This window comes from Shimia sp. R11_0, assembly GCF_017744035.1.
Lineage (GTDB): Bacteria > Pseudomonadota > Alphaproteobacteria > Rhodobacterales > Rhodobacteraceae > Shimia > Shimia marina.
In genome coordinates this window covers 919,374-967,512 of the sequence record NZ_JAGHQY010000001.1, presented here as the reverse complement: position 1 = coordinate 967,512, position 48,139 = coordinate 919,374, and the positions used below count along the sequence as shown (strand labels likewise).

General features: G+C 56.7%; 63 protein-coding genes and 1 tRNA gene (1 of these 64 running past the window's edge). 10 read left to right on the top strand and 54 right to left on the bottom strand.

Annotation, left to right across the window (positions count from 1 at the left end; translation table 11 throughout):
* Window positions 1-868: 868 nt before the first annotated feature.
* The 4 genes from J7382_RS04545 to J7382_RS04530 form a co-directional block, all read right to left on the bottom strand.
* Window positions 869-945 (bottom strand) — tRNA-Arg (locus J7382_RS04545).
* A gap of 62 nt (window positions 946-1,007) precedes the next feature.
* Window positions 1,008-2,396, bottom strand: coding sequence for a HAMP domain-containing sensor histidine kinase (locus J7382_RS04540; RefSeq protein WP_209067508.1), 1,389 nt, complete (start codon window positions 2,394-2,396; stop codon window positions 1,008-1,010).
* A gap of 19 nt (window positions 2,397-2,415) precedes the next feature.
* Complete coding sequence (locus J7382_RS04535; RefSeq protein ID WP_209067507.1) at window positions 2,416-3,834, bottom strand: FAD-dependent oxidoreductase; 1,419 nt, start codon at window positions 3,832-3,834, stop codon at window positions 2,416-2,418.
* A gap of 3 nt (window positions 3,835-3,837) precedes the next feature.
* Complete coding sequence (locus J7382_RS04530; protein ID WP_058238334.1) at window positions 3,838-4,578, bottom strand: TVP38/TMEM64 family protein; 741 nt, start codon at window positions 4,576-4,578, stop codon at window positions 3,838-3,840.
* A gap of 410 nt (window positions 4,579-4,988) precedes the next feature.
* On the opposite strand from J7382_RS04530, the gene rpmH reads away from it, so the two are divergent.
* From rpmH to J7382_RS04505, 5 genes are all read left to right on the top strand, one after another.
* Window positions 4,989-5,123 (top strand): 50S ribosomal protein L34, encoded by a 135-nt coding sequence (gene rpmH, locus J7382_RS04525; protein ID WP_005980833.1) that lies wholly within the window; start codon window positions 4,989-4,991, stop codon window positions 5,121-5,123.
* Between the two features lie 32 nt (window positions 5,124-5,155).
* Window positions 5,156-5,605, top strand: coding sequence for a ribonuclease P protein component (gene rnpA / locus J7382_RS04520; RefSeq protein ID WP_209067506.1), 450 nt, complete (start codon window positions 5,156-5,158; stop codon window positions 5,603-5,605).
* Between the two features lie 257 nt (window positions 5,606-5,862).
* Complete coding sequence (gene argB, locus J7382_RS04515) at window positions 5,863-6,726, top strand: acetylglutamate kinase (RefSeq protein ID WP_209067505.1); 864 nt, start codon at window positions 5,863-5,865, stop codon at window positions 6,724-6,726.
* Window positions 6,727-6,819: 93 nt separating this feature from the next.
* Entirely contained in the window at window positions 6,820-7,446 is a 627-nt protein-coding gene (locus tag J7382_RS04510) for a ferredoxin (protein WP_209067504.1), read from the top strand.
* Window positions 7,443-7,943 (top strand): histidine phosphatase family protein, encoded by a 501-nt coding sequence (locus tag J7382_RS04505; protein WP_209067500.1) that lies wholly within the window; start codon window positions 7,443-7,445, stop codon window positions 7,941-7,943. Before J7382_RS04510 ends, J7382_RS04505 begins: the two co-directional genes overlap by 4 nt.
* Window positions 7,944-8,015: 72 nt before the next feature.
* On the opposite strand, the gene J7382_RS04500 is transcribed toward J7382_RS04505, so the two are convergent.
* The 37 genes from J7382_RS04500 to J7382_RS04315 form a co-directional block, all read right to left on the bottom strand.
* Entirely contained in the window at window positions 8,016-8,807 is a 792-nt protein-coding gene (locus J7382_RS04500) for an amino acid ABC transporter ATP-binding protein (protein ID WP_058238317.1), read from the bottom strand.
* A gap of 14 nt (window positions 8,808-8,821) precedes the next feature.
* Window positions 8,822-10,270 carry an amino acid ABC transporter permease gene (locus J7382_RS19910; RefSeq protein ID WP_247744795.1) on the bottom strand — a complete coding sequence of 483 codons (1,449 nt, stop codon included), beginning with the start codon at window positions 10,268-10,270 and terminating at the stop codon, window positions 8,822-8,824.
* A 3-nt stretch (window positions 10,271-10,273) separates the two neighbouring features.
* Window positions 10,274-11,506: an ABC transporter permease subunit gene (locus J7382_RS04485; protein ID WP_209067496.1), complete on the bottom strand. Its 1,233-nt coding sequence runs from the start codon at window positions 11,504-11,506 to the stop codon at window positions 10,274-10,276.
* Window positions 11,507-11,629: 123 nt separating this feature from the next.
* Entirely contained in the window at window positions 11,630-12,646 is a 1,017-nt protein-coding gene (locus J7382_RS04480) for an amino acid ABC transporter substrate-binding protein (protein ID WP_209067494.1), read from the bottom strand.
* A gap of 199 nt (window positions 12,647-12,845) precedes the next feature.
* Window positions 12,846-13,556 carry an ATP12 family protein gene (locus J7382_RS04475; RefSeq protein ID WP_209067492.1) on the bottom strand — a complete coding sequence of 237 codons (711 nt, stop codon included), beginning with the start codon at window positions 13,554-13,556 and terminating at the stop codon, window positions 12,846-12,848.
* Window positions 13,556-14,230 (bottom strand): HAD-IA family hydrolase, encoded by a 675-nt coding sequence (locus tag J7382_RS04470; protein ID WP_209067490.1) that lies wholly within the window; start codon window positions 14,228-14,230, stop codon window positions 13,556-13,558. The genes J7382_RS04475 and J7382_RS04470 overlap by 1 nt, the downstream gene beginning before the upstream one ends.
* A 78-nt stretch (window positions 14,231-14,308) precedes the next feature.
* Window positions 14,309-15,355, bottom strand: coding sequence for an RluA family pseudouridine synthase (locus tag J7382_RS04465; protein ID WP_209067489.1), 1,047 nt, complete (start codon window positions 15,353-15,355; stop codon window positions 14,309-14,311).
* Window positions 15,352-15,741 (bottom strand): fluoride efflux transporter CrcB, encoded by a 390-nt coding sequence (gene crcB / locus J7382_RS04460; RefSeq protein WP_209067487.1) that lies wholly within the window; start codon window positions 15,739-15,741, stop codon window positions 15,352-15,354. The genes J7382_RS04465 and crcB overlap by 4 nt, the downstream gene beginning before the upstream one ends.
* Window positions 15,742-15,855: 114 nt before the next feature.
* Entirely contained in the window at window positions 15,856-17,178 is a 1,323-nt protein-coding gene (locus tag J7382_RS04455; protein WP_209067484.1) for a replication-associated recombination protein A, read from the bottom strand.
* A gap of 11 nt (window positions 17,179-17,189) precedes the next feature.
* Window positions 17,190-18,572 (bottom strand): trypsin-like peptidase domain-containing protein, encoded by a 1,383-nt coding sequence (locus tag J7382_RS04450; protein ID WP_209067481.1) that lies wholly within the window; start codon window positions 18,570-18,572, stop codon window positions 17,190-17,192.
* A gap of 75 nt (window positions 18,573-18,647) precedes the next feature.
* Window positions 18,648-19,817 (bottom strand): FAD-binding oxidoreductase, encoded by a 1,170-nt coding sequence (locus J7382_RS04445; RefSeq protein WP_209067478.1) that lies wholly within the window; start codon window positions 19,815-19,817, stop codon window positions 18,648-18,650.
* A gap of 137 nt (window positions 19,818-19,954) precedes the next feature.
* Complete coding sequence (rplQ, locus tag J7382_RS04440) at window positions 19,955-20,374, bottom strand: 50S ribosomal protein L17 (protein ID WP_058238307.1); 420 nt, start codon at window positions 20,372-20,374, stop codon at window positions 19,955-19,957.
* A gap of 135 nt (window positions 20,375-20,509) precedes the next feature.
* Window positions 20,510-21,526, bottom strand: a complete 1,017-nt coding sequence (locus J7382_RS04435; RefSeq protein WP_058238306.1) for a DNA-directed RNA polymerase subunit alpha — start codon at window positions 21,524-21,526, stop codon at window positions 20,510-20,512.
* A 116-nt stretch (window positions 21,527-21,642) separates the two neighbouring features.
* Window positions 21,643-22,032 (bottom strand): 30S ribosomal protein S11, encoded by a 390-nt coding sequence (gene rpsK / locus J7382_RS04430; protein WP_058238305.1) that lies wholly within the window; start codon window positions 22,030-22,032, stop codon window positions 21,643-21,645.
* A 15-nt stretch (window positions 22,033-22,047) separates the two neighbouring features.
* Window positions 22,048-22,416 (bottom strand): 30S ribosomal protein S13, encoded by a 369-nt coding sequence (gene rpsM, locus J7382_RS04425; protein WP_209067477.1) that lies wholly within the window; start codon window positions 22,414-22,416, stop codon window positions 22,048-22,050.
* Window positions 22,417-22,782: 366 nt separating this feature from the next.
* Window positions 22,783-23,541 (bottom strand): hypothetical protein, encoded by a 759-nt coding sequence (locus J7382_RS04420; RefSeq protein ID WP_209067476.1) that lies wholly within the window; start codon window positions 23,539-23,541, stop codon window positions 22,783-22,785.
* Entirely contained in the window at window positions 23,531-24,016 is a 486-nt protein-coding gene (locus J7382_RS04415; RefSeq protein WP_247744794.1) for an RNA polymerase sigma factor, read from the bottom strand. Before J7382_RS04415 ends, J7382_RS04420 begins: the two co-directional genes overlap by 11 nt.
* A 76-nt stretch (window positions 24,017-24,092) precedes the next feature.
* The gene (locus J7382_RS04410) at window positions 24,093-24,467 is read right to left on the bottom strand and encodes a cytochrome c family protein (RefSeq protein ID WP_058238301.1); all 375 of its coding nucleotides are present in this window, start codon (window positions 24,465-24,467) and stop codon (window positions 24,093-24,095) included.
* A gap of 67 nt (window positions 24,468-24,534) precedes the next feature.
* Entirely contained in the window at window positions 24,535-25,119 is a 585-nt protein-coding gene (locus tag J7382_RS04405) for a YceI family protein (protein WP_209067471.1), read from the bottom strand.
* 174 nt (window positions 25,120-25,293) lie between these two features.
* Window positions 25,294-25,869 carry an adenylate kinase gene (locus J7382_RS04400; RefSeq protein ID WP_209067470.1) on the bottom strand — a complete coding sequence of 192 codons (576 nt, stop codon included), beginning with the start codon at window positions 25,867-25,869 and terminating at the stop codon, window positions 25,294-25,296.
* Window positions 25,866-27,230 carry a preprotein translocase subunit SecY gene (secY, locus tag J7382_RS04395; RefSeq protein WP_058238298.1) on the bottom strand — a complete coding sequence of 455 codons (1,365 nt, stop codon included), beginning with the start codon at window positions 27,228-27,230 and terminating at the stop codon, window positions 25,866-25,868. Before secY ends, J7382_RS04400 begins: the two co-directional genes overlap by 4 nt.
* Before the next feature lie 108 nt (window positions 27,231-27,338).
* Window positions 27,339-27,812: a 50S ribosomal protein L15 gene (gene rplO / locus J7382_RS04390; RefSeq protein ID WP_209067467.1), complete on the bottom strand. Its 474-nt coding sequence runs from the start codon at window positions 27,810-27,812 to the stop codon at window positions 27,339-27,341.
* Between the two features lie 236 nt (window positions 27,813-28,048).
* Complete coding sequence (locus tag J7382_RS04385; RefSeq protein WP_209067464.1) at window positions 28,049-28,261, bottom strand: DUF1127 domain-containing protein; 213 nt, start codon at window positions 28,259-28,261, stop codon at window positions 28,049-28,051.
* A gap of 233 nt (window positions 28,262-28,494) precedes the next feature.
* Complete coding sequence (locus J7382_RS04380; protein WP_058238295.1) at window positions 28,495-28,710, bottom strand: DUF1127 domain-containing protein; 216 nt, start codon at window positions 28,708-28,710, stop codon at window positions 28,495-28,497.
* Window positions 28,711-28,722: 12 nt separating this feature from the next.
* Window positions 28,723-28,866 carry a hypothetical protein gene (locus J7382_RS04375; protein ID WP_209067461.1) on the bottom strand — a complete coding sequence of 48 codons (144 nt, stop codon included), beginning with the start codon at window positions 28,864-28,866 and terminating at the stop codon, window positions 28,723-28,725.
* Window positions 28,867-29,039: 173 nt separating this feature from the next.
* Window positions 29,040-29,228, bottom strand: a complete 189-nt coding sequence (gene rpmD / locus J7382_RS04370; RefSeq protein WP_058238294.1) for a 50S ribosomal protein L30 — start codon at window positions 29,226-29,228, stop codon at window positions 29,040-29,042.
* A gap of 13 nt (window positions 29,229-29,241) precedes the next feature.
* Entirely contained in the window at window positions 29,242-29,805 is a 564-nt protein-coding gene (gene rpsE / locus J7382_RS04365; protein WP_093325872.1) for a 30S ribosomal protein S5, read from the bottom strand.
* A gap of 122 nt (window positions 29,806-29,927) precedes the next feature.
* A complete protein-coding gene (gene rplR / locus J7382_RS04360) occupies window positions 29,928-30,290 on the bottom strand; it encodes a 50S ribosomal protein L18 (protein WP_209067460.1) in 363 nt (120 codons plus the stop codon).
* An 11-nt stretch (window positions 30,291-30,301) separates the two neighbouring features.
* Window positions 30,302-30,835, bottom strand: coding sequence for a 50S ribosomal protein L6 (rplF, locus tag J7382_RS04355; RefSeq protein WP_209067459.1), 534 nt, complete (start codon window positions 30,833-30,835; stop codon window positions 30,302-30,304).
* 12 nt (window positions 30,836-30,847) lie between these two features.
* On the bottom strand, window positions 30,848-31,237 hold the full coding sequence (rpsH, locus tag J7382_RS04350) for a 30S ribosomal protein S8 (protein WP_209067458.1): 390 nt from the start codon (window positions 31,235-31,237) through the stop codon (window positions 30,848-30,850).
* A 12-nt stretch (window positions 31,238-31,249) separates the two neighbouring features.
* On the bottom strand, window positions 31,250-31,555 hold the full coding sequence (rpsN, locus tag J7382_RS04345) for a 30S ribosomal protein S14 (RefSeq protein ID WP_010437098.1): 306 nt from the start codon (window positions 31,553-31,555) through the stop codon (window positions 31,250-31,252).
* Between the two features lie 18 nt (window positions 31,556-31,573).
* A complete protein-coding gene (gene rplE / locus J7382_RS04340) occupies window positions 31,574-32,134 on the bottom strand; it encodes a 50S ribosomal protein L5 (protein WP_209067457.1) in 561 nt (186 codons plus the stop codon).
* A complete protein-coding gene (gene rplX / locus J7382_RS04335; RefSeq protein ID WP_058238288.1) occupies window positions 32,127-32,438 on the bottom strand; it encodes a 50S ribosomal protein L24 in 312 nt (103 codons plus the stop codon). The genes rplE and rplX overlap by 8 nt, the downstream gene beginning before the upstream one ends.
* A gap of 1 nt (window position 32,439) precedes the next feature.
* Window positions 32,440-32,808 carry a 50S ribosomal protein L14 gene (gene rplN / locus J7382_RS04330; protein WP_005621870.1) on the bottom strand — a complete coding sequence of 123 codons (369 nt, stop codon included), beginning with the start codon at window positions 32,806-32,808 and terminating at the stop codon, window positions 32,440-32,442.
* Between the two features lie 100 nt (window positions 32,809-32,908).
* A complete protein-coding gene (rpsQ, locus tag J7382_RS04325) occupies window positions 32,909-33,139 on the bottom strand; it encodes a 30S ribosomal protein S17 (RefSeq protein ID WP_058238287.1) in 231 nt (76 codons plus the stop codon).
* A 14-nt stretch (window positions 33,140-33,153) separates the two neighbouring features.
* Window positions 33,154-33,354, bottom strand: coding sequence for a 50S ribosomal protein L29 (gene rpmC, locus J7382_RS04320; RefSeq protein WP_209067456.1), 201 nt, complete (start codon window positions 33,352-33,354; stop codon window positions 33,154-33,156).
* Window positions 33,355-33,514: 160 nt separating this feature from the next.
* Entirely contained in the window at window positions 33,515-33,763 is a 249-nt protein-coding gene (locus J7382_RS04315) for a hypothetical protein (protein ID WP_209067453.1), read from the bottom strand.
* 74 nt (window positions 33,764-33,837) lie between these two features.
* Between J7382_RS04315 and J7382_RS04310 the strand changes: the two genes are divergently transcribed.
* From J7382_RS04310 to J7382_RS04300, 3 genes are all read left to right on the top strand, one after another.
* Window positions 33,838-34,044 carry a hypothetical protein gene (locus tag J7382_RS04310; protein ID WP_209067448.1) on the top strand — a complete coding sequence of 69 codons (207 nt, stop codon included), beginning with the start codon at window positions 33,838-33,840 and terminating at the stop codon, window positions 34,042-34,044.
* A 263-nt stretch (window positions 34,045-34,307) separates the two neighbouring features.
* Entirely contained in the window at window positions 34,308-34,739 is a 432-nt protein-coding gene (locus tag J7382_RS04305) for a hypothetical protein (protein WP_209067445.1), read from the top strand.
* 122 nt (window positions 34,740-34,861) lie between these two features.
* Window positions 34,862-35,488 carry a LysE family translocator gene (locus J7382_RS04300; RefSeq protein ID WP_209067441.1) on the top strand — a complete coding sequence of 209 codons (627 nt, stop codon included), beginning with the start codon at window positions 34,862-34,864 and terminating at the stop codon, window positions 35,486-35,488.
* 77 nt (window positions 35,489-35,565) lie between these two features.
* On the opposite strand, the gene J7382_RS04295 is transcribed toward J7382_RS04300, so the two are convergent.
* Together J7382_RS04295 and J7382_RS04290 are read right to left on the bottom strand one after the other, a co-directional pair.
* Window positions 35,566-37,149 carry a BCCT family transporter gene (locus J7382_RS04295; RefSeq protein ID WP_209067439.1) on the bottom strand — a complete coding sequence of 528 codons (1,584 nt, stop codon included), beginning with the start codon at window positions 37,147-37,149 and terminating at the stop codon, window positions 35,566-35,568.
* Window positions 37,150-37,420: 271 nt separating this feature from the next.
* Entirely contained in the window at window positions 37,421-38,041 is a 621-nt protein-coding gene (locus J7382_RS04290) for a 2OG-Fe(II) oxygenase family protein (RefSeq protein ID WP_058238280.1), read from the bottom strand.
* 209 nt (window positions 38,042-38,250) lie between these two features.
* On the opposite strand from J7382_RS04290, the gene J7382_RS04285 reads away from it, so the two are divergent.
* Entirely contained in the window at window positions 38,251-40,425 is a 2,175-nt protein-coding gene (locus J7382_RS04285; protein WP_209067437.1) for a methyl-accepting chemotaxis protein, read from the top strand.
* A 251-nt stretch (window positions 40,426-40,676) separates the two neighbouring features.
* Here J7382_RS04285 and rplP read toward each other — a convergent pair whose 3' ends face one another.
* The 11 genes from rplP to rpsJ form a co-directional block, all read right to left on the bottom strand.
* A complete protein-coding gene (gene rplP / locus J7382_RS04280; protein WP_209067435.1) occupies window positions 40,677-41,090 on the bottom strand; it encodes a 50S ribosomal protein L16 in 414 nt (137 codons plus the stop codon).
* 13 nt (window positions 41,091-41,103) lie between these two features.
* Complete coding sequence (gene rpsC / locus J7382_RS04275; protein WP_058238277.1) at window positions 41,104-41,811, bottom strand: 30S ribosomal protein S3; 708 nt, start codon at window positions 41,809-41,811, stop codon at window positions 41,104-41,106.
* Window positions 41,811-42,191, bottom strand: a complete 381-nt coding sequence (gene rplV, locus J7382_RS04270; protein WP_058238276.1) for a 50S ribosomal protein L22 — start codon at window positions 42,189-42,191, stop codon at window positions 41,811-41,813. The genes rpsC and rplV overlap by 1 nt, the downstream gene beginning before the upstream one ends.
* A gap of 3 nt (window positions 42,192-42,194) precedes the next feature.
* Complete coding sequence (rpsS, locus tag J7382_RS04265; RefSeq protein ID WP_209067433.1) at window positions 42,195-42,473, bottom strand: 30S ribosomal protein S19; 279 nt, start codon at window positions 42,471-42,473, stop codon at window positions 42,195-42,197.
* A gap of 3 nt (window positions 42,474-42,476) precedes the next feature.
* On the bottom strand, window positions 42,477-43,319 hold the full coding sequence (rplB, locus tag J7382_RS04260; protein WP_058238274.1) for a 50S ribosomal protein L2: 843 nt from the start codon (window positions 43,317-43,319) through the stop codon (window positions 42,477-42,479).
* Window positions 43,320-43,696: 377 nt separating this feature from the next.
* Window positions 43,697-44,797, bottom strand: a complete 1,101-nt coding sequence (locus tag J7382_RS04255; RefSeq protein WP_209067431.1) for a Hint domain-containing protein — start codon at window positions 44,795-44,797, stop codon at window positions 43,697-43,699.
* A gap of 190 nt (window positions 44,798-44,987) precedes the next feature.
* The gene (locus J7382_RS04250; protein WP_209067428.1) at window positions 44,988-45,662 is read right to left on the bottom strand and encodes a sulfotransferase; all 675 of its coding nucleotides are present in this window, start codon (window positions 45,660-45,662) and stop codon (window positions 44,988-44,990) included.
* Between the two features lie 124 nt (window positions 45,663-45,786).
* Window positions 45,787-46,083 carry a 50S ribosomal protein L23 gene (locus J7382_RS04245; protein ID WP_058238271.1) on the bottom strand — a complete coding sequence of 99 codons (297 nt, stop codon included), beginning with the start codon at window positions 46,081-46,083 and terminating at the stop codon, window positions 45,787-45,789.
* Complete coding sequence (gene rplD / locus J7382_RS04240; RefSeq protein ID WP_209067427.1) at window positions 46,080-46,697, bottom strand: 50S ribosomal protein L4; 618 nt, start codon at window positions 46,695-46,697, stop codon at window positions 46,080-46,082. The genes J7382_RS04245 and rplD overlap by 4 nt, the downstream gene beginning before the upstream one ends.
* Complete coding sequence (gene rplC, locus J7382_RS04235) at window positions 46,694-47,419, bottom strand: 50S ribosomal protein L3 (protein WP_058238269.1); 726 nt, start codon at window positions 47,417-47,419, stop codon at window positions 46,694-46,696. The genes rplD and rplC overlap by 4 nt, the downstream gene beginning before the upstream one ends.
* 12 nt (window positions 47,420-47,431) lie before the next feature.
* A complete protein-coding gene (gene rpsJ / locus J7382_RS04230) occupies window positions 47,432-47,740 on the bottom strand; it encodes a 30S ribosomal protein S10 (protein ID WP_044028221.1) in 309 nt (102 codons plus the stop codon).
* Between the two features lie 295 nt (window positions 47,741-48,035).
* Here rpsJ and J7382_RS04225 point away from each other — a divergent pair, with 295 nt between their 5' ends.
* Window positions 48,036-48,139, top strand: partial view of a gluconokinase gene (locus J7382_RS04225; protein ID WP_209067426.1) — the 5' portion only. Its footprint extends 433 nt past the window's final position; 104 of the gene's 537 nt are visible here — the first part of the coding sequence; it begins with the start codon at window positions 48,036-48,038; the stop codon falls past the right edge of the window.

Genomic DNA, 48,139 nt, shown 5'->3' with positions numbered 1-48,139 from the left:
TGGGGAAGAAAGGTTCAAGACGCGCCATCTGCGCATCCGTCAGCCAGAAAAGATCAGACATGGTCACCACTCGATTTTCAAACCGTGAATCACGCAGACAAACGGAAATCAATGGGTCCTGACCCTAGGCTAATCCAGAAAAAACGGTTGAGAAGTGGATACTCATAATCTACTCCAACATGTGCTGGGCTTCTTATGTTGGCCGCGATGGGGCAACCTATCTGGTTTCCGATACTGATGACGGTACTTTATCGCGTCGTCAACGGTGCGAGGAAAAAGCGGCCTGCATAAACGGCGCCTCGCGTCGTCAACCCCGAATGGGGTAGCCCGCTAGCGGCTATTGAAGGGCGTATCTAGATGCGTTCTTCCTGTGCAGCGAATGGGCACACACCAAAGTTCCGGTGCTGGAACGAGCGATTGTCTGGTTGCCTCGGCAGCCCGGCGATCGCTCTGGAAGGCTTGAATTTTTCATCACTCCAAAGTCTGAGAGTGTCGCTTTGCCGGGCAAAGCGGACACACGATGCGGTCAAGCTGGGTCGCAGCGAATTGGCGCTTCGTCCGCCCTTTCTCATTCGCGAGGCTTGAGATTTCGCTGCCGCAGCGAATGGCCTCAAAGCGGGCTGCAACCGCAGCATCTGGGTTGGTCGTTGGATGTCGGGAAAAGGCCGAAAGTCACGGCGAACCACTCCCGGCCCCAAGAAAAGTTGGAACTCATTTTTAATTCCAGCAACTGATCTACAGTTCAGGATCTGTGTTTGTTGATAGACGCGCACTTCATCGTGCGCGCTACAGAGCCGAATATTCAATGTAGATCTGGTCGCACTATGACGGTTGGGTCAGGTTGGTGTGACGTCCAACAGGAAGATAGTGGCGCTCTGGGGAGGATTCGAACCCCCGACCCCTTGATTCGTAGTCAAGTACTCTATCCAGCTGAGCTACCAGAGCGCGGTGTGAGGGGCGGTTTAAAGTGAACTCTCAGGGGGCGCAAGAGCAAAAAGTACGAAAAATCATTTTATCGAAACTTCCCCCTTCGGAAGGCATATTTCAAAGGCTGTTCCGGTCGCATCGGTCTGCGCCAATTTGAGAATACCCCCATGGCCGCGCACCAATTCTGAGGAGATTGCCAGCCCCAAACCGGTGCCACCCTTGCGAATCCCACCTTGAAACGGCGTGAAGAGGTGCTCTTGCGCCTTGGGTGGCAGTCCCGGTCCCGTGTCGCGCACCAGAATCATCCAACACTCTTCTGATTCTCCGACAGAAACCGCGATCTCCCCGGGCTTGCCACTGGCCACAATGGCTTGGCGTGCATTGCGCACGAGATTGGACACCACGCGATACATCTGCTCCGGATCAGCCCGCACCACGAGCCCTGCGGGAATGTCCTCGGCAAAGCTCAAATCATAGTCTTCCACCGCCAGACGCTCGCTGGCGATCACATCCGCCACCATCTCCCCGATGGCAAAGCGGGTGAGCGTCGGCGCAGGCTCCTCTGCCTTACCAAAGGCCAATGTGCCCTCACAGAGGTTCACCGCGCGGGTGATCGAATTCACCAGCTTGGGGGCAAGCCGCGCCACCAGCGGGTCCTCACTGCTTTCGATGCGATCCGTAAACAGCTGCGCCGAGGTCAGGATATTGCGCAGATCATGGCTCACCTTGGCCACAGCGCCGCCCAGCTGCGCCAGACGCTCCTTTTGCTTCAGCGCCGCCGTCAGCTCGGTCTGAAGCTTCAACAGAGCCTCCTCGGCCTCTCGCAGCTCCGTGACACCAGAGCGCGGCGTGATCACGCTGCGCGCATCTTCCGGCGCCGCAGAATAGCTCTGCATATAGCTCACCACGCTCTTGATCGGCCGCACCAGAATCGCCCGCACCGCCAGAAACAGCAAAAACGCCGTCACGATCGAGATCACAGCCGACAGCGCCAGAACCCGCACGCCGTAGTCAATCATCGCCGCCCGAAGATCTTGCGTGCCCATGGTCACCTCAATCAGCAACCCGGCATCCTGCACCGGCGCGCCAATCACCCGCACCACACGCTCGCTGCGGTCAAACAACTGCATCATGGCATCTTTGATCAGCACACCCGCGGTGGCCCCGCGCATGTCATAGGTCTCGCTGATCGGCTCCGGGATGGGAGAACTCAGGATGAGCTGGCGCATTTCATCCCGCCGCAGCACCACGTTGTACACGCCCGCATTTTTGAGGAGCTCCTCCTCCAGATCCATGTCGATCATATCGTCCGCCAGCAAAGCCAGCGAGGCAATCTGCGCCCGCTCCAGCCTGAGCAAGAGATAGTCTTCGCGATAGCGCGCCACGGAGGGCACAAAAATAAGGACTTCCGCCAGCATCACAAAGATGACCGTCAGGATCAAAAACCGACCTGAGAGCGTATTGAGCATAATAGGTTGACCGTTCTGGTTACGGCAGCCAGCGCTGTATCAAGCCGACCACCCGTTTGACCTTAGGATTATCAAACAGTTGGGGCGAGAAATAGGCCCCTGCAACCCGCTTGTTGATTTCTCCCACCGTTGGATAGGGCGAAACCATGCCCGCAACCGCGCTCATCTTGAGCTTATTGGCAATCACCAGCGCCCAGAGGTTGACAAGCTCCCCCGCCTGCGGCCCGACAATCGACACTCCAACCGGGCGGCCTTTGACAACCATCGCCTTGATCAGCCCATAGGCATTGCGCTCCGCAATCAGGCGGTCGTTGTGGTGGCTTTCAAACCGCGTCACGGTGAGCTTATCGCCATATTCCGCCCGCGCCTCCGCCTCGGTGAGACCAATCTGCGCCAGCTCCGGGTCGGTATAGGTGGCGCAAGGAATATGATCTGTGCGCGCCTTGGCCGGCAGACCAAACAGTGCGGAGCGCACAATCACGCCCGCATGATAGCCCGCAACATGGGTAAACTGCGCGCCACCGGCCACATCCCCAATCGCATAGACCCGCCGGTTTGTGGTCTTCATCGACGCATCCACGGTGATGCCCGTCTTGTGGGTTTCAATGCCCGCAGCTTCAAGGTTCAGCCGGTCCATATTGGCCCGACGTCCCACGGCCACCAGCAGATGGGAGCCTGTAAAACTGCGCCCATCCTGCGTGTCCACCGTGATCACGCCGCCCTCTTGCGTGATCGACTTGGCCAGCGCCTCTTCTGCAATCTCAACACCCTCTCCGCGCAGCCGGTCCAACACGATTGCCGCCATCTCCGGATCATCGCGCCCCAGCGCCTTGGCGCCTTCAATCACCGTGACCTTGATGCCCAGCCGCACATGCGCCTGCGCCATCTCCATACCAATGGGGCCACCGCCAATGATCAACAGATGTTCGGGCGTCTCGGTCAGATCAAACAGCGTTTCATTGGTCAGATAAGGCACCTGATCCAGACCCGGAATCGGCGGCACCAGCGGGCTGGAACCGGTGGCGATCACCACCCGGCGCGCCGTGATCTGATGATCACCAGCCTGCACCACCGACGGGCTGATAAAGCTGCCATAGTCCCGGATCACCCGCACACCAAAGCCTTCAAAACGCTCCTGACTGTCCATCGGCTCAATCTGGGCGATCACCTCTTTGACATGGGCCTTTGCCGCCGCGTAATCGACCTGCGGTGCCTGCCCGGCCACACCAAAGACCCCGGCCTTTGTCATGCCATGTGCCGCCTTGCCACTGGCCAGCAGAGCTTTGGAGGGCACACAGCCAAAGTTCAGGCAATCGCCGCCCATCTTATGGCCTTCCAGCAGGACAACATCTGCCCCCATCTGTGCCGCGCCTGCGGCCACAGACAAGCCGCCAGAGCCAGCGCCAATCACCAGCAAATCCGTTTTGATCTGTTCCATGTGTTACAGCGCCTCTTTGCCGCGAATGCGTTTCAAAACAATTGGCAAACATGCCAGCGCCGCCAGGCCCAGAATGGGCAAAAGCACATGCGGCTCAAAAATAATGCCAAGATCAGGCGTCTCACCACGGGCAAAGACTTCGCCCAGACCTGCACCAACGGAGGTATAGACCAGTCCACCGGGAATGATGCCCACAAAGGTCGACACAACGTAGCGCCACAAAGGCACACCCACCAAAGCCGGGATCAGATTGGCCACAAAGAAGGGCACCACGGGCACCAACCGGATGATGAAGAGCATCGACCACTGATTTTCATCAATACCCTGCTTGAGCGCTTTGATGCGCCCTTCGCCAGAATCAAGTTTGGCAGACATGCGTTCGCCAAATCCCCAGCTGGCCGCCATAAAGACCAAGGTCGCGCCAATCGTGGCAGCTCCCACATTGTAAAGCACGCCCGGAAAAGTCCCAAAGAGGAAGCCACCCGTCAGTGTGGCAATGGTTGCCCCCGGCAAGGAGAACCCAGCAATCACCACGTAAAACGACATGAAGGCCAGCACAGCCAGACCATAATGGGCATCACGATAGGCGATCAGCATCTCGCGATTGTCGCGCAGCGTCTCAAAATTCAGGTAGTCCCCCAAAGCCCAGGCCCCAACCACGGCTCCCACGGCCAAAGCAGCCAGCGGCAACAGGCGGGCCCATTTTGATTTGCTCTCTGTGGTGGTCTCAGTCACGTCAGCCATCTTCGCGTCCATTTATCCCGTTCTTCCCACAACATGCGTTACGCCCCGGTAAAACAACAGGCACCTCACGCGCGCTTGATCAGCCGCCGAGCTTTTGTGAGAAAAACCATGTGAGTCGTAACAAACCCCTGCACATTAATGCGCCAAGGTGACATATCGGGCATTGGCACTGTGCCCCCGGCGTGGGAAACACCGGAAATCTGAGCCACATATGACCCCATTCCGCCGTTCGGGCCGCTGGATCCAGTCTTTTGCACCTTACGCTTGCCTTTTTGTGCAAAAACCCCCAACAGGCGTTTGACTTATCCCCCTGCCCCGTCTATTGACCGGGCTTCGAATAGACAGGCTCCGCGAATCTTTCGCTTGATCGACTTGCCGGCGCCTCCACACTTTGTAACGGAGACGGAGCGATGAAACGCACCTACCAACCTTCGAACCTGGTTCGTAAACGCCGCCACGGCTTCCGTGCGCGCATGGCCACCAAAGCTGGTCGCAAGATCCTGAACGCACGCCGCGCACGCGGTCGTAAGTCGCTGAGCGCATAAGCGCGCGACTGTCCCAAGGGACCGTTTGAAAAATGACACCGCCGGAGACCCCCATGGATGGCACCGCCACTCCCGGGACAGCGTCTCCGGCGGTTTCTCTTTGTGCAGATGACACATTGCATGTGCTGAAAAAGCGCAGTGCCTTCCTCGCCGCCGCCCGCGCCCGCAAACAGGGCACCAAGGCGATGATGATTCAGGCCCGTAAACGCCGCGACGACGAGGATGTGGATCCCTCCGTCATCCGCATGGGCTTCACCTGTTCCAAGAAGGTCGGCAATGCCGTGGCCCGTAACCGCGCCAAGCGCCGGATGCGCGAGGTCGCCCGCGCCGTGCTGCCCTCCTGCGGCAAACCCGGCTGGGATTACGTTCTGATCGGGCGCAAAGATGAAACCGCAGCGCGGGATCTTCTGGCCCTGCAAAGCGATCTCAAATGGGCGCTGCGCAAACTGCACGCGCCCAAGCCGCCGCGCACGCCCCGCTAACTTTCCTTAATTGCGATTTTTCGCGCCCGTCACAGCCCTGCGCGCCCGCTTCTGTCGGGCGCTGTGTCGGCGCGTTAACGTTTTGCGCCCTCTGAAAAGAGCACCGCCGCGATACCGACGCATTACAGACGCAATACAGATGTTCCAAATCGGGTTAATTTCACCACTTTCGCACAAATTGGAGCTTCAATCCGCCATTGCGCCTTGGCACTCCTGCGCAGAGCAGGTAACAGGCTCAGTCAAAGAGGTCAGCCAAGATGAAGACACAAGAGATGAACCGCGATTGGATCGCCACCGCCCGTACCCTGTCCCAAGCCCTGCCATATCTTCAGCGCTACACCGGCGCGACGGTGGTGATTAAGCTTGGCGGCCACGCCATGGGCTCTGACGAAGCGATGGACGATTTTGCCCGCGACGTGGTTCTGATGCGTCAGGTCGGCATCAACCCCGTGATCGTGCACGGCGGTGGCCCGATGATCAATGCGATGCTCAAACGCCTTGAAATCAAATCTGATTTTGTGAACGGCAAGCGGGTGACCGATGCCGCCACGGTGGAAGTAGTGGAAATGGTGCTCTCCGGTGTGGTCAACAAACGCATCGTGCAGGCCATCAACCGTCAGGGCGGAAAGGCCGTGGGTCTCTCCGGCAAAGATGCCAATCTCATGGTCTGTGATCAGACCAATCCGGATCTGGGCTTTGTGGGCACCCCTGCCGATATGAACCCTGCGATTCTGCATGAGCTCTTCGCCAATGACACCATCCCGGTGATCGCCCCCCTCGGGGCGGGCCGCAATGGCGAAACCTTCAACGTCAACGGCGACACCGCCGCAGGCGCCATTGCCGGTGCTCTGGCTGCTGACCGCCTGCTTCTGCTGACAGATGTGGCTGGCGTCAAAAATGCCGATGGCGATGTTCTGACAGAGCTGAAAGCCCAACAAATCCGAGACCTTACAGAAGAGGGCGTCATTGCCGGTGGCATGATTCCCAAGACAGAGACCGCACTGGCCGCCATCGACAAAGGCGTGCGCGCTGTGGTCATCCTCGATGGCCGTGCGCCGAATGCCTGCCTTCTGGAGCTCTTCACCGAACATGGCGCAGGCTCGTTGATCCGACAGGACTGACCCCTCTATCGAGCGCGCCATCTTCGAAGGTGACAGGGGTGGCGCGAGCTGGCAGGCTCTCTTCACGGCCCTAGACCACCGTTAAGAGTAGACATGCACCTTGCTGAGATCGACAGACTGGCCCATGCACATGGGCTGCACATCATGGGCACGGCTCTTCACAAAGGCGCGGTTGTTCTGCTGGGCACGGCCCCCGATTTCTGGCCGATCTTCAGCGCCTCTGCGGAAGCCCAAGATGGCTTGCCTGACCCGATGGACCGCTGGTCCAAACGTGTGATCGGGGCCATCGCCCAAACGCTTGGAGCGACCGCACAGTTTCCTTCAGACGGCCCGCCCTTTCCCCCCTTCATCCGCTGGGCCTTTGACAGCAATCGCTTTTTCCAGAGCCCTGTCGGCATGCTCGTGCATGACACGGCTGGCATGATGATCTCGCTGCGCGGCGCTCTGCTGTTTGAGGCAACTTTGCCAGACACCACGCCAGTGCTGCAATCCTCCCCCTGCGCCCAATGCCCGGCGCCCTGCACAACCGCCTGCCCAGTCAATGCGCTCCGCGCCGACGCGGCCTATGATGTCGAAAAATGCCACAGCTTTCTGGATACAGAAGCAGGCCAATCCTGCATGACGCGCGGCTGCATCGCCCGGCGCGCCTGTCCGCTGTCTGAGGGCGCAGGCCGCAGCGACGCGCAATCCGCCTTTCACATGAGGGCCTTTCATCCATGAGCCGCATATTGATCCTGATGCGCCACGCCAAATCAAGTTGGTCAGATCCTTGGCAGGCGGATCATGCCCGCCCCCTGAACAAGCGCGGCCGCGCTTCTGCCAAAGCCCTGGGAGGATGGATGAAAGACAACGCCCTTCTGCCAGACGAGGTGCTCTGCTCCACATCAGAACGCACCCGCGAAACCCTTGATCGCCTCGCCCTGACACCTGATACCGCGCCCCGCTTCGAAGAGCGCCTCTACCTCGCCGCCCCAAACACGATGTGGCAGTTACTGAAATCCGCCACCGGCAGCACGGTGCTGATGATCGGACACAATCCGGGCATCGCCAGCTTCGCGGCAGAGCTTGCATCAAAGCCCCCACAACATCCCCGCTTTCAGGATTACCCAACCGGCGCGACGACGGTGTTTCACTTTGATTGTACCCACTGGCAAGAGATCCAACCACACACGGGACAGATCCAAGCCTTTGCCCTCCCTCGCGAGCTGCTGGCATGAGATCTGGTAAAAGGAAAAAGCCGCGATGCATCCATCGCGGCTTTTGTCTTTTCATATATCGCCGTAAGCGCCTCAGTGGCCGAGGATCTGGCTGAGGAACAGCTTGGTCCGGTCGCTCTTGGGATTGTTGAAGAACTCTTCCGGCTCGTTCTGTTCCACGATCTGCCCCTGATCCATAAAGATCACACGGTTCGCCACCTGACGGGCAAAGCCCATTTCGTGGGTCACACAGAGCATGGTCATGCCCTCTTCGGCGAGTTCGATCATTGTGTCGAGCACCTCTTTGATCATCTCCGGGTCAAGGGCAGAGGTCGGCTCGTCAAACAGCATAATGCGCGGCTTCATGCACAGCGACCGCGCGATCGCCACACGCTGCTGCTGACCACCGGAAAGCTGGCCCGGATACTTCAGAGCCTGATCCGGAATTTTCACCTTCTCAAGGAAGTGCATCGCAATTTCTTCGGCTTCCTTCTTGGGTGTTTTCCGCACCCAAATCGGCGCCAGCGTACAGTTTTCCAAAATCGTCAGATGCGGGAAGAGGTTAAAGTGCTGAAAGCACATGCCAACTTCTGAGCGGATCTTATCGATGTTTTTCAGATCGCTGGTCAGCTCAGTACCATCCACGACGATATCGCCCGACTGGTGTTCTTCCAGACGGTTGATACAGCGGATCAGCGTGGATTTGCCGGAGCCAGACGGCCCCGCAATCACAATACGCTCACCTTCATTGACGGTCAGGTTGATGTCGCGCAACACGTGGAACGACCCGTACCACTTGTTCATGTTAGAGATTTGGATCGCAACCTGATCGCTCACCTGCATTTTGGAGCGGTCGATTGCGCGGTCAGACATAAGTTCAGACATAGGTGAACTCCTTCTTAGTGGCCTTTGTGCAGCTTGCGCTCAAGCCACTGGGAATATTGAGAAATGCCGTAGCAGACGACAAAGAACAGAAGCGCGGCAAATCCGAAAAGCTCCCAATACACGCCGTTCCACTCAGTGGAGGCGAGGATGGGGCCACGGATCATACCAATCAGATCAAACATGGAGATCACCGACACGAGCGTCGTATCCTTGAACAGGCCAACGGCCACGTTCACGATGCCCGGAATGGAAATCTTCAACGCTTGTGGCAGAATGATCAGCCGCATGGCTTGTGGGTAATCCAGACCAAGGCTGTCTGCGGCCTCATATTGTCCTTTCGGAAGCGCTGCGAGCCCGCCGCGGATCACCTCAGCGATATAAGCTGCGGAGAACATGGTGATCATAATCACCACACGCAGGAACAGATCGACTGTGCTCTCTGGTGGGAAGAAATAGGCCAGCATCACCGAAGCCACAAACAGCAGTGTGATCAGAGGCACACCACGAATGAACTCGATAAAGACCACGCAGATCCCCTTGATCAGAGGCATGTCTGACTGGCGCCCCAGCGCAAGCGCAATGCCCAGCGGAATGGACAGCGACACACAGGTCACCCCCAGCATCAGGTTCAACATGAACCCACCAAGATCACGCGATGGCACCGCAGGCAAAGAAACAGGCAATGCCCAATCCAAAAACTCTTGTGGGTACTGTATTAGGGGAAACACGTTACTCAACAGAAACGCAGATTGTGTTTCCTCTCCCCCAACAACGACCGAGGTCCGAAAGGTCACATCTACAACAATTGGCTCAACCGTGAACAAACTCAGCATAGTCCCGGCCAACGACAAAAGCCATGAAAGTGGGTTCATCAGGAGAACAATGACAACGCCAACGAAAGCGAAAGCGCTCATTGCGAAACTCTCTTTTGCCAATACAGCATAAGCGGAATAGGCCAGAGCTAAGGCCACAAAAACGGTCACCGGTACCCACATGCTCCCCCCCCAAATCAGCCAAAAGGCCACAAAGGGATAGACAGCGGTGACGATCAGTAATTTGCGCGGCAGATCAAAGAACAGCACAGGCGCAATCGCCACCAGCATCAGCACAAAGGCCAGATTCGGGCGCCAATAGGCGTCAGCCGGATATTTGAAACCGTAAATCAGCTGATGCCACCGCTCGGTCAGAACAGAAAAACACGCCCCCGTTTTGCCCTGCAAAACCTCGCGACATTCCGACAGAGAGCTGGTTGTCCAGATCCCGTTGAAAATCCACGGCAGGGTCGCCGCCAGCACCAGATAGATCAGATACAGCGCCACAACGGTCAGCACACCATTGGTCACGCTGGAAAACAGGTTTTCGCGCAGCCATTTGACCACACCCGTTTCGCGCGCAGGCGGCGGGCTTTGTGGGATCACTTCTGTGGCGACAAAAGCGACAGAGTTGTTTTGAGAGTCAGACATGTCTCAGCGCTCCTTCAGTTTCACAGAAGAATTGTAGATGTTCATCGCCATCGAAATCAGCAGAGAGGCCGTGAGATAGAACAGCATCAGCAAAAGCACACACTCAATGGCGCGCCCCGTTTGGTTGAGCGTGATGCCCCCCAAAGTCGCCGTGATATCCGCATAGCCCACCAGAATGGCCAGAGAGGTATTCTTGGTGATGTTGAGATAGTTGGAAATCAACGGCGGAATGATCACACGCAGTGCCTGTGGCAAGATCACGAGGTTCATCACGCGATTGGCACGCAAACCCAAAGCGGCAGCCGCCTCGGTCTGGCCTTTAGAAACCGCCTGAATACCCGCACGGACGTTCTCGGCGATGAAGGCACCGGTGTAGATCGACAACGCGAACCACAGCGCGATCAATGGACCACCAATCTTGATACCGCCCTTAAAGTTGAAGCCCTTCAGCGCGGGGATTTCCCAAGACAGGCCCATAATCACCATGAGCAGCACAAATGGCACCAGCCAAATTGCCAGCTTGATCCACAATGTGTTTGGTCGCTGCCCTGTCATCTCCTGTTTCTGGTTCGCCCAGCGGGTCACGCTCCGGGCACCAATCCAGGAGCCGATCAAACCCGCGATGACCAGAAGCCAATTCAGTGTTGGGTTGCCAAAAATGCCGCTCTCAAACCAAGGCATGGGAATGTAGATCCCACGGTTGGTGAACGCGAACATGTCAAACAGCATGCTTGAGGTGGCGTTATCCCCGCGGAAGGCGCGCGGCCCCGGCATCACCGATGTCATGATCGTGTAGATAATCAAAATCCAGATCAGCACAGGAATGTTGCGGAAGATTTCGACGTAAAACGCCATCACCTTGGACACAAGCCAGTTGTTGGACAGACGCAGCACACCGGCGATCACGCCAAACACCGTTGCCGTGACACAAGCCAAAAAGGCGACCAGCAGCGTGTTCAAAATTCCAACAAGCGCAGCGCGCGCATGTGAAGATTGGCTGTCGTACTCTATCAATCTCTGGTTAATGTCATACCCTGCAGGGTCAGACATGAAGTTCAAAGAAATGTTGAGACCAGCAGCACGCAGGTTCTGAGCCAGGTTGCCCCCCAGTTCCCAGATCGCAAGCGCAAGCACAATCGCTGCGATCGCCTGAAAAGTGAGGCTGCGATACCGGGTGTCATTGAGGAGCATAGATAGCCGGAACGACTCCCTAGGAGGGTCGGTCAAATTGGTCATATAGGATCTTCCCCGTTCGTCGGCCTTTTTATGCGACGTCTCAATGCGCCATGGCCGATTATTGTTGTTGGGTCATAAAAGCGAAAAGGGCGCGGAGTGTCCCGCGCCCTTTCCGTGATGTGTTTAGCGGAAGGGCGGGGAGTAGATCAGGCCGCCATCTGTCCACTGAGCGTTCAGGCCACGGGCCAGACCGATCGGAGTGGATTCACCGATGTTGCCTTCAAACAGCTCACCGTAGTTGCCGCCAGCCATGATGGCTTTCTTCGCCCAGTCAGCGTCCAGACCCAGCATCTCACCCAGAGTGCCTTCGGTGCCCAGCAGACGGTTCACTTCAGGGTTGTTGGTGCCTGCGGCCATCTCACCGATGTTCGCGGAAGTCACACCCAGTTCTTCTGCAGTAATCAGAGCATTCAGAGACCAGCGTACCACGTCACCCCAGTTGTCGTCGCCATGACGTACCAGCGGGCCGAGAGGCTCTTTGGAGATGATTTCTGGCAGCAGGATATGCGCCGATGGATCTTCGAAAGTCGCACGTGTCGCCGCAAGGCCGGATGCGTCGGTGGTATACACGTCACATGCGCCAGACAGGTACTGCTGCTGAGATTCAGCGTTGGTTTCTACTGGTACCGGCTCATAGCTGATGTTGTTGGAGCGGAAGAAGTCCGCCAGGTTCAGCTCTGTGGTGGTGCCGGTCTGGATACATACGGTCGCGCCGTCCAGTTCCTTCGCGGAGGACACGCCCAGCTCTTTTGGCACCATGAAGCCCTGACCGTCATAGTAGTTCACGCCAACGAAGGTGAACTTCAGGTCAACGTCGCGGCTAAAGGTCCAGGTGGTGTTGCGGGCCAGCATGTCAATCTCGCCGGAGGCCAGCGCAGTGAAGCGGGTCTTACCGGTGGTTGGAACAAACTCAACCGCTTTTGGGTCTCCCAGCACAGCAGCAGCAACCGCGCGGCAGATGCCGACATCAAAGCCGCCCCACTCGCCATTGGCGTCAGGTGCTGCAAAGCCAACCAGACCGGTGGTCACACCACAGTTCAGCTTGCCGCGTGCTTTCACGTCATCCAGCGTGCCAGCGGCAGCTGCACCGGCCGCCAGGCCCGCGACAGTCAACGCACCAAAAACTACGGATTTTTTCATTTTTACCTCTTCCTGTTTACCCACCCTTTGAAGGTGGTTTTAGGCCACTCCCGGCCGTAGATAGATGCTCAGAGACAACACCCCCCTCACATCAAGGGCAGTGTGATCCCATTCATCGCCAAACGTCAAGAGGCCCATCACGGAATACAATCAATGCCGCCTCAAAAGGCCTGAGCACGCTTCCGGGCACAATGTTTGATTAGGTTTTGGCCATTTTGAAAAAGGCATAAGCATTTGTGAATGCTTCGAATTTCTTACCTGCCTCAACCGCAGCCTCTTCGTCGCGACCCCACTGCTCTTCTTGCCAGCGCTCATCCACACGCGACAGCTCCCAAAGCGCGTCAATATCCATAAAATCACGGGCTGCAGCGAATCCGAGGATCAGCGAACCGGAGATCCCCACGAGATCGTGAAAGGCCGCGAGTTCAAAGTTATCAAAGCCATGCACCTCTTGGCGCAACAGCTCCAGCGCACCTTCGTCTTGGGGTTGAAACATCACCCCAGCAACAGAGGTCAACTGCGCGCCCAGTTCTTCTGCGGCCCAGAGCAAAAGCGGATCCCAGGCCTTCGCCTGTCGCGCAATCAATTCCGCCGGGGAGGTCGCGCGGTAGCACAACAGATCACTACCGCCATATTCGGCCAACATATCAGCAACTTCCGCATGCTGGACGGCAACTTTGTCAATCGCTGCGTTGGCTGCGCGTGTCACCGGCATCGTCGTTGGGTCAATCTCGCCCTCTTGTGCCTCCCACTCCGCCGCCATGGCTTGCGCCATGGCCTCGGTTGGCACAACCAACGCCGCTTTGGCGGGGGTTTTCACCGCGCGCCCATCAAGGAAAACGCCGAAGCCTCCGTCAACCGCCTGCCAGCTGGTCTCTTTCCAAAACCGTTTCTTTGCCCAACCGCTCATCAGTGATGCTCCCAAATGCCCGTCAATGTGTCCTCAAGCTCTTGAAAGCTTGCCACAATTTTCTGTGCCGCGCGCAGCTCTGCGTTGGGGTGATAGCCCCAATCCACACCAATGCCCGTCACACCGGCCGCTGCTGCCATATCCATGTCATAACTGGTGTCGCCAATCATCACCGCGTCCTGCGTCGCAACACCAGCTTCCGCCAGCGCAGTCTCAATCATAGAGGGATGGGGTTTGGAAGGATGATCGTCTGACACCTGCGTGGTCACAAAAACTCCTTTCAGATCATGGCCCTCAATCAGCTTGTCCAGACCACGCCGGGATTTGCCAGTGGCCACGCCCAACACAACATCTTCGCGGGTATTCAAGCGCATCAACGTCTCGCGCGCGCCCTCAAAAAACGGAGAGGACTGCGCCACCCCCAAAGCCCCACGGCGCTGCATATAGCCCACCTTGTAGCCCTCAACCAAACGCGCCCGCAGATCCGGCGCCCCTTCGGGATAGAGCTTGAAGATCGCCGCATCCAACGACAGCCCGACAATGCCCAATGTCGCTTGCCGCGCAGGCGGTGTCAGCCCTTCCGCCGCAAAAGCCAGATCCATGGCTTCCACAATCAGACCCTGACTGTCCACCAACGTGCCATCGACATCAAAGATAACCAGTTTCAGCCGCATCTCATCACCTCATGCCCCCGCCGCGCAGCGCCCCTCAGAACCGCTGAGGTCGCACAACAAACGCCACCATCACCGCGTCTAGCGCAGGCTCTCAAACGGATCCTCCGCCGCCAGATCCTCGGTCCAGCCAAAGGTATCCCAGGTCAGCTTCATATGCTCAGGCAGGCCCGCGGTGACCGTCACCTCTTTGCGTGTCACCGGATGTTCAAAGGACATCGAGCGCGCATGCAGATGCAGCTTGTTGGAAATGATCCCGCCAAGCTTGGCCCCCCAGCCATCTCCAAGGTTCTCTTGCCCCGAACCACCATATTTGCCATCGCCCACAATCGGATGGCCAATTTCAGCCATATGGGCCCGCAACTGATGGGTGCGCCCGGTGATCGGTTCCATCGCAACCCAGGCCGCCCGCCCGGCCACACGGTAAAGCGTTGCATATTGCGTGATCGCCCGCTTGGCACCCGGTATGCGATCCACCTCACGCGGATGCACAGCAATCATCTTCTCGCCTTCGCCCCGCGCACCATGGCCAGCGGCCTTGACCAGACCATATTTTATCTCGCCCAGATAAGGCGTTGGGACACCTGCCACCACAGCCCAGTAGATTTTACGGGTCTGCTTGTGCCGGATCGCCTCGGTCAGCGCCTGCGCCACCGCCCGCGTGCGCGCCAGCAACAAAATCCCAGAGGTGTCCTTGTCCAGACGATGCACCAGACGCGGCTTCTCCTCACAGCCAAACCGCAGCGCCTCTGCAAGCCCATCCACATGACGGGTCTGTTTACTGCCCCCCTGCGTCGGCAGTCCCGGAGGTTTGTTGAGCGCAATGATCTGATCATCGCGATAGATCACACAGCTCTGGATCAGCTTTTCATCCGCAGCAGAGACCTTGGGCTTGGCAGGCATCGCTGGCTTCTCTCCCGGTGCCGGCAGAGGCGGCACCCGCACAGATTGCCCCTCCTGCACGCGGCTGTTGGCCTTGACCCGGCCTCCATCCACACGGATTTCGCCCTTGCGGCACATCTTTTCAATCTGCCCCTGCCCCACATGCGGAAAGCGCCGCTTGAACCACCGGTCCAACCGCTGGTCTCCTTCACCCACATCCACGGTCACAGTCTGTACTCGGCTCATGCCAAAATCCCTCGTGTCACAACCATCCCCAGCATCAGCGCGCCCACCGCGCCCGCCACGGACAGCCCTACATAGAGCATCGCAGTCCCATAGGCACCGCGCTCCATCAAAGTCACCGTTTCCAGCGAGAACGCCGAAAACGTCGTAAACCCGCCAAGCAGCCCGGTCATGATCAAAGGGGACAAATGCGTCAGCCCACGCTGTGCAGCCAGCACCACAAAAGCGCCCATCAGAAAAGAGCCCACCACATTCACCGTTACGATCGCCAGCGGAAACCCTTGCCAGAGCCCCTGCCCGACAAGCCGTATCACACCTATCCCGACAAGATAGCGCAACGCGGCGCCCAACGCACCGCCCAAGGCCACATATACAAGGTTCAAAATCATCCAGCGTCTCTGTGCGCTTTGCCCCGCAATGTCAAGAAAACCCCGGCTTCATTTGGCCTCAAATATCCCTGGGAGGAGGCACAGCACCGCTGTGCCGGAGGGGCTGCCCCCTCCTCAGCCCTGCCGCTTGCTGCGCAGTTTCGCGAAATACTCCATGCGCCGTTTCAGCTCGCGCTCATAGCCACGTTCCACCGGCGTATAGAGCACCGGGCGTTTGATCCCTTCCGGGAAATAGTTCTGCCCGGAAAACCCGTCTTCTGCGTCATGGTCATATTGATAGCCCTCGCCATAACCCTGATCCGCCATCAGAGAGGTCGGCGCGTTCAGAATATGTTTGGGCGGCGGCTCTGATCCGGTTTTCTTGGCCAAGGCCCGCGCCGCCTTATAGGCTGCATAGCCTGCGTTGGTCTTGGGAGCGAGCGCGAGATAAATCACAGCCTGCGCCAGCGCCAACTCGCCTTCCGGACTGCCCAGCCGCTCATAGGTCTCCCAGGCATTCAGACAGATCCCCTGCGCCTGCGGATCAGCCAAAGCGATATCTTCACAGGCCATACGGGTGATCCGCCGCGCCAGAAAGCGCGGATCTTCGCCCCCTTCCAGCATGCGCGCATACCAATAAAGCGCTGCCTCCGGGTCTGAGCCACGCACAGATTTATGCAATGCAGAAATCAGGTTGTAATGCTCATCGCCAGATTTGTCGTATTTCGCCGCCCGCCGCATCAGCCGCGTCGCCAGCGCATCGCTGTCGAGCTTCCCCGGCACCGACCAGGCCATGACCTGTTCAATCAGATTGAGCAAGGCACGGCCATCGCCATCCGCCATTTCCAAAAGCGCCTCGCGCGCCATGCCATCCAGTGGCAGCCCTTTGCCAACCTCTTGTTCCGCGCGCTGTGCGAGATGCTCCAGATCGGCCAGCGACAGCCGCTCCAGCACAAGAACCTGTGCACGAGAGAGCACCGCCGCATTCAACTCAAAAGACGGGTTCTCCGTTGTGGCCCCCACCAGAAGAATGGTGCCATCTTCCATATAGGGCAAAAACCCATCCTGCTGGGCTTTGTTGAAGCGGTGGATTTCATCCACAAACAACAGCGTGCCTTTGCCATTGGCACGCCGCAGCTTGGCCGCTTCAAAGACTTTGCGCAGCTCCGGCACACCGGTGAAAATCGCACTGATCTGCACAAAATGCAGATCCGTCTCATCCGCCAGCAGCCGGGCAATCGTGGTCTTCCCCACACCCGGCGGTCCCCAGAAAACCAGCGAGCTGAGCGAGCCTGACGACAGCATCACCCCCAAAGGCGCCTCCGCGCCCAGAACCTGCTGCTGGCCGATCACCTCTCCCAAAGCCTTTGGGCGCAGTCGATCGGCCAGCGGCCGGGGCGCTTCACCTTGTGCCGCCGCACCACTTTCCGCAGAGGGGCTATCAAACAGATCCGCCATACCGCCGGTCCTTACAGTCTAAACCGCATGACAACGCGCTGGGTGCCGCGCTGCACTTCCAAAGTCAGCCGCTTGCGCGCATCGCGCAGCGCTTTTTCGGCGTCTTTTGTTGTCATAATCGGCGTGCCGTCAATTTCACGCAGCACATCCCCAGGGCCAAGGCCCAGACGCGCGCCCACATCGCCGGGCGTCTCAACCACCACGCCTTCAAGGTTCAGCGGCAGACCAAATTCTCCCAGCACCGCCGGGTTGATATTGGACATCACCATCCCGGGAATAGCTGACCGCCGTCCAGTCTCCACCGTCTCCCGCGCAGGCGTGTCAGGCGCAACAGCCATATTCACCACCCGCGTTTGCACCTCGCCATCCCGCACCATGTCCACACTCACATCACTGCCAAGCCCTGCCACAGACATGCGAAAAATCATCTCCGCAGGCGTGTTCACCGGCAAACCATCGAGCGCCACAATCACATCACCCGGCTCCATTCCTGCGGCCAGAAAGGGACTCGCATCATGCAGCGCGGAGACCACAATGCCGCCCGCCCGCCGCAGGCCCAGCCCTTCGGCCATATCCGCATCCACGGGCTGACCAAACATGCCCGCCCAAGGCCGCTGAAAACTCTCAAAGCCGCTGCGAGCCTGCTCGACAAATTGCGCCACAAGCCGCGCGGGGATCGCAAAACCGATCCCATTCGAGCCACCGGAACGCGTCAGAATAGAGGTGTTGATGCCAATCAGATCACCGTTGACGTCAATCAGTGCGCCGCCAGAATTGCCCGGGTTGATCGCCGCATCGGTCTGAATGAAATAGCCACGCGCATTGCCCGTCGCCACGCCGGAGCGCGCCAGACCGGAGACAATCCCACTGGTCACGGTCTGCCCAACCCCAAAAGGGTTGCCAATCGCCATCACCAACTCGCCCACATCGACATTGTCGCTGTCACGCAATGTGAGAAACGGCAGGCCCTCCGCATCCTTCAGCTTCAGAATGGCCAGATCGCTCTCTTCATCCGACAACAGCACTTCGGCGGTGTATTCCGTCCGATCATTGAGCTGCACCCGAATATCCGTCGACATGCCCACCACATGATAGTTGGACACGACGATGCCATCCTCTGACAGGATCACACCAGAACCCAACGAGTTTTCCACTCGCGGCTGGCTATTGCCAAAGCCCCGGAAGAATTGGTCAAAAAACGGATCCCCTGTGAAGGGACTCTGACGCACCTGTACAATCTGCTTGGCAAAGATATTCACCACCGCCGGGGCCGCTTCTTTCACCAGAGGCGCAAACCCAAGGGAAATTTCCGCCTGTGATTGCGGAATTTTTGTCTCCGCCATCAGCGGTGTCGCCACCGCCAGAACACAGGCGATCAACGCAGAACGGATCATGCAAAGTCCTCTCTTTGGTCCAGCCTCAGATATGCGCAGCCGCTACCGTGATTGCAAGCGCGCTCCCGTCGCTGATCAAGGCAGAAAATCCGCGTCATATCCCTGAGCAGCCAGATCACCGCCCTGTGCAAGTATGGCCCCCAAGCGGCCAATCTCATCCGCACATTTGGCCCCCGCACCATTGCCGCCCGTTAACACCACACTGCGCTCAGACGCCGAATAGATCAAAGGCTTGCCAGATGGGCTGAAGGAGGTGACACAGCTGCCATGGCGCACACCGCGACAGGCCAATCCGGGCATCAGATCCTGCAATTGCGCAGCCAGCATTGCCGCCACAGCCGCATCGCCGCCTCCGCGGAACCAGTCCTTGAGTTCCGCAACCGTGTCCAGAGCATGATCCTCAGGATCCCCGCCAATTTTGAGATAGGTCTTCCCATCTGGGTAGAGCACAGGAGGCAACACATAGCTGTCCCGATCCGTGCCCGGTGGCACATAGACCAGCGATGGCATCTCTTGCAGCCGCCGCGCTTCTGCCGCATCGATCTCCAGAAAGGCTATGGTGCGCGCATAAGATGTGAGCGGCACAGGCGCGGGCAAAAGTGTTTCCGCTTTGGAGAACGCCCCGCAGGCGATCACCACCCGCGCGGCCTTGAAACGCGCACCATTGGCGCAGCACACCTCCACATGGGCCGCGCTCTCCTCCACTCCGACAGCTTCTGTCTGATGCCAAATCACCCCATTGGCCTGCGTCAGTGCAATTTCCGCGGCCACATGCGCGCGCGGATTGATCCAGCCGCCGTCGCGCTCGTAAAGCGCCCGCACCCCTTCTGGGAAGGAGAAAAACGGGAAGCGCGCCTTTAAACCCTCCCCCTGATAGCTTTCATACGCCGTGCCGAGGTCATCCGCCACGGCGACCGTCTCGCGTATAAAGGCGCTGCCCACACCCTGTTCAACGCCCGCCATCAAGGCCCCCACCGGATGGAACACTGGCTTTGCAGCCACGCCCTCCAACACCGAGTAGCGGCTCATAGCCGCATCGGCAAACCGCGCCCAATCCCGGTCGCTGGCCAGACGGCGCGTGATCCGCGCCTCATCATAGTGGCTGCCAAACACGCCGCTGTGGGTGGCGGCATCGGCGGGTTCAGCCGGGCCAACCAACACAACATCCGCCCCCATCTCTGCCAGATGGCGCGCACAAGCACTGCCCCAGAGCCCCGCCCCGATCACGATCACATCACATGCCATGGTGCCATTCCCTTAAGTTGACGGCGCAACCATGGCGTGCTCTCGAAAAAAACGCCATGGGCAAACACAAATCCACAAACAAAAAGACCCCCGCCATTCTGGCAGGGGTCCAGGCATCTGGTTGATCCAGATGGAGATTATTCTTCGGCGGCGTCTTCCGCTGCCACGCGGGCCTTGTCGGCCGCGCCTTTTGCATCAACGTCACGATCCACAAATTCGATGATCGCCATCGGCGCCATGTCACCATAGCGGAAGCCGGCTTTCATGATGCGGATGTAACCACCTTTACGCTCTGCGTAGCGTGGGCCCAGAACGTCGAACAGTTTTGCAACATACTGATCTTCTTTCAGACGTGCAGCCGCCTGACGACGGGCGTGCAGGTCGCCACGCTTTGCGAGCGTGATCAGCTTTTCAACGATAGGGCGCAGTTCTTTTGCCTTAGGCAGGGTGGTTTTGATCTGTTCGTGTTCGATCAAGGAACCCGCCATGTTGGCAAACAGGGCTTTACGGTGTTCGTGAGTACGGTTCAGGCGGCGATAGCCACGAGCATGACGCATTTGATTTCTCCTAATTCGCGTTTTGCTTTGTCAGACCAGTGATGCGTGTCACCGGTTCACCTTGGGGCGGAAAGCCCAGTCTTCCCCGGCACCTCCGGGCATTTGTCTGTGAAGGTGCGCAATGAATGCGCACCTTTAGAAGTTGTCTTCGAACTTCTTGGCCAGATCTTCGATGTTGTCCGGTGGCCAATCCTCGACGTCCATGCCGAGGTGCAGCCCCATGCCGGACAGCACTTCTTTGATCTCGTTCAAAGACTTGCGTCCGAAGTTCGGGGTGCGCAGCATCTCTGCTTCGGTCTTCTGGATCAGATCGCCGATGTAGACAATGTTGTCGTTCTTCAGGCAGTTCGCAGAGCGTACAGACAGTTCCAGCTCGTCCACTTTCTTCAGCAGAAGCGGGTTGAACTCCAGACCATCATCTTCTTCCTGACGGCCCGCAGATTCTGGCTCATCAAAGTTCACGAAGATGGACAGCTGATCCTGCAGAATGCGCGCAGCAAAAGCCACGGCATCTTCTGGTGTGATGGAACCGTCGGTTTCCACTTTCATGGTCAGCTTGTCATAGTCCAGCACCTGACCTTCACGGGTCGGCTGCACGTCATAAGACACTTTCTTGACCGGGGAGTAGATCGCATCAATTGGCATCAGACCAATAGGCGCATCTTCCGGCTTGTTCTTGTCCGCAGAGACATAGCCCTTGCCGGTGTTCACGGTCAGCTCAACATAGAGGTCTGCGCCGTCATCCAGGTGACAGATCACATGCTCTTTGTTCAGCACTTCGATGCCTGCACTGTCAGAGATATCCGCAGCAGTGACTGCACCCGGACCTTTTGCATTGATGGACAGACGCTTAGGGCCTTCCACTTCCATGCGCAGGGACACGCCCTTCAGGTTCAGGATGATGTCGGTCACGTCTTCACGCACACCGGCAACAGACGAAAACTCATGCAGTACGTTGTCGATCTGAACGCTGGTGATGGCCGCGCCTTGCAGCGAGCTCATCAGAACGCGGCGCAGCGCGTTGCCCAATGTCAGACCAAAGCCACGCTCCAGCGGCTCTGCCACAACAGTGGCCTGGCGCGCAGGGTCGTTGCCCGGCTTTACTTCAAGCTGGGTCGGCTTGATCAGTTCTGCCCAATTCTTGTGGATCATGCGTCCCTCCATTCTTGTCTGGCTCCCATGTTCCAAATGAACCAGACGCCCGAGGTTTCAAAATGACGAAATGGGGCCGTGCAAAAACACGCGGCCCCAAAGGAATTCTGTGTCGCTTAGACGCGGCGGCGCTTTGGAGGGCGGCAGCCGTTGTGTGCGATCGGGGTCACGTCACGGATGGATGTGATGTTGAAACCGATTGCAGCCAGAGCGCGCAGCGCGGATTCACGGCCAGAACCTGGGCCCTGAACTTCCACTTCCAGCGTCTTCACACCGTGATCCTGCGCTTTTTTGCCTGCGTCTTCTGCAGCCATCTGAGCGGCATATGGGGTGGACTTACGGGAGCCCTTGAAACCCATGGAACCAGCAGAGGACCAGGAGATCGCATTGCCCTGAACGTCAGAGATCAGGATCTTGGTGTTGTTGAACGAGGAGTTCACATGCGCAACACCAGAAGCGATGTTCTTACGCTCTTTTTTCTTCGTACGAGTCTTATCGCGTGCCATTGATCAAACCCTCCCTTACTTCTTCTTGCCGGCGATCGGCTTCGCAGGACCTTTACGGGTGCGTGCGTTGGTGTGGGTACGCTGACCGCGGACCGGGAGGTTACGACGATGGCGCAGACCGCGGTAGCAGCCGAGATCCATCAGACGTTTGATGTTCATCTGCACTTCACGACGCAGGTCACCTTCAACGGTGTAGTTTGCATCAATGTGCTCGCGGATGGACAGAACTTCTGCGTCAGACAGTTCGTTCACACGACGGGTTGCGTCGATGTTCACGGATTCGCAGATTTCTTTGGCAGAGGCTGGACCAATGCCAGTGATATAAGTCAGGGCGATCGGGACCCGTTTGTGGGTCGGGATGTTTACGCCGGCAATACGTGCCACGTGTCACTTTCCTTTTCGTTGCGGTTCCGTCATTCCAGAACCTTTTTTCACAACGTAAGCCCGACGCATTTTTGCGGCCGGGCCTCAGCTGATCAGGTGATCTTGCAACATGGGTGCGACCCACGCGCAAAGACTTGATTCTCCGTTAAGAGATGAGGTGATTTATGGGGGTTTGAGAAGGGTGTCAAGTGACTTGCGTGATCCCGCTCTGCCTTTGTGGCGACAAGCTGCATTCCCTTCAAGACAACGCCTTCAGGCCCATCGTTTTTGTCCCGCCCCTTCTTAACAAAGTTCCCATTGCGATATCCAAAACTCCGGAGAAACCCAAACCATCGAAGCCCCCGCGCTCAATGGCGCTTAGCACCTTCAAATCTGCATCGCCTGCAACTGCCCCCCCAGCCGCTCGATCAAAGCTGTGTCCTGTCCGCCGATGATCACATAATCATGCAGACCATCCGTCCACTGCGCCGCGCTGAGCCCTTCAAGCTCCAGGGTCGCGATCTGATCTGACGGGGCTGTGGCCTCTTTCTTTTCGATGATGCAGAAGGCGATCGGCACCCCGGTTGGCGTGGCAAAGGCCAGTTGCACCAAAGGCCGCCCCTTGAAGCTCAGCACCTGGCCACGTTTGTAGGTGACATCCGCCAATCCCTCCAACTGCGCCAGATCAATGTCTTTGCCCACCGCATCAGACACACGCGCCAACTCGCTGCGCAGGACCTCCTGCGGCTGATCAATGGCCGCAAGCGTCGCCGGGCTGTAGAGCGCCTGATAGGCCGCCACATAGGCCATCCAGCCTTTGGGCGCATCCGCCCCCTGCTGCCAGTGCCCCGCACCGAAGCCAACCACCAGCGCCACACAGGCCGCCGCCACCGTTCCCCACACAGGCACAGCCGCCGCGGCGGCGCGCCCGCGCGCAGGGGCTGCTTCAGGCATGGTAAAAACGGGCGGTTCCAGCAACGCGAAGCTGTCCTTCAGGGCCTCTACATCCAACCGCAGATGATCAAGCCGCCGCCGCACATCTGCCTCCCGACGCAAGCCCGCCTCAATACGGCCAATGGTTGCCGGATCCGCCTCCCCATCCAGATAGGCAACCAGATCTTCATCAGAGATCATTTTATTTTGCATCGCTCACACCTTCTTGGTCGCGAAACTTTTGGCTCAAACGCCCTCGCGCGGTGGCAAGGCGGCTCATAACGGTGGCCAGCGGAATCTCCAGAAGCTCCGCTGCCTCCTTATAGGAATAGCCCTCGATATAGACCAAAAACACGGTCTCTCGTTGGGCTTCCGGAAGGTCAAGCACCGCTTTGAGCACTTCCCGCCGGTCATAATCACGCTCCGGATTTTGCCCAGGATCTGCGATCTCTTCGGCATCAACCACCGACAGACCACCCTGCTTACGCACCTGCGCCTTGCGCAGTTCACTTACCCAGAGATTCCGCGTGATCCGAAAAACCCATCGGTCCAAATGTGTGCCCGCTTGAAACTGACGCGCGCGCTCCATCGCCCGCAGGCAGGCCGCCTGCGCCAGATCATCTGCACCATCCCGCGTCCCTGACAGGGAATAGGCATAGCGCCAAACACGCGGAAAAATCTGGGGCAAGCCCGCCTCAACCTCACCTTGAGCTGAGCGCCGCTTCCATGGGGTCAACATCTAGAGTGTCACCTGACTGTTTGCTTTACTGTTCGCTCTGCTCACTCTGCAAATAGGCCAGGAGATCGTCAATCTGATCTTGCTTTTTCAATCCAGGAAACGCCATCGACGTGCCTGGCACAAATGCCTTGGGCTTACTCAGAAAGGCGGAAAGTGCCTCATCGTCCCAGACAATGCCTGCCTCCTGAAGCGCACTGGAGTAGCGAAAGCCTTCTACTGCGCCTGCCTCAGCCCCCAAAACACCATACAATGTCGGACCCACTTTGTTCTGCCCTTCTTTAAGGCTGTGACAGGCTTTGCATTTCTTGAAAACCTTCTTTCCCGCCTTGGCATCCCCCTCCGCGAAAGCCATGCCCCCGCCCAGTGTCAGAACCAAAGCCACCATGGCCGTCTTGTGCATTTCCAAATTCTCCTTGCGAAAGGCGCGTGGCAAAGGCCCCGCGCCCGTGGCTCAGTAGCTCAGCGGCTTATTTCTCAAAAACCATGCGAACGGTCACCGGTGTCACCCGCGTGATGCTGTCCAGGCTTGCCAGCTCCTTAAGTTTGTCCACACCCGCAGTGATGCCCAAATCTTCGGTGGAGAGCATGATCATATTTGCGGTGGTCACCAGCACGCGATCTTCAGCAATGCGCGCCACAAACATCTCCGCCTCCACATCGGCTTCTACGCCAACAAGGCTCAGCACCCCTTCAAAATCCACAACAGTGGTGTCGCCGACCTTCAGGTCATGAACTTCGTCGAAATCGATTTCACCATTAAGCTGCGCCTTAGCATCCGCAGCCTTGAACACATGCTCAATCATGCGCTCGTTGCGGATATCAATGTTGGTTTCAATGGAAGACAGCGCAATGGACACAGCCACTTCACCCTTCTCATTCACCTTGCCGGTCACCCCGTCAAAAGTGTGCACTTCGCCAAATTCATTGCCTTTGATCGAGCCAAAAGCGATCACGCTTTCCGCCTCCACAGCCGACCATTTTTCGTGACCACCCGCCAGTACCGGGCTGGCCAACATCATCATCGCTGCAACTGTTTTCACTAGGGTCTTCATTTCGTCCTCCTGTTCTAGGCGAAATTGCCTATTCAAGAGGGTAACGCGCCCCCGCCGAAAACTATTCAAAAGTTTTTCAACTTTTTTGCCGTGCAACGAAACCGCCGCTATCTCGGCAAAAGCAAAAAAGCCCCCGGCATGACCGAGGGCTTTTAAAATTCAGAACTGCCGGTCTTATCCGAGAATGGCAGAGATCGAGGCTTCCACCTCATCCATTGAGGCCAGACCGTCAATCGCGGTCAGATTGCCTTTGGCATGGTAATAGCCAATCAGCGGAGAGGTCTGCTTATAATACGCCATCAAGCGCACTTTCAGGCTCTCCTCATTGTCATCAGCCCGGGCGGTACCACCTGCTGCAACCGCCTCTTTGGCGCGGTTGACGATGCGGTCCACAAGAACCTCATCATCCACCTGCATTTCAATCACGGCATCCAGTGTTTCGCCACAGTCTTCCAGCAACGCAGCCAGCGCATCTGCCTGAGCCAACGTCCGGGGGAAACCATCAAAAATGAAGCCTCCCTTCTTGTCACCTTCAAGCTGTTCCCGGATCAGGCCGATCACGATCTCGTCGGTGACAAGCTCGCCACGGTCCATGACCTCAGCGACCTTTTTGCCCATTTCCGTACCCGAAGTCTTTGCCGCACGCAGCATGTCTCCGGTGGACAGTTGGATCATGTCACGCTTCTCAACGAGACGGCCAGCCTGAGTTCCTTTACCGGCGCCGGGTGGGCCAAGCAGAATAATGTTCATCGACGAGAAGCTCCCTTACGTGCGCCGCGCTTTTTACCTTTGCCGCGCAGCTGCGATTTTTCGATCAGCCCCTCATACTGATGGGCCAGCAGATGGTTCTGCACCTGTTGAATGGTGTCCATGGTCACAGAAACCACAATCAGAACCGAGGTGCCGCCAAAATAGAAGGGGATCGCAAACTGACCACGCAGAACTTCCGGAAGGAGACAAACTGCCGCAAGGTACATGGACCCCAGCACCAGAATGCGGTTCACCACATATTCAAGGTATTCGGCGGTGCGCTTACCAGGGCGGATGCCAGGCACAAAGCCGTTCTGGTTTTTCAGATTGTCGGCCACTTCATCAGGCTTGAAGCTCACGTTGAACGTATAAAAGTAAGCAAAGAAGACGATCATCGCCACGAAGAACAGCAGATAGAGCGGCTGACCGGGGCCAAAATAGGCCAGCAACGTGGACATGATCGGGCCAGTCTGGCTGCCGGAGAACGTCGAAATCGTGGTTGGCAGCAGCAGCAGAGAGCTTGCAAAGATCGCCGGGATCACGCCCGCCGGGTTCACTTTCACCGGCAGGTGAGAAGAGCCGCCGTCATAGACTTTCATACCCACCTGACGACGGGGGTACTGAATGTGGATCTTGCGCAGCGCCCGCTCCATGAAGACCACAAAGGCGATGGTGGCAATCACCATGACAATCACGGCCACAATCACAAATTCGCTGATCGCACCGGTACGGCCAGAAACAAAGAACTGTGCCAGAGCCGCTGGCAGTTCAGCCACGATGCCCACAAAGATGATCAGAGAGATGCCGTTGCCGATGCCGCGTGCGGTGATCTGCTCACCCAGCCACATCAGGAACATGGTGCCCCCCACCAGTGTCACGAGACAGCTGAAGCGGAAGAACATGCCCGGATCGGTCACCAGATCGCCAGCCTCAAGGCTCACCGCAAGGCCATAGGCCTGCAGCGTAGCCAGAAACACCGTACCGTAGCGGGTGTACTGGTTCATCTTCTTACGGCCCTGCTCACCCTCTTTCTTGAGCTGTTCAAGGGCGGGCACCATGGAGCCCAGAAGCTGAACAATAATGGAGGCCGAGATATATGGCATGATGCCCAGAGCAAAAATCCCCATACGGCCCAATGCGCCGCCGGTGAACATCGACAGAATACCGCCAATCCCTGCGCCTGCGCTCTCCATGAATTCACGAAGCGCCACACCATCGATGCCCGGAACCGGGATCCAGGTGCCAAGACGATAGACAATCAACAAACCCAAGGTGAAGAGGATGCGATTGCGCAGATCGGTGGCTTTTCCAAGCGCGGCCCAGCTGGTGTTGGCCGCCATTTGCTCTGCTGCAGATACCATGTAGGTTCTCTCTTAAACTGGAAACGCCGCCAGAACCGTTTTCCGGTTTGGCGGCGTTAGGAAAACTTGGAAGATTATGTAAGCGGGGAATGGCCCGCTCACAACCTCTTATTCAGCCGCTGGCGCGGTTTTGACCGTCAGAGAGCCGCCTGCTTTTTCGACAGCTTCAACGGCTGCTTTGGAGGCACCGGTCACTTCGATGTTCAGCTTTGCGGTCACTTCGCCTTTGGCCAGAACGCGGATGCCGTCCAGTTTACGACGGACCAGACCGGAAGAGATCAGCGCATCTTCGGTGATCGCTGCGGAAGCATCCAGTTTGTTGGCGTCGACGAATTTCTGGATCAGGCCCAGGTTTACAACAGCAAATGCCTTGCGGTTTGGCTTGTTGAAGCCACGCTTAGGCAGACGCTGGTACAATGGCATTTGGCCACCTTCGTAGCCGTTGATCGCCACACCCGAACGGGATTTCTGACCTTTGATACCACGGCCACCCATTTTACCTTTACCGGAACCGGGGCCACGGCCAACGCGCATGCGTTTCTTAGTTGCGCCAGGATTGTCGCGCAGTTCGTGCAGTTTCATATCGCTTCTCCTTGCCGGAACTGACCCACGAAGCGTTTCGGGCCAAACACGGCTTTTCTTGGTTTTGATTCTATGCAGCGCAGAACGCCACTGGGCGCGTATAGACGCTGGCCGCACGCTTTGCAATGTTGAAGATAACCTCGGCACCTGCCATCCACGACCGCCTCTCTCAAAACAAAACGCCTCTGCGATTTACAGAGGCGCTACGAGGCAACAGAAGTATGTTCGCGTGGGCCTTAGCCGTAAACATGCTCTTGTGCGATGAAATGGATGTCGTAGCGGCTGATGCCGATGTCGTTTAACTCGCGATCAGAGAGCTGTCGCATTTCCCGAACCGTTTCATTGTATTTCCGGCGCAGTGTGCGGGCTTCTTTGAAACGCGCCAAAGCGGCCTCAATGCGGGCCACAAGGCTGAAAGAATTGGAATAGCTGGTCGTTACATGTGCCATGTATCTGGCTCCTTACGTCTGTGCCGAAACGTATTTTCCGGCGGTGTTTATGATGTCTCCTCTTTCATGCCCTACATAGGCAGTGACGTTATCGCTAACAAATGCTGGATCGGTCTGGCGGATATGCATTTAGGGCATAACGCCTTACCTTTTGGGATCCACTGGTCCTGAAAAGACAAAGGCCCCGGATAAGATCCGAGGCCATCATCAAGGGGGGAGTGAAGCTGCTGATGTTACTCAGCGTCGGCACCGCGACGGGCAACCACTTCAATATCGCCGCGGCTCAGGCCGATGTCGGCCAACTCGCGAGCAGTCAGTTTGTTCAGCTCTTTGACAGTGCGGGCGTAAGACGCCTGACGCTTTTGATTCAGTCGCCAGTTCTCAATCATACGGTTGATACGACCGACAAAATCAACGGCTTCGATGTGCAGAGATGGTGCATGTTGCATGAGTAATTTCCTTCAAATGCCGATGCGCCACTTCGGCTCTAGCGCGCGTTGCTGTTCATGCGCGTTCACATAGTGCCCAAATTTGCGGCCAGATAGACCCAAAACAGCATCTCGGATATGCACTTTGGGAATATCGCCGGAGGAGATGTAATTCATTCCATTTTGCGATGGCGTATTTTGCGGTGATCGACGTTTCCGCCACTACATGACGCACGCGCCAAGAACTGCTCAGGCGCGGGTAAATGAACCCTGAACAAAGCCCGTAAAATCCAACGAAAAACGCCCCCGGAAAATCCGAGGGCGTTTCTCATTTTCAAGGTCAAAAAGGCTTAGTCGCGCTCTTCGATGATCTCCACCATGTGGGAAACCTTGCGGATCATCCCACGGATCGCCGGAGTGTCTTCCAGCTCACGGGTGCGGTTCATCTTGTTCAGGCCCAGGCCCACCAGAGTGGCGCGCTGGTCTTGAGGACGACGGATCGGCGAACCGACCTGCTTAACTACGATGGTTTTTGCCATGTCTCGTTACTCCTTACTCTGCGGCTTCGGCAGGTGCTTCATCCTTGCGCAGGATGTCAGCAACTTTCTTGCCACGGCGAGCCGCAACCTGACGTGGGCTGGCTTCTTTTTTCAGCCCGTCAATGGTGGCGCGGATCATGTTGTATGGGTTCTGAGAACCGATGGATTTCGAAACAACGTCTTTGACGCCGAGCATTTCGAAAACGGCACGCATTGGACCACCGGCGATGATACCAGTACCTTCAGGTGCGGTACGCATAACCACTTTACCGGCGCCGTGACGGCCTTCCATATCGTGGTGCAAGGTACGACCTTCGCGCAGAGGCACGCGGATCATCTGACGCTTGGCTTGCTCGGTGGCTTTGCGGATGGCCTCAGGGACCTCTTTCGCTTTACCTTTACCGAAGCCTACACGGCCTTTTTGGTCACCAACAACAACCAGAGCTGCGAAGCCAAAGTTCTTACCACCTTTGGTGGTCTTGGAAACACGGTTGATCGCAACGAGACGATCGGCGAATTCCGGGGTTTCTTCTTCGCGATTGCGACCGCGGCCCCGGCGGTTTTCACGTTCTGCCATTTGGCATTCCTTTATCTACTGGCGCGTGGCGCCTGTTAATACCGATCCCAGTGAACCCCGACACACAGCCGGACTTCCCGGATCATCGGGGGGACAAACCACTGGCCTGTCCCCCACAAGTCTTAGACTTTCAGGCCACCTTCACGCGCAGCTTCGGCCAGAGCCTTCACTTTGCCGTGGAAGAGGAAGCCGCCGCGATCGAAGTATGCTTCGCTCACGCCCGCTTTGGTCGCACGTTCGGCAATCAAAGCACCCACTTTGGTAGCTGCTTCGACGTTGTTTTTGCCGACCAAACCCAGATCCTTTTCCAGGGTGGATGCGGATGCCACGGTCACGCCAGCACGGTCGTCGATCAGCTGAACGCTGATGTTCTTGTTGCTGCGGTGAACGGACAGGCGCAGTTTGGTGTCGCCATTGACCTTGCGAAGTTTGTTCCGGACGCGCAGGCGGCGCTTGAGGAACAGTTCCCGTTTGCTGTTTGCCATCTGTCTGGTCCTTACTTCTTCTTACCTTCCTTGCGGAAGATATATTCGTCTTTGTACTTGATGCCCTTGCCTTTATAAGGCTCCGGCTTACGCCATTCGCGGATGTTTGCCGCAACCTGGCCAACCAGCTGGCTGTCAGTACCTTCAACGATGATTTGAGTTGGCTTCGGCGCAGTCACAGTGATGCCTGCTGGAACTTCGAAGTTCACTTCGTGAGAGAGACCGAGCGACAGTTTCAGGGTGTTGCCCTGCATCTGCGCACGATAACCAACACCGTTGATTTCGAGTTCTTTTTTGAAACCGTTGGTCACGCCGGTCACCATGTTGGCAACCATAGTGCGGGACATGCCCCACTGCTGACGGGCGCGCTTGGATTTACCGCGAGGAGTCACAGAAACTGCGTTCTCTTCAACAGCAAGGGTCACGTCGTCAGTTGCGGTGAAGGACTGAGTGTCCTTCGGGCCTTTGATTTCGATGGTCTGGCCGGAGACAGAGGCAGTTACGCCGCTGGGCAGCTCGACCGGTTTTTTACCAATACGAGACATTGTCAGCTCTCCTTAGAAGACAGTGCAGAGCACTTCGCCGCCAACATTGTTGGAGCGTGCGCTTGCATCCGACATCACACCTTTGGAGGTGGAGACAATCGACACACCCAGGCCCTGACGGACGGTTGGGATGTCATTGACGCTCATGTACACGCGACGACCGGGCTTGGAGACCCGCTTCAGTTCGCGAATAACAGGAGTGCCTTCGTAGTACTTCAGGCTGATTTCGAAGGCCGCGTGGCCGTTCTCTTCAGTTGCTTCATACCCGCGGATGTAGCCTTCGTCGGCCAGCACATCCAGAACCCAGCCACGCAGCTTGGACGCCGGGGTGGAGACCACGGACTTGCCACGCATCTGACCGTTACGGATACGGGTCAGCATATCACCGATAGGATCGTTCATATCGTTCTCTCCTTACCAGCTGGACTTAACCATGCCAGGGATCTGACCAGCAGAACCCAGCTCGCGCAGCGCAATACGGCTGACCTTCAGCTTACGGTAGTAAGCGTGTGGACGGCCGGTGAGCTGGCAACGGTTGTGAAGACGGGTCGCCGAGCTGTTGCGCGGCAGTTTCGCCAGTTTCAGACGCGCTTTGAAACGCTCTTCCATTGGCTTGGACTCATCGTTTGCGATCTCTTTGAGCTCGGCGCGCTTAGCGGCGTATTTTGCCACCAGACGCTCGCGCTTCTTCTCGCGCTCGATCATTGCTTTTTTAGCCATGTCGTAATCCTCTCAGCCTTACGAAGTGAACGGCATGTTGAAATGCTTCAACAGGCTCTTCGCTTCGGCGTCGGTGTTAGCGTTGGTTGCGATGACGATATCCATGCCCCAGTTTTCGTCGACCTTATCAAAGTCGATTTCTGGGAACACGATGTGCTCTTTCAGACCGGTGGCGAAGTTGCCACGGCCGTCAAAGCTCGGCTTCACACCACGGAAGTCGCGGATGCGGGGCATCGCAACGGTGATCAGACGATCGAGGAATTCGTACATACGGTCGCCACGCAGGGTCACCTTGGCACCCATCGGCATGCCTTCACGTACACGGAAGCCAGCGATAGAGTTCTTTGCCACGGTGGTCAGAGCTTTCTGGCCTGCGATTGCAGTCAGGTCTGCCTGTGCCGACTTGGCTTTTTTGCTGTCCTTAACGGCTGCACGGCCACAGCCGATGTTCAGCACGATTTTTTCCAGCTTTGGGATCTGCATGTCGTTCTTGTAGCCGAACTCTTCTTTCAGAGCGGCGCGGATGGAATCCTTATAGAGCGACTTCAGACGTGGGGTGTAGTCTGCGGAATCAAGCATCGATCACGTCCCCTGTGGTCTTTGCAAAACGCACCTTCTTGTCACCTTCCATGCGGAAGCCAACGCGGGTTGGTTTGCCGTTTGCGTCCAGGAAAGCCAGGTTGGACAGTTCGATCGGCATCGCCTGAGGGATGCGGCCGCCCTGTGCGGTTTGGCTCTGTTTGGTGTGGCGGATGGCGATGTTGATGCCGTCCACGATGGCCTTACCGGCTTTGGGGTCAACAGAGGAGATGGTGCCCTCTTTGCCTTTGTCCTTACCGGCCAGAACGACGACCTTGTCGCCTTTTTTCAGCTTAGCAGCCATCTTACAGCACCTCCGGCGCGAGCGAGATGATCTTCATGAAGTTCTTGGCGCGCAGCTCACGAACAACTGGGCCAAAGATACGTGTACCCACTGGCTCGTTGTTGTTGTTCAGAATAACGGCTGCGTTGCGATCAAAACGGATCGCGGTGCCATCTTCACGACGGACTTCTTTTGCGGTGCGCACGACAACGGCCTTACGGACGTCACCTTTTTTAACGCGACCACGTGGAATGGCTTCCTTAACCGAGACAACAATGATGTCGCCTACGGATGCGTATTTACGCTTGGAGCCACCCAGAACCTTGATGCACTGAACTCGGCGAGCGCCGGAGTTGTCAGCAACATCCAGATTGGTTTGCATCTGGATCATGTGGTTTCTCCCGACCTATGGGGCAGCGATGCGTGCTGATATCCCCCAGGGTTTCGACTAACTGTAAAGTCTAGTCGCCAGGAGTCTCAAAGTGAGACTCTTAGGCTTCCAGAACTTCCCAGCGTTTGGTTTTCGAACGCGGTGCGCATTCGATAATGCGAACAGAGTCACCTACTTTGTAGGCGTTGTTCTCATCGTGAGCCCGGTATTTTTTGGACTTACGAATGGTCTTCTTCAGAACCGGGTGTGTAAAGCGACGCTCTACGGACACAGTGACGGTCTGGGCGTTGGCGTCCGAAGTAACGGTGCCTGTCAGGATACGTTTGGGCATCTATCTAGCTCCTATTACTCTGCTGCCGACTTGGCTTTTTCGTTCAGGATGGTCTTCACGCGGGCTGCGTTGCGACGCGCGGCACGGATCTGAGCGGAGTTCTCCAGCTGGCCAGTGGCCTGTTGGAAACGCAGGTTGAACGATTCTTTCTTGAGGTTGGCCAGCTCATCACGAAGCTGATCCGGCGTTTTTTCACGCAGTTCTTTGGCGTTCATCGCCTCTTCCTTTCTCATACATCAGAGGGCGCCCGAGTTATGAGCGGGGTGACCCTTTTGTCTGATGGACAAATGACAAACACACGAATCCCGCAGTCACGGAATCCATGAGATGGCGCTCTATACGGGGGAGTCGCTGGGATGGCAAGGGAAAGATCAGTTAAGAGGTTGGTCGCTCTCCAATATACACCAGGATCAGCGATGTCGTATGATCATACTCTGCGTTCAACCGAAAATTTAGCACGCCCCATCGCCGACTGTCTCCCCTCGGGTAACGCGGATCCATCCAGCTATTGTAATACTCAAAGCCCTCAAGCGGCTCGGAAGACTCCTGTGCAAGCATTGGCATTTTACGCGCCATCCACTCGGAAACCTTCTTTTCAAAAATCCGCCGCTCTAATTTGGGCATTTCATTCTCTCTGTCTGTTATCTTGCAATACAGACGCCCATCCAGAGACTCGATCACTTCGACAGAAAACCCTGATGGGAGATGAGGCCAATACCATCTGGTGGACGTATGGTCACCATCAGAAAACTGTTTTTGCCCATCCGTCTAAGATACTGCTGCTGGAAGAACGCCAGAAACTATCGGCAGACAAACGTCCTCAAATAACTGCACCGCAACAGACGGACGATCCTGTGCATGGGCAATTGATCCTGTCGCAAGAAAGCAGGCAATTACCATTCTGAAAAGGGTTCTCACACCATCGTCCTTGTTAATCCGTTGGCCCGCATTCAACCTGTGCTCAGTCGCATGTCAAGGCGGAGGCCATGTCCGCCACCGCACATCCGTTGCACCCGCCCTCAAAAAGACGAGCCAATTCGCCGCATCTGTGCCGCTTGCCGCCCCCTTCCCCACATCCTACACTTTCCCCACATTTGTATGACGCAAATGATATGGCCAAATTCATATGACAGCCTGGCCGCCAGCCCCACATCATTGGAGTTTCAGGATGAAACACCTGATCACCGCCGCGCTGCTGGCCGCCCTTCCCGCGCTCGCCCACGCAGGCACACAACAAATCGACCTCGACGCCCTGCCCGGCAAAACCGTGCATGACACCGCCACCCTCAAACCGCTGGCCCTGACGGAGGATGGCAAACCGCTCAGCGTCCTACTTGAAGTGCCCGCCAATGCGGTGGTGCCCGCACATGCCACCAAATCCGGGCTGCGGATGCTGACCGTGGTCGATGGCACGCTCTATTGGGGGGATGGTGACAAGATCGACGCTGGCGCAGAAACCGTATATCCGCAAGGCTCCATCCTCATGGTCCGCCCAGGTGAGATGCACTGGCTCGCCGCCCGCGAGGGCGCGTTGAGGCTTCAGCTTGTGGTCATGCCGGAGGACGCGCCAACACCCGGCGTTGCCAAACAACTGAACTAGAGCCTCCAAAGGCCTCAGACATGTGCGCCGGATTTCTCTGGCGCACATCGCCCCCCTCCCCTACACATCCGCAATCACTATGCGCGGCGCGAGCCAAAGCGCGCAGTTTGGGAGGAGTGACCATGATACCAATCGACGTAGCGATCCTGTTTATGGGCGCAGCCATCGCGCTGGCCTTGGTGCCGGGGCCGGATAATATCTTTGTGCTGACCCAATCGGCCCTGCATGGCCGCGTTGCGGGTCTCACCGTCACGCTCGGACTTGCCAGCGGCCTCATCTTTCACACCACTGCCGTAGCGCTTGGCGTGGCGGTCATCTTTCAAACCTCGCAAATCGCCTTTGCTATTCTGAAGTACATCGGCGCGGCCTATCTGGCCTATCTCGCGTTCAAAGCCTTCACCGCAGCCAAATCCAATCTGGACGGCGACACGCCTGCGCCCGAAACAAGTGCCAAACAATATGCGCGCGGCCTGATCATGAACATCGCCAATCCCAAGGTGACGATCTTCTTCCTCGCCTTCCTGCCGCAATTTGTCGATCCGGCCAATGGCCCCATTGTACTGCAATTCTACCAACTGGGCCTTCTGATGATCCTGGCCACGCTTCTGGTCTTTGGCAGTGTCGCCCTCGCGGCGGGCTGGCTTGGGGATTGGCTGAAAAACTCCCCCACCGCGCAGATCTGGCTCAATCGCCTCGCCGGTGTGGTCTTCATCGCTCTGGCGCTCAAGCTGGTCACCGCAGAACGCTGACACCCCAATAAACGCCCCAGAAAATGCAAAACGCCGCCCCCTTCGGAGCGGCGTTTCTTTTTGTCATGTCGCAGGCGTCACTTCAGACGCTTGCGCTCGCGGATCAGGCCAATCATCACCGACACACACATCAGCATCAACACGATGGCAAACGGGAAGCCGGTCGCAATCGACGCCGCCTGCAGCGCACCAAGGCCGCCACCCAGCAGAAGCACAATCGCAATCGCGCCTTCCAGCACACACCAGAACACGCGCTGTGCGGTTGGGGCGTCTGTCTTGCCGCCTGCGGTGATCGTGTCGATCACCAGAGAGCCAGAGTCAGAGGAGGTCACAAAGAAGACCACCACCAAAACGATGCCGATGAAAGACAGCAACCCGGTCATTGGGAAGGCTTCAAACATCTTGAACATCTTCAGCTCCAGCGCCGCATCAGACAGCGCCTGACCTACACCACCGGTCACCTGCTCTAGAGCCGCGCCACCAAAGACGCTCATCCACAGAGCCCCAACGATGGTTGGGATAATCAGCACACAGATGATGAACTCGCGGATGGTCCGGCCGCGCGAAATACGCGCAATGAACATACCCACGAAAGGTGACCAACTGATCCACCATGCCCAGTAGAAGGCCGTCCAGCCCTGCATGAAGTTGGTGTCTTCACGGCCAACCCAGTTGGACAGTGCCGGCAGTTGCACAATGTAATCCGCCATGCCGCCAAAGAAGCCGGACAGAATTGCCATTGTTGGCCCCACCAAAAGCACCAGCAGCAACAGTGCCGCCGCCAGGATCATATTGGCCTCAGACAAACGCTTCACGCCTTTTTCAAGACCAGCCACAACAGAAACAAGCGCAAAGATGGTGATCAGAATGATCAGCACAACGCTCATACCATCGCTGATCGGCACGCCGAACAGATAGTTCAGACCCGCCAGCGCCTGAGACGCGCCCAAACCCAGAGAGGTTGCCAGACCAAAGATCGTGGCAAACACAGCGAGGATATCAATGATGTGCCCCAATGGACCCCATGTGTGCTTCCCAAGCAGGGGATAGAACACAGAGCGCATGGTCAGTGGCAGGCCGCGGTTAAAGCTGAAGAACGCCAGCGCCAGAGCCACAATCGCGTAGATCGCCCAGGGGTGCAGACCCCAGTGGAAAATCGTCGCCGCCATCGCCAGATCACGCGACGCAGCCATATCACCGCCTGCAGCGCCCAGCGGCGCCCAGTCCGTGCGCACGCCATCTTCGCCAACCGCAACACCGCCCATGGACGAGCCATAATGCGAGATCGGTTCGGCAACGCCCCAGAACACAAGCCCAATGCCCATGCCCGCAGCAAATAGCATCGCGATCCATGCCATATAGCTGTAGTCAGGCTTAGCATCTTCTCCCCCGAGGCGGATCTTGCCGTAAGGCGAAATCACCAAGAACAGAGAAAACACAACAAACAAGTTACAGGCGATCATAAACACCCAGTCAAAGTTGCTCGTCAGCGTCGGCCGCAGCCAGCCGAAAAACTCGGCTGCTTGCTCGCGGAACACCAGCGAGAAAAAGACAAATGCAACAATCGTCAATCCGGAAACCGCAAAGACCGGATTGTGTATGTCCAATCCCAAAACCTGAACGTTGTCCTGACCGACTTCATAATCGGTATCGTCCGACATAGGCTCCTCCCTTTTTTTCATGCCATAGCGGGCACAGTGGTCAAAAACGACATCCCAAACCTCTAAAATGCGACCTCTTAACGGACGTAATCGCCCTGCCGTATGAAATTGTCGCTTCCACGCAAAACAGCCCGCCAAATCAAAATGCCCGACACCTCAAGGTGTCGGGCGTATTTCATGAACCTGAGCAATCCAAACCAGATCGGGTACCGCCATTAAGAGCTTACGATCTACGCCTCTCAAATGACAGTCATGAACGGCTCCGACCTCGTCATTCCCAGACGTAGTTAAAGCTCACGCTCACCCGCTCATCTTCGGACATATTCATCGGCACCTCATGACGCAGCCAGCTCTCCCAGAGGAGCACATCCCCGACATCAGGTTTCATGTAGATAAATGGCTGCAGATCCCGCCGGGCATCCTTCTGGCGCACAGGCGACGCCATCATGCGGCCAGAGCGGGGATCTTCCAGTTTAAGCGCGCTGGCACCTTCAGGCATCGACACATAGGTAGTGCCGCTGATCACTGAGTGCGGGTGGATATGAGACGCGTGCATCCCACCTTCAGGCAAGATGTTGATCCAGATGTCTTCCAGCTTGAGTGCACGCCCATCTAGGTTGAACTCAAGGTCCTTGGCAAAGGCTGCAACATGCTGATCCAACGCCGACACGACATCTGCAAAGATCGGAAAGCGCCAGGGCAAATCCGTCAGAGACGCATATGAGGTATAGCCCGGATAGGCATTCTCCTCACACCACTCCTGCCCGGCTTCATCATCTTCGGCGATGGAGAAACAAGACACTTCCAACTCGTTGGTATCCACGCTGGGACCAAATTCCGAAAGACGCGCGCGATAGAGGCGCGTCACAAAGAGAGATTCGATTGTAGACATGCGGGCCTCCTACCCTTCTCAGTCACGATTGGCGAGACCAAGGCCACAGTTTCCGTGCCATAGCCCCCTCGGATCATTCAATAAAAAACCTTAGGTTGTAGTGAAAGCCCTTAAAAATAAGGCCTAGCACACTCTTTTAACGCCTGCTTGATAAACCTCTTGATCACACTTGCAACAAAACCCTCGCTTGGGAGCCAAGGTACCAGATCATGAAACGCAAAATCACAGTCAATTTCGCGATCCTCTCGATCATCGTCATGGCCATTGGTGTGATGGCAGGCCTCGCGGGCATTTCTCTTTATTCCCACAAGATGCGCGATGACATGCAGCATCGGGTCACTTTGATTGGCGACGCAAACTACGCTGTCGAAAATCTGAAGATTGAATTCCTATCTGCCCGCCGTGCCGAGAAGGACTTTCTGCTGCGACTCTCAAAGGACTATATCGCTCAGCACGCCGAAGTCATGACCCGCATGAACGGCTATATCAGTACGCTGGAAGGCCTATTGTCCCAAGTGTCAGGCTTGGAACAGGCCGCCGAAGACCTCGCCCTGTTGAAAGAGCACACAAGTCAGTATGAGGCGAGCTTCAAAGATGTCAGCGATGCCAACTTGCGCCTTGGTCTCTCTGCCTCAGATGGACTGAAGGGAGAACTGGCCGCTGCCGTATCTGCCATGGAAACCAGCCTTGAAGGCGTCGCAATTCCGGTATTGCACGTCAAAGTGCTCACCATGCGCCAACATGAAAAAGACTTCCTGCTGGATCCGGACTCCAAGTGGCTCAACGAGGTGAAAGCACGCATAGAGGAATTCAAAGGCTTCCCGGTATTCTTCTATGACAGCGCAGAACAGCGCGAAGCGATCATTCCAATGATGGATGCCTATCAGACCTCATTCGCCTCCCTCGTTCAGGAAACCCTGACAGAACGTGGCGCACGCAGTGATGTCTCCTCACACTTTGCAGCTGCTGAACCCGTGATGGGGGCGATCCTGACCGAAATTCACGCAGCAGCAGAAGCCATCGTCGCCGAAAGCGAAACTGTCAGTGCACAAGCACAGGCCAGCGCCCGATGGGCTGCCATCATCGGCGGTGGTCTATTTGCCATTTTCGCCTTTCTCTTGGCGCGAGGCATTTCGAAACCACTCCGCCGCATTGATGAGGTCCTCAAAGACATTATGGCTGAGGACTTCTCAAAAGAACTGCCCAAATCACGCATTAGGGAACTCTCTGCAATTTCAGATGCTGTCGGTTTCTTCCGGAAATCAGAAGAGACCAAATCTCATCTGACCCAAGAAATCACCAAAGTCATTGATGCCTGCGGCGAAGGCGACTTCTCACGCCGGATCGACATCAACGGCGCTGAGGGGGCCTTTGCCGAACTTGGTAAAGGCGTCAACACCATCGGTGACGTGGCAGAAAAAGGTCTGGGTGATGTGAGAGACGCGCTGGAGGTGCTTGCCACCGGAGATTTGACCCATGACATGCCGGATGGTCAGAAAGGTGTGTTCAAAGACATCTCTGACACCATCACCCATCTCACCGGTAGCCTGGATGGCATGGTACGTCAGCTCTCCGCCAGCAGTCAGGTGCTCAACAGCACCTCTCAGGAAATTTCCTCTTCCGTCGAAGACGCTTCACGGCGCGGCGAAATCTCAGCAGCTTCTTTGGAAGAAACGTCTTCATCGCTGCAGACGGTGGCCGAAACGGTCAATCATACCGCAAACAGTGCGCAAGAAGCCCGCTCTCACGTCAACGACGCTCAAAAGAAAGCAGAAGCCACCCGCGATGTGGCGGACCAAACTGTGGCCGCCATCCAAAAAATCAAGGAAAGCTCCGACGCTATCTCCCAGATCTCAGGCTTGATCGAGGATGTGGCATTCCAAACCAACCTACTGGCCTTGAACGCTGGGGTGGAAGCCGCCCGTGCCGGTGATGCTGGTCGCGGCTTTGCCGTGGTGGCCTCTGAAGTTCGGGCTCTGGCCCAACGCTCCTCCGAGGCGGCGCATGAAATCAACACGCTGATCACCTCTTCGCAAACGGAAGTGGCCAATGGTGTGAACCTGATGGATGAAACCGGCAATTCGCTAGGTGAGATCATGCAGGCTGTTGAACAGGTGGTTGGCAAAGTGAATGAGATTGCAGAAAACGCTGTGGATCAGTCCGCAGGCCTGTCTGAGGTCAATGCCGCTGTTGAAAACCTCGACAGCGACAGCCAGAAGAGTGCAGCCATGCTCGAAGAAACCGCCGCCTCTGGTCAGGTCCTACTCGGCGAAGCCCAAAACCTCGTCCGCGCCGTTGAAGGCTTCACCCTGAAACACACGGGATCGGCGGGACACCCGTCAGAAAATGAGGCGGATCTGGACGACGCTTGGGATGCGGCCTAGCCAACTGCCCCTGTAAGGTTCGTTGCGTAAAGCCTCGGCACTCGCCGGGGCTTTCGTATATATATCGTAAACACGGGGCTGCGCCGCAAAAGCGCGAAATTCCACCGTCACGATACCGTGGGGATACCGACGCGTTACCGACGTGCGGTTTCCCCACGCAACACCCCACCCCCAAAACCACAAAAAAGCCCCCGCCAAACAGGCGGGAGCTTAAACTCAGTTGGAAAAGGTGGGCTCAGCCCACCAAATCCTTACCAGTCTTCGCGAACGACAACGCGGGTTTTGACCGGAAGTTTCATCGCAGCAAGGCGCAGAGCCTCACGTGCGATGTCTTCGGCAACACCGTCGATTTCGAACATCACGCGGCCCGGCTTCACTTTGCACGCCCAATAGTCCACGGAACCTTTACCTTTACCCATACGGACTTCGGTAGGCTTCGAGGTCACAGGAGTGTCTGGGAAGATACGGATCCAAACACGACCTTGACGTTTCATGTGACGGGTCATTGCACGACGTGCTGCCTCGATCTGGCGAGCTGTCACGCGTTCCGGTGTGGTTGCCTTCAGGCCAAAAGAACCGAAGTTCAGGGTGGAGCCACCCTTCGCATCGCCCTTGATGCGGCCTTTGTGCATCTTGCGGAATTTAGTACGCTTTGGTTGAAGCATTGATCAGTCTCCCTTAGCGACGACCGCCGGCACCACGCGGTGCAGGGCCATCCTGGACTTCTTGTGCACGACGGTCACGCGCCTGTGGATCATGCTCCATGATCTCGCCTTTGAAGATCCAGGTTTTGATACCAATGATCCCGTAAGCGGTGGTCGCTTCCACATGTGCGTAATCGATGTCGGCACGCAGTGTGTGCAGAGGCACACGGCCTTCGCGGTACCATTCGGTACGTGCGATTTCGGCACCACCCAGACGACCAGCGACGTTCACCCGGATACCCAGGGCGCCCATGCGCATTGCGTTCTGAACAGCACGCTTCATCGCGCGACGGAAAGACACACGGCGTTCCAGCTGCTGAGCGATGGACTCGCCTACCAGCTGAGCGTCGAGTTCCGGCTTGCGCACTTCAACGATGTTGAGGTGCAGCTCGGAGTCGGTCATCGCAGCGATCTTCTTACGAAGAGTCTCGATGTCCGCGCCTTTTTTGCCGATGATCACGCCCGGACGCGCAGTGTGAACAGTCACACGGCACTTCTTGTGAGGGCGCTCGATGATCACACGTGCGATACCGGCTTGTTTGCACTCTGCCTTGATGAACTCACGGATCTTGATGTCTTCCAACAGGAGATCACCATAGTCCTTGGTGTCGGCGTACCAACGGCTGTCCCAGGTGCGGTTCACCTGAAGGCGCATGCCAATCGGATTGACTTTATTACCCATTAGGCTTGCTCCTCAACTTGACGCACCTTGATGGTGAGCTCAGAGAACGGCTTGATGATCTTGCCGAAACGACCACGAGCCCGCGGACGACCGCGCTTCATAGTCAGGTTCTTGCCCACATAGGCCTCGGCAACGATCAGGCTGTCGACGTCCAGGTTGTGGTTGTTCTCGGCGTTGGCAATTGCGGACTGAAGGCATTTCTTCACGTCTGCTGCGATACGCTTGTTGGAGAAAGTCAGGTCGGTCAGAGCCTTCTCAACTTTCTTGCCGCGGATCATGCCAGCAACCAGGTTCAATTTCTGCGGGCTGGTGCGAAGCATGCGGGTTTTCGCCATTGCTTCGTTTTCAGCCACGCGGCGGGGATTTTTTACCTTACCCATGACTTACTTCCGTTTCGCTTTTTTGTCGGCCGCGTGCCCGTAGTAGGTACGGGTTGGCGAATATTCACCGAATTTTTGACCGATCATGTCTTCGGTAATCAGCACAGGAACGTGCTTTTTGCCGTTGTACACACCAAAAGTCAGACCCACGAACTGGGGCAAAATGGTGGAACGACGGGACCAAATCTTGATCACTTCATTGCGACCGGATTCGCGAACTGCTTCGGCTTTCTTAAGCACGTAAGCATCCACAAAAGGGCCTTTCCATACAGAGCGAGACATCTATTAACGCCCCTTCTTCTTGGCGTGACGCGAGCGGATAATAAGCTTTTGCGACGCTTTGTTTTTGTTGCGGGTACGGGCACCTTTGGTCGGCTTACCCCATGGTGTCACTGGGTGACGGCCACCGGAGGTACGACCTTCACCACCACCGTGAGGGTGATCGATCGGGTTCATAACCACACCACGAACGCTCGGACGCTTGCCTTTGTGGCGCATACGGCCGGCTTTACCGAAGTTCTGGTTGGAGTTGTCAGGGTTGGACACGGCACCAACGGTGGCCATGCATTCCTGACGCACGAGGCGCAGTTCGCCAGAGGACAGGCGGATCTGAGCGTAGCCACCGTCACGACCAACAAACTGAGCATAGGTACCAGCGGCACGAGCGATCTGGCCGCCTTTGCCTGGTTTCAGTTCGATGTTGTGAATGATGGTACCGATCGGCATGCCAGAGAATGGCATTGCGTTGCCCGGCTTGATGTCGGCCTTTGCAGACGCGATCACCTGATCGCCAACTGCCAGACGCTGAGGTGCGAGGATATACGCCTGCTCACCGTCTTCATATTTGACCAGTGCGATGAATGCAGTCCGGTTCGGGTCGTATTCGATCCGCTCAACGGTTGCCGCAACATCAAATTTGTTCCGTTTGAAGTCAACGATCCGGTAAAGGCGTTTCGCCCCACCACCACGACGACGCGAGGTGATCCGTCCGGTGTTGTTCCGGCCGCCCGATTTCGTCAAACCCTCGGTGAGAGCTTTGACGGGACGTCCTTTCCAAAGTTCCGAACGGTCGATCAGCACCAGCCCACGCTGGCCCGGCGTCGTCGGCTTGTACGACTTAAGTGCCATGCTTTCTGTCTTCCGTATAGCAGCCAGACCTTAGGTTATTGTCTTTGGTCCGGCGATGTTAAAGGCCCCCGTAGGTGCCAAATGTATAGGGCCCCGAAGGTCCCCGGTTCAAAAGGCGAGCAGCCCCAGAACGAATCTGAGGCCACACGACCCGCGCGATGTAACAGGGTTGGGTAAGGCTGTCTATAGGACCGCTTGTTTTTCTTGGTTTAAGCCCACCCCCGAGATCCGATCAGACCAGCAAGTGGCGAATAATGCTCCCATACGGAATGAGCTGAAAAGGAGTAAACTCCGGCGGCGCGACCCGCAAACACCTGCCCCGCATGTCATGTGACATACGCGCGGCAAAGACCTAAAAGACTTTCGAGGAGACGCGCTTATCCTGCTTTACGTAAAGCTTCACTGACGGGTGAATAACTCTCCAAAACATCTCGCCCATTTTTAGCAAGCCGCCACACAAGACGCTTTTGCTGCTTGATGTCTGGAATGAAGTGGGCCGGTTGCGGGCTGCTCTCTGCGCTTTGTAACTCCGAGAAGAGCTTCAAAATTTCTTCGACGGCAGCATCACTCAGCGCCTCCCGAGTAAACGCCCCCCACAGCAGACTTTCACTTGGAGCGCCTTCTGCATAAACAACCTCATGAGCGTCGAACAAAAGATGGACGTAGTCCACCTCTTGCATGGAAGTGTCAATCTCGATGCCAGGCAAGCCGCAAAGCCGCACCGCGGCTACAAGCACTTCTGATGCGCCGAACATCCGCTCACATACAGGGGAGTGAACCAGCATTCTATGCTGGCGGGAAACCCAGAGATCACGTCGAGGCAAGCCCCCTCCTAACGCACCAGCAGTGATCTTGACTGGCAACAATTTGGGGTCAGCCGTGAGGTCTCCAGAATGCAGTCTGCGCCGCCCTACCCAGCGCACAGGGCGCAATCCATTGGCTGTGTGTACGAGATCACCCACTTGGATGTCGCGAGCAGGCTTTGCCCCAGTGGCCGTTCTAAGCCCGGTATTGCCATGAAAGCAGACCATCAATTCGATGTTGTCAACAATGGCACCGAGGCTGTCATTCGGGCCGCGCTCTGTCATTCTGAGCTTATAGGTGCCCGCCTCAGGAAAAGTGACTGGCAGCGAAAATTCAACAAAACCGTTTTGTGTCGGCCGCACCGCAAGGAAAGCAATTACATTGTTGTTGCTGTCTAGAATCTCGACATCGAAGCCTTCTCGCCCTGCATTGCCATTAGAGGCAGTACGCAAAGCCGCGTCAAAATTCAGAGACGTGGAAGTGCCGCGCGAAACAACGAAGCTTTGCTCCATTACCGTGGTCTGCCCACGACGCCCATCAATCTCAGCAACACGATTGCTCGATCCATTTCCGAGGTATGCGCCTTCTCGGTAGTTGGTTTCCAAATCCGACCCAGACCAGTGCGTCGAACCTTGGTCAAAAGTTCCGTTCAAAATCAGATTGATAGGTGGCATTCTGCGCTCGATTCTTTACCTAAGCCTCCCCATGTAATCCGCAGTCTGTGGACAGACCATGCGGAAACCACGTCATTTGTTAGGCATTGAGCAACAATTCGCTGAATACGCACTCTATCGCACAACAACGGCAAGCGAAGCGAAATTCAAAACCGAGGCCTCCCAAAGGGAAGGTTTGTTTCCCAGAGAGTTAGCGCTTTAAAAATCGGCGCTTGATAAGGCTACCACGGTGACGGCAATACTCGGAAAACGTCAGCGCTTTCGCCTCTTCGGGCTGATAGGCTCCGGGCTTGATAAATTCAGCAGCATGCGAAACGAGCGCCTTCTTCGGGGTCAACCCACAAAAATGCGCAAGCTCTTTCAAGACCGCCTCGGGTTTTAGAACCAACTTCTCATAGCTGACCAGCATTACAGGACATTTCGCATTCCACATAAGATCTACATTCTTGCGGGTTTGCCCCATATATAGCCCCACACCTTTACCAAGCGCCTCTTGATCCCAAGATGAAACGCCTAAAGTGTTGGCCGTCATGTCGCGCGTTACGAGGATCAAACGAGGATTGCGCAGCTCGGGCAAAATCTCATCGATGTACTGATGAGGATGAGGGTGCTTCCATCCCCATACATCATAGTCCGCGTTGCGCTGCGCGACCGTGGCGCGAATAGCATCGAGCCCATGTTTGAACCGAAAACACTTATCTTCGAGGTTGCCCTCCATATCATCACCCAGAAAGACGCCCATGCGGCGGATACCACCTGCAACAGCTGTGGTACCTCCACGGTTAACCCCGTAGATCATCAGAGTGCGTTGCTTTCCGGTACGGAGAGTCTCGTCGTCGCGAAACGCAATGGTGTGAGAATACACGCGCTTGCCCTGCCATTAAAAATTCTTTGCCAACACAAAACTAGTGTGAGCTTAAAAATGCGCAATACATAAAGAAAATGAGCTGCCCGATTTCCCGGACAGCTCCAATTTTTTAGGCAGGATCTTACAGTCCGGTGGACACGTCGATCGTGTTGCCTTCTTCCAGAGTCACGTAAGCCTTTTTCACGTCTTTACGCTTGCCAAGCTGGCCGCGGAAACGTTTGACTTTACCCTTGGTGATGGTGGTGTTGACCGCTTTGACCTTCACACCAAAGAGTGCTTCAACAGCTTCTTTGATCTGTGGTTTGTTGCTGTCGATCGCCACTTCGAAAACCACTGCACCGTTTTCGGACGCCATTGTGGATTTCTCGGTGATGACCGGCTTGCGGATCACATCGTAGTGTTCTGCCTTCGCGCTCATTTCAGACGAGCCTCCAGTGCTTCGATCCCCGCTTTGGTGATCACCAGAGTGTCACGCTTGAGGATGTCATAAACGTTCGCGCCCATGGTCGGCAGGATATCCAGACCTTCGATGTTGCGCGATGCTTTCAGGAAGCCTTCGTTCACGGACGCACCATCGATGACCAGAGCACGTTTCCAGCCCAGGTTTTTCACCTGCTTGGCCAGAGCGGCAGTCTTGCCTTCAGACGCTGCATCTTCGATCACAACCAGCTCGCCTGCTTTCGCTTTCGCGGACAGGGCGTGCTTCAGGCCGAGCTTGCGGAACTTCTTCGGCAGGTCGTGGCCGTGGCTACGCACAACTGGACCTTTGTAGATACCACCACCGCGGAAGATCGGCGCGTTACGGTCACCGTGGCGTGCGCCGCCGGTGCCTTTTTGGCGATAGATCTTTTTAGTGGAATAAGAAGTCTCGGAACGGGTCTTCACCTTGTGAGTGCCGGCCTGCGCGTTGTTGCGCTGCCAACGAACCACACGGTGCAGGATGTCCGCACGTGGCTCTTGACCGAACAGGTCTTCGGACAGTTCAACAGAACCGGCCTTGGAGCCGTCGAGTTTGATCACGTCAAGTTTCATGCTTCACCGCCTTCCGCAGGTGCTTCTTCAGCCGGAGCTTCGGTCGCTGCTGCTTTCACGGCTGCCGGGAAAGGCAGACCTTCAGGTGCTTTTTTCTTCACGGCGTCCTTAACGGAAACCCAACCACCTTTGGAGCCAGGAACGGCACCTTTGATGAAGAGCAGACCACGCTCGGCGTCGGTTTTCACGACTTCGAGGTTTTGGGTGGTTACGCGAACCGCACCCATGTGACCAGCCATCTTCTTGCCCTTGAACACGCGGCCCGGGTCTTGACACTGACCGGTGGAACCGTGGGAACGGTGGCTGATGGAAACACCGTGAGTAGCGCGCAGACCACCAAAGTTGTGGCGCTTCATCGCACCGGCAAAACCTTTACCGATGGAGGTGCCCGCAACGTCCACTTTCTGACCTTCAAGGAAGTGCTCTGCGGAGATTTCCGCGCCCACTTCGATCAGGCCGTCTGCTGGAACGCGGAACTCAACCATCTTGCGCTTTGGCTCCACTTTCGCTGCTGCGAAGTGGCCACGCATGGCTTTGGAGGTACGCTTGGCTTTTGCTGTGCCAGCGCCGAGCTGAACGGCGGTGTAGCCGTCTTTCTCTTCGGTGCGCTGAGCAACAACCTGCAGGCCGTCGAGCGAAAGAACGGTCACAGGGATCTGCTTGCCGTCTTCCATGAACAAGCGGGTCATGCCCACTTTCTTTGCGATAATACCGGAACGCATCAGATATTCTCCTTAAACAGAGATCTGCACGTCCACGCCGGCCGCCAGATCGAGCTTCATCAGCGCGTCAACGGTCTGCGGGGTCGGATCAACGATGTCGAGAAGACGCTTGTGCGTACGGATCTCAAACTGATCGCGGGATTTCTTGTCTACGTGTGGACCACGCAGAACGGTGAACTTCTCAATCTTGTTGGGAAGCGGGATCGGGCCACGAACCTGCGCGCCGGTGCGCTTTGCAGTGTTCACGATTTCCTGAGTGCTAGCGTCCAGCACACGGTAATCAAAAGCCTTCAGCCGAATGCGAATGTTTTGACTTTGCATTTCGTCAGCCTTTTTTAGGCGTTGGAGTTGAGAGGAGGATCCGCGACCACCGCAAACCCTCATCGAACCCAAAAGGCGGGAATCACCCCGCCTCAAGATTCCAGTAAGGAACCCGCGCCCTCTACAGCTGATTTGCATGTCTGGCAAGGGGTATCCTGCAAAAGCTCTCCGTCCGTCCGCGCGCCTCGGTCAAGGGCGTGCCTCGAAGACGAGATATAACTGCACATTGGCAGTTGCTCTTTCGCCGCACGGACATGACCATGATCAGCAGAAGCATATAGAGGGAATGTTGGAAATGGCAGCCACCTTCAAGGGACAGACATTCATCGTCATGGGCGTGAGTGGGGTTGGCAAAAGCACACTCGCACAGGCCCTCGCACAGGCGCTGAAGGCTCAATA

Coding starts and splice junctions, on each gene's coding strand:
- rpmC (WP_209067456.1), bottom strand. CDS start 33,354: ATGAACGCCAAAGAACTGCGTGAAAAAACGCCGGATCAGCTTCGTGAT.
- J7382_RS04400 (WP_209067470.1), bottom strand. CDS start 25,869: ATGAACATTATTCTGCTTGGCCCACCCGGCGCCGGTAAAGGAACTCAG.
- rpsH (WP_209067458.1), bottom strand. CDS start 31,237: ATGAACGATCCTATCGGTGATATGCTGACCCGTATCCGTAACGGTCAG.
- J7382_RS04310 (WP_209067448.1), top strand. CDS start 33,838: ATGGGAGATGAGGCCAATACCATCTGGTGGACGTATGGTCACCATCAG.
- J7382_RS04405 (WP_209067471.1), bottom strand. CDS start 25,119: ATGAAGACCCTAGTGAAAACAGTTGCAGCGATGATGATGTTGGCCAGC.
- rplO (WP_209067467.1), bottom strand. CDS start 27,812: ATGAAACTGCACGAACTGCGCGACAATCCTGGCGCAACTAAGAAACGC.
- J7382_RS04485 (WP_209067496.1), bottom strand. CDS start 11,506: ATGACCAATTTGACCGACCCTCCTAGGGAGTCGTTCCGGCTATCTATG.
- J7382_RS04540 (WP_209067508.1), bottom strand. CDS start 2,396: ATGCTCAATACGCTCTCAGGTCGGTTTTTGATCCTGACGGTCATCTTT.
- J7382_RS04475 (WP_209067492.1), bottom strand. CDS start 13,556: ATGAGCGGTTGGGCAAAGAAACGGTTTTGGAAAGAGACCAGCTGGCAG.
- J7382_RS04300 (WP_209067441.1), top strand. CDS start 34,862: ATGATACCAATCGACGTAGCGATCCTGTTTATGGGCGCAGCCATCGCG.
- rplF (WP_209067459.1), bottom strand. CDS start 30,835: ATGTCTCGTATTGGTAAAAAACCGGTCGAGCTGCCCAGCGGCGTAACT.
- J7382_RS04295 (WP_209067439.1), bottom strand. CDS start 37,149: ATGTCGGACGATACCGATTATGAAGTCGGTCAGGACAACGTTCAGGTT.
- J7382_RS04420 (WP_209067476.1), bottom strand. CDS start 23,541: ATGCAAAATAAAATGATCTCTGATGAAGATCTGGTTGCCTATCTGGAT.
- rpmH (WP_005980833.1), top strand. CDS start 4,989: ATGAAACGCACCTACCAACCTTCGAACCTGGTTCGTAAACGCCGCCAC.
- rpsS (WP_209067433.1), bottom strand. CDS start 42,473: ATGTCTCGCTCTGTATGGAAAGGCCCTTTTGTGGATGCTTACGTGCTT.
- J7382_RS04380 (WP_058238295.1), bottom strand. CDS start 28,710: ATGCAACATGCACCATCTCTGCACATCGAAGCCGTTGATTTTGTCGGT.
- J7382_RS04500 (WP_058238317.1), bottom strand. CDS start 8,807: ATGTCTGAACTTATGTCTGACCGCGCAATCGACCGCTCCAAAATGCAG.
- J7382_RS04480 (WP_209067494.1), bottom strand. CDS start 12,646: ATGAAAAAATCCGTAGTTTTTGGTGCGTTGACTGTCGCGGGCCTGGCG.
- J7382_RS04375 (WP_209067461.1), bottom strand. CDS start 28,866: ATGAATTACATCTCCTCCGGCGATATTCCCAAAGTGCATATCCGAGAT.
- J7382_RS04290 (WP_058238280.1), bottom strand. CDS start 38,041: ATGTCTACAATCGAATCTCTCTTTGTGACGCGCCTCTATCGCGCGCGT.
- rplV (WP_058238276.1), bottom strand. CDS start 42,191: ATGGGTAAGGTAAAAAATCCCCGCCGCGTGGCTGAAAACGAAGCAATG.
- rplX (WP_058238288.1), bottom strand. CDS start 32,438: ATGGCTGCTAAGCTGAAAAAAGGCGACAAGGTCGTCGTTCTGGCCGGT.
- rplC (WP_058238269.1), bottom strand. CDS start 47,419: ATGCGTTCCGGTATTATCGCAAAGAAAGTGGGCATGACCCGCTTGTTC.
- J7382_RS04530 (WP_058238334.1), bottom strand. CDS start 4,578: ATGGCTGACGTGACTGAGACCACCACAGAGAGCAAATCAAAATGGGCC.
- J7382_RS04455 (WP_209067484.1), bottom strand. CDS start 17,178: ATGGCGGATCTGTTTGATAGCCCCTCTGCGGAAAGTGGTGCGGCGGCA.
- rplD (WP_209067427.1), bottom strand. CDS start 46,697: ATGAAACTTGACGTGATCAAACTCGACGGCTCCAAGGCCGGTTCTGTT.
- J7382_RS04510 (WP_209067504.1), top strand. CDS start 6,820: ATGCACCTTGCTGAGATCGACAGACTGGCCCATGCACATGGGCTGCAC.
- J7382_RS04245 (WP_058238271.1), bottom strand. CDS start 46,083: ATGAGCGCGAAGGCAGAACACTACGATGTGATCCGCAAGCCGGTCATC.
- J7382_RS04445 (WP_209067478.1), bottom strand. CDS start 19,817: ATGGCATGTGATGTGATCGTGATCGGGGCGGGGCTCTGGGGCAGTGCT.
- J7382_RS04465 (WP_209067489.1), bottom strand. CDS start 15,355: ATGAGCCGAGTACAGACTGTGACCGTGGATGTGGGTGAAGGAGACCAG.
- rplP (WP_209067435.1), bottom strand. CDS start 41,090: ATGCTTCAACCAAAGCGTACTAAATTCCGCAAGATGCACAAAGGCCGC.
- J7382_RS04315 (WP_209067453.1), bottom strand. CDS start 33,763: ATGCCCAAATTAGAGCGGCGGATTTTTGAAAAGAAGGTTTCCGAGTGG.
- J7382_RS04435 (WP_058238306.1), bottom strand. CDS start 21,526: ATGATCCACAAGAATTGGGCAGAACTGATCAAGCCGACCCAGCTTGAA.
- rplB (WP_058238274.1), bottom strand. CDS start 43,319: ATGGCACTTAAGTCGTACAAGCCGACGACGCCGGGCCAGCGTGGGCTG.
- J7382_RS04385 (WP_209067464.1), bottom strand. CDS start 28,261: ATGGCACATGTAACGACCAGCTATTCCAATTCTTTCAGCCTTGTGGCC.
- rpsK (WP_058238305.1), bottom strand. CDS start 22,032: ATGGCACGCGATAAGACTCGTACGAAGAAAAAAGAGCGTAAGAACATC.
- J7382_RS04255 (WP_209067431.1), bottom strand. CDS start 44,797: ATGCCACCTATCAATCTGATTTTGAACGGAACTTTTGACCAAGGTTCG.
- J7382_RS04470 (WP_209067490.1), bottom strand. CDS start 14,230: ATGCGGCTGAAACTGGTTATCTTTGATGTCGATGGCACGTTGGTGGAC.
- rpmD (WP_058238294.1), bottom strand. CDS start 29,228: ATGGCAAAAACCATCGTAGTTAAGCAGGTCGGTTCGCCGATCCGTCGT.
- rpsE (WP_093325872.1), bottom strand. CDS start 29,805: ATGGCAGAACGTGAAAACCGCCGGGGCCGCGGTCGCAATCGCGAAGAA.
- J7382_RS04305 (WP_209067445.1), top strand. CDS start 34,308: ATGAAACACCTGATCACCGCCGCGCTGCTGGCCGCCCTTCCCGCGCTC.
- rplN (WP_005621870.1), bottom strand. CDS start 32,808: ATGATCCAGATGCAAACCAATCTGGATGTTGCTGACAACTCCGGCGCT.
- rpsC (WP_058238277.1), bottom strand. CDS start 41,811: ATGGGTAATAAAGTCAATCCGATTGGCATGCGCCTTCAGGTGAACCGC.
- J7382_RS19910 (WP_247744795.1), bottom strand. CDS start 10,270: ATGTCTGACTCTCAAAACAACTCTGTCGCTTTTGTCGCCACAGAAGTG.
- rpsJ (WP_044028221.1), bottom strand. CDS start 47,740: ATGCAAAGTCAAAACATTCGCATTCGGCTGAAGGCTTTTGATTACCGT.
- J7382_RS04285 (WP_209067437.1), top strand. CDS start 38,251: ATGAAACGCAAAATCACAGTCAATTTCGCGATCCTCTCGATCATCGTC.
- rplR (WP_209067460.1), bottom strand. CDS start 30,290: ATGGCAAACAGCAAACGGGAACTGTTCCTCAAGCGCCGCCTGCGCGTC.
- crcB (WP_209067487.1), bottom strand. CDS start 15,741: ATGATTTTGAACCTTGTATATGTGGCCTTGGGCGGTGCGTTGGGCGCC.
- rplQ (WP_058238307.1), bottom strand. CDS start 20,374: ATGCGTCATGCTCGTGGCTATCGCCGCCTGAACCGTACTCACGAACAC.
- rpsN (WP_010437098.1), bottom strand. CDS start 31,555: ATGGCTAAAAAAGCAATGATCGAGCGCGAGAAGAAGCGCGAGCGTCTG.
- J7382_RS04505 (WP_209067500.1), top strand. CDS start 7,443: ATGAGCCGCATATTGATCCTGATGCGCCACGCCAAATCAAGTTGGTCA.
- rnpA (WP_209067506.1), top strand. CDS start 5,156: ATGACACCGCCGGAGACCCCCATGGATGGCACCGCCACTCCCGGGACA.
- secY (WP_058238298.1), bottom strand. CDS start 27,230: ATGGTATCTGCAGCAGAGCAAATGGCGGCCAACACCAGCTGGGCCGCG.
- rplE (WP_209067457.1), bottom strand. CDS start 32,134: ATGCTTGATTCCGCAGACTACACCCCACGTCTGAAGTCGCTCTATAAG.
- J7382_RS04535 (WP_209067507.1), bottom strand. CDS start 3,834: ATGGAACAGATCAAAACGGATTTGCTGGTGATTGGCGCTGGCTCTGGC.
- rpsQ (WP_058238287.1), bottom strand. CDS start 33,139: ATGCCCAAACGTATCCTGACAGGCACCGTTACTTCGGACGCCAACGCC.
- J7382_RS04450 (WP_209067481.1), bottom strand. CDS start 18,572: ATGATCCGTTCTGCGTTGATCGCCTGTGTTCTGGCGGTGGCGACACCG.
- J7382_RS04410 (WP_058238301.1), bottom strand. CDS start 24,467: ATGCACAAGACGGCCATGGTGGCTTTGGTTCTGACACTGGGCGGGGGC.
- argB (WP_209067505.1), top strand. CDS start 5,863: ATGAAGACACAAGAGATGAACCGCGATTGGATCGCCACCGCCCGTACC.